This is a genomic window from Rubrimonas sp., assembly GCF_036788415.1.
GTDB lineage: Bacteria > Pseudomonadota > Alphaproteobacteria > Rhodobacterales > Rhodobacteraceae > Rubrimonas.
On the sequence record NZ_DAIQNN010000001.1, the window covers coordinates 110485 to 161312 of the forward strand.

Below are 50828 nucleotides of genomic sequence, written 5' to 3' on the forward strand. Positions count from 1 at the left end.
GGCGAGCGCCGCCGGATCGTCCTTCACGCGCGTCTCGCCGCCCGCGCCCTTGCCGCCGCCGATCGAGAGATGGGCGAGGCGGGCGACCGGGGCGGGGTCGAGCCCCTCGAAGCCCCCGGCCTCGGCGATGGCGGCCTCGAGCGGCATCTGCTTGGCGAACTGCGCGATCTGGGCGTCGGTCGGGATCGCGCCGGTCTTGTAGTCGTAGAGCGCGAGCCGCCCGTCGCCGAGCAGGTCGATCCGGTCGGCGCGGGCCGTGAGGGCGAAGCGGCGCGCGGCGTCCTCGCGCAGGCCGGTGCGTTCGACGGCGAGGATGCGGCCCTCGGCGGCGCGCGCGCCCTCCTCGCGCAGGAACAGCGGCGCGAGGCGGGCGATGCGCGCGCGCCAGAGCCTGCGCAGCGCGGGCGGCGCGGCCTCGTCGCGCAGCGCCTCCGCGACGGCCTGCGTCAGCGCCGCCTCGGGCGGGGCGCCCGCCATCCGCACCTCGCCGAAGCGGGCGAAAGCGGCGTGCAGGGCGACGCCGCGGTCGCGCGCGTCGAGGCGGCGGCCCACCGGGTCGAGCGGCTTCAGCCCCAGAACCTTGCGCGCGTAGATCGCGTAAGGGTCGCGGATCAGCGTCTCGACCTGCGTCGCCGACAGTTGGCGGGGGCGCGCGGCGACCGGCGGGTGCGGGCGCGGGCGAGGTTCGGGGGCGGGCGGGCCGTCGGGCCGCTCCAGCGCGTCGATGGGGGCGAGCAGCGCCGCGCCGCGCGCGCGCATCCCGTCGAGCGCGTCGGGCGCGGCGCCCCCCAGCAGCGTCGTCAGCCTCTGAAGGAAGCGCGAGGGCGTCGCCGGCGCGCCGCCTTCTCGGAGCGCCCGGCTTAGGATGACGTCGGGCGCGCAGGCGCCTTGCAGGAAGTCGTGCGCGGCGAGCCCGACCGAGCGTTCCGGCGGCGGCAGGCCGAGGCGCGCGCGCATCGGGCGGCTCAGCCATGGGTCGGGCGCAGGCGACGCCGGCCACGCGCCTTCGTTCAGCCCGCCGAGCAGGATCAGATCGGCGCTCTGGGTCCGCGCCTCGAGCGGCCCCCAGATGGCGATGCGCGGATCGGGCAGATAGGCCTCCTCGCGCGCCTCGCCGGTCAGGCAGGCGGCGAACAGGGCGGGATAATCGGCGGCGGGGCAGGGGCCGAACAGCTCCGCCGCCTCGGCGAAGCCCTGCGCCGCCGCGCGCGTCGCCTCGCCGGCCTCGCGCGCCCAGAGCTCGGGGCCGGCCAGCGCCTCGGCGAGGGCGAGGTGCAGGGCGGCGCGGTCGGCCAGCGCCTCGGGCGCGTCCGCCCCCAGCCGCTCCAGCGCGTCGAAGACCGGGTCGAGCGCCTCGGCGCCGACCTCGCGCGCGGCGGCGCGGCAGGCGGCGGCGCTGTCGAGGCCCGGGCGCGCGCGCAGCGCCTTCAGCTCGAAGCGGCGCGCGGCGCGCAGATGCGCCCGGCGGCCCTCGCCCGCGGCGGCGAGCGGGTGCTTCAGAAGCGCCAGCAGGCTCACCGCGTCGAAGGGCGCGCAGGCGCAGTCGGCCAGCAGCTTGAGAAACATCGCCGGCGGCGTCAGCGCCAGCGGGCGGCCGCCGCTGTCGTCGGGGCGCAGGCCCCAACGCGCGAGCGCCGCCGTGACGCGCCGCGACAGCGCCCGGTCGGGCGTGATCAGCGCGACGCGTCGGCCCGGCGCCTCCAGCGCGCGCCGGATCGCGAGCGCGAGCGCCAGCGCTTCGCGGCGCGGGTCCGCCGCCTCGATCAGCGTGAGGCCCTGCGTCGCGGCCTCGGCCTCGGCGGCGAGGGCGGGGCGGGCGTCGAGCCAGCCGTCGGTCGCGGGCGCCGGGCGCAGCGCCTGACCGAGCAGCCGGCGGCGCGGCGCGGTCGCCGGATCCGGCGCGACCCAGGGCGCGGGGTCGGACGGGCCGAGGCCGAGCGCCTCGATCAGCCGGCGGATGCCGGCGTAAGGGTGCTGCTCGTCGATCCCGTCCCAGCTGTCGGCGGCGATGTCTGGGTCGTAGCCGGGCAGCACCACCGCGCCCTGCGGCGCCCGCGCGATCGCCTGCAGCAGCAGCGCCGTCGTTCCCACCGACCCGGTCGACCCGGCGGCGATCATCGGGGCCGCGGGCGGCGCTTCGGCCCAGCGCGCGACGAGGGCCAGCACGGCGCGTCGCCGCCGCGCCTCGGGGTCGAGCGCGCCGTCCTCCTGCTGCGCGAGGATCGCCGGCCAGTGCGCGCGCACGATCTCCAGAAAGGCGAGCGTCGCGTCCCAATGCGCGGCGTGCTCGGGGGGCGCGGCGCCCGCCAGCGCGTCGAGCCCCACCCCTTCGCGGTCGGTCTCGTCGATCAGCTTCGCCAGCGCCTCGGCGAGCGCCGGCGCGGCGATGCGGGGCGCGAAATCGGGGCGCGCGTCGAGCCACGCCCGCACCAGCCGCGTCAGCGCGAGCAGCCGGCGCGGGCGGGCGACCGGGGGCGGCAGGTCGACGGCGTCCGCCCCGTCGCCGATCTCGTCGAGCGCGCGAAGGCGGGGCAGGACGCAGGCACCCGCGCCCTCGGCAAGCCCCTGCGCCTCGAAGGCGGCGGCGACGGCGCGCGCAGCGCGGCGGGTGTTGAGGGTGAGCGAAACCTCCGCGAGCGCGAGCGGCGGCAGTCCCGCAAGCCGCGCGCGCAGGCCGCGCGCCAGAGCGTCGGCGAAGTCCGCGCCGGGGGCGACGTAGAACAGCCGCGGGCCCGGGCACTCGAACGGCAGGGTCACGCCGCCCCCGCGAGCGCCGCATCCGCCGCCGCGAGCCCTTCGGGCGTTCCGACGTCCACCCAGCCGCCGCGATGGACGACGGCGAACAGCCGCCCGCGCGCAAGGAGCCGGTCCCAGATCAGGTTCATCGAGAACGCCCCCTCCGGCGCGCCCGCGAAGGCCGCCGGCGCCATGATCTGCGCCCCTGTGTAGACGAGGGGCGCCTGCGCGGCCTCGCCCCGCCGCGCCGGGCGCCCGTCGGCCCCGAGGCTGAAATCGCCGGGGCGGCCGTAGGCGATCGCGCTCGCGCGCGGGACGAGCGACAGCAGCGCGTCCATCCGGTCGGGCGCCCAGCAGGCGGCGAGCGCGGGCAGCGGGGCGGGGCCAGTCCAGATCGCGTCGGAATTGACGGTGAAGAACGGGTCGGGGCCGAGCAGAGGGAGCGCCGCCGCAGCCCCGCCGCCGGTGTCGAGAATGTCGGGCCGCTCCTCGCTGAAGGCGATCTCGGGGGCGGCGCGATCGGCGAGGTGGGCGCGGATCGCGTCGCCGAGATGGTGCAGGTTCACCACGGCGCGCGCCACCCCGGCGGCGGCGCAGGCGTCGAGCGCATGGTCGATCAATGCCCGCCCGCCGACGCGCAGGAGCGGTTTCGGCGTGGTCAGCGTCAGCGGGCGCATCCGCGTCCCGAAGCCGGCCGCCAGCACGAAGGCCGCTTTCGGGTCGCTCATGCGGTCGGCGCGCCGCGTCCGGCCGCGGCGGCGACGCGGGCGAGGCGCTGCGGCGTCGGCTCGGGCAGATGGCGCGCGACGAAGGCCGCCAGCGCCTGCAAGTCGGGGTGGGTCAGATCGCGCGACAGATGCGCCCAGACGCGCGGGATCAGCGCCAGATAGCCGGGCTTGCCGTCGCGCAGGGCCAGCCGGGCGAAAATGCCGACGATCTTGAGGTTGCGCTGCGCCGCCAGCGCCGCCGCCTGCGCCGCGAAGGCTTCGGCGTCGAAGCCCGGGTCGCGCGCTTTCAGCGCTCCGGCGAAGCGGGCGGCCATCGCCATGCGCAGGTCGGGCGAGACGTCGCGGCGCGCATCTTCGAGCAACGAGATCAGGTCGTAGGCCGGCGCGCCGCGCAGCGCGTCCTGATGGTCGAGCAGCCCCACGCGCGCGAGGCCGCGCCGGTCGGGCAGCCAGATCAGGTTGTCGGCGTGATAGTCGCGCAGAGCGAGGGTCGAGCGGGCTTCCGCCGCCGCGGCGCAGGCGGCGGTCAGCTTCGCGTCGAATTCGGCCAGCGCGTCGGGCGAGAGCCCCACCTCGGCCCCCGCGGCCCACCAATCGGTCGCAAGGCGGGCCTCGCGCAACAGCGTCGCCGCGTCGTAGGGCGGGACGGCGTGGGCGCAGCCATGGCCGATGGCGGTCTCGGGCGGCGGGATCGCGGCGAGGGCTGCGAGCAGGTCGACGGCGGCCTCGTAGAGCGGCGCTTCGGCGGCGGGGTCGGCGGCGCAGACCCGCGAGACCAACGCGTCGCCGAAGTCCTCAAGCAGCAGAAAGCCGGCTTCGGCGTCGGCGGCGAGGATGTCCGGCGCGCTGAAGCCCTGCGCGCGCAGCCATCCGGTCAGCGCAGCGAAGGGGCGCACGTCCTCGCCTGCGGCGGGGTCGGCGTCCATGAGCACCGCGCCTGCGTCGCCCGGCCCGCCGGTCAGCCGCAGATAGCGCCGGGCGGAGGCGTCGCCGGCCAGCGGCGCCAGCCGCGCGCCGCCCCATCCGGTCGCGCGCAGGAAGCCGCGCAAGGCGTCGGCGCGCGTCTCGGCGCAGGCGGCGGCGTCGCGGCTCATCGCGTCCCCTCGATGGCGGCCAGCGCGGCGCTCCAGCCGTCGCCCTCGGTCCGCACGGCCAGCAGCCGGCCCTCGCCGCCATCGGGGAAGCCGAGCCGCAGGCGCAGCGCCCGGCGCGGCGCGAGAGGGCCGAGCCGGTCCGGCCATTCGATCAGGCAGACGCCCGTCTCGAGCGCCTCAGCGAGGCCGAGCTCCGCGGCCTCGGAGGGGTCGCTCAGCCGGTAGAGGTCGGCGTGCCAGAGCGCGGCCTCGGGCGTCTCGTAGCACTGGACCAGCGTGTAGGTCGGCGAGGGGATGTCCTCCAGCCGGCCGCAATCGGCCAGGCGCGCGGCGATCGCGGCGCGCGCCAGCGCCGATTTGCCGGCGCCGAGCGGGCCTTCGAGCAGCACCGCGTCTCCCGGCCGCAGGGCGCGCCCCAACGCGGCGCCGAGCCGGTCGGTGGCCGCCGCATCGGGCAGCAGGCGCGCCGCCGCGTCGGCGGCGGCGAAGGGGGAGGGGTCGGCGCCCATGCGCGAGCAATACAGGCTGGCGGATGCGTCGAAAAGGGCGGCTCAGGCTTTCCCTGCGCCGGTGCGCCGGCGGCAGGCGCCGATCTCGTGCGGCGGGCCGGACAGGTCCGGCGGACGGCGGACGGGGCGCTGCGGGTCGTGCGTCGAGATCAGTTCGGACATGTGCTCGACCCCCTCCAGAAGCAGCCCCGCCGCGCGCTCGACCGCTTCGAGATACTCCGCCTGCTGCGGCGAAAGCGGCCCTGCGCGGCCCGAGTGCAGCATCTGCGCGAAGCCGAAGATCGCGTTGAGCGGCGTGCGCAGCCGGTGCGAGAGCTGGTCGACCAGCGCGTCGCGCATCGCCGCCGCCGCCTCCAGCGCCTCGGCGCGCTCGCGCAGGGCGGCGGCGACGCGCACGCCGTCGGTCACGTCGGTGAAGGCGGCGAGCGTCGAGCCGTCGGGCATCGGCGCCACCCGCGCGTCGAGGGTGCGCCCGTCCGCCAGATCGACCCGCCCGCGCCAGACCGACCGCCCGCCCCCGCCCGACACCGCGTCGCGGATGCGGCGCCACAACGTCGCGGCGGCGTCGCCGCCGCGCGCGCAGGCTTCGGCGAAGTCGGCGACATGGGGGGGCAGGCTGGCGGCGGGGTCGGGGCCGAACGGGGCGTCGAGGCCCCAGATCGCGCGGCAGGCGGGATTGGCGATGCGGGTCTGGCCGTCCGAGCCGAAGACCACCACGCCCTCGCCCAGCATGTCGAGCGTGGCGCGCCGCACCTCGACCGCCGTCGAGCGCCAGCGCTGCAGCGCCATCGATTCGGTGAAGTCCTCGAACATGAAGGCGATGCCGCCGAGCGGGTGGGGTCGGCCCACCACATGCACGCCGCGCCCGTCGGGCAGCTCCCAGACGTCTTCGTAGCGCGCATGCGCGGGATCGTCGAACAGGGTGAAGAGCGCGGCCCGCCAGGCGGGATAGTCGGCCTGCTCGGGCAGCCGCCGCGCCTCGCGCAGCCGGTCGAGCGTCTCGCGCAGGCTGGGGCGGTTGGCGAGCCATTCCGGCTTGGCCCCGAAGATCTCGGCCATCGCGGGATTGTGCAGGATCAGTCGGCGGTTGGCGTCGTAGATCGCGAGGCCGACCCGCAGATGCGCGAAGGTTTCCGCGACGGTGTCGGCGTAGATGCGCAGAGAGCCGTCCGGGCCGGCGGGGGCGGGCGGCGCGCGTCCGACGAAGGCCGCGCCCGGCGCGCCGGGGATCCGGACGGGCTCGGCCGGCGCTTCGGGCTGCGGCGTCGCTTCGGCGGCGGCGTTGCGCCAGTGCGGCGCGCCGGCTTCGTCCTCGCGCCAGACCGGGACCGGGACCCGGTCGAGCGCCGCGCGCAGCAGGGCGACCTCGCCCTCGGCGCGCAGCTGCGCGGCGCGCGCGCGTTCGAGCGCCTCGCACTCGTCGTGGACGTCGCGGATCAGCAGAACGCAGAGAGGTCCGCTCGGCGCGCCCTCGACGTCGTAGTTGCGCCCGTCCGACAGGCGGACCCTGCGCCGGAACGGCTCGCCCCGCTCCGCCAGGCGGCGGAGGCGCTCGGCGAGCGCGTGCTCGGGTTCCTCGCTCAGCTTGCGGTCCTGCGCCGCGAAGGCTTCGAGCAGCGACGACAGCGGCGCGCCGGGATCGGCGACCGGACCGAGCAGCCGCCGCGCGCCCCGGGTGGAGTGCCGGATGCGCTGCGGGTCGAACCAGAGGGCGGGCGCGTCGGGCGGCGTCGCAAGACGCATGTTCGGGGCGAGCGCGCCGAGCAGCCGTTCGATCAGCTTGCCGGGCGAGACCGAGCTCGCGTCGAAGCGGAGCGCCGTCCCGCGACCGTTCGGCGAGAGCCGGATCACGGCTCGCTTCCGATATCGTCCGAATCGGCCTGGCCCATGGCGGGCGCTCCGCTGCGAATCACATCATGGTTACAGGGTTACCACCGCAGGTAGAGTTAAGCCAGAGACTACCCCAGCGAGTTGAAGCGCGGATTGGGGCCGAGCGCTTCGCGGGTCTGGCCGCGTCGGGCGACGATGGCGTCGCGCGGCCAGATCGCGGCGATCAGCGCCCCGGTCGGCGCCGGCGCGTCCGGCGCCTCCGCTTCGGATCCGACGGCCTCGCGAGGGGCGCCGTTGGTGAAGACGATGCGGGCGCCGGTCCGTTCGAGCAGCGTCTTGGCGATGAACAGACCGAGCCCCATCCCCTGATACTCGCCGTCGCGTTGGACCCGGCGCCCGCGCCCGCGGGTCGTGACGTAGGGATCGCCGAGCTGGGCCAGCACTTCGGGCTTGAAGCCCGGACCATCGTCGGCGACCGTGATCCGCAGCGTCGCCGCCTTTTCGCGCACGTCGATCCAGATCGCGCTCTCGGCGAAGTCGACGGCGTTCTGGATCAGGTTGCGCAGGCCCTGGATGATCTCGGGCCGGCGCGCGATGCTGGGCTGCGCGTCGCCCGCCTCCTCGACGCTCATCCCGTTGATGCGGATCGCGACATGCTTGCCTCGCCCGCGATGCGGCCGCGCCGCCTCCTCGATCACCGCCGAGACCGGCGCGAGCCGGACATGGCTGTCGGAGCGCCCGCCCTCCGAAAGGTCGCGCAGGATCTCGCGGCAGCGGTCTGCCTGCGCGCGCAGCAGCGCCAGATCCTCGGCGTGCTCGGGATGGTCGCGCAGGTCGCGCGCGAGCTCGCCCGAAATCAGCTTGATGGTGGCCAGCGGCGTCCCGAGCTCGTGCGCCGCAGCCGCCGCCAGCGCGCCGATCGCGGTCAGACGCTGCTCGCGCGACAGCGCCAGCTGCGCCGCGGCCAGCGCCTCGGCCATCCGCGCCGCCTCGATGCCGATTCGGCGGGTGTAGATCGCCATGAACACGATGCCGACCGACAGCGCGATCCACAGCCCCAGCAGATAGAGGTCCGGCGGGCGCAGCACGGTTCCGTCGGCGAAGGCGAGCGGGCGGTGGGCGGCGAGCATCACCGTCGCCAGCCCCAGCGCCGCCGAAGCGAGAATCATCGTCGAGCGCAGCGTCAGCACCGAGGCGGCGATGGTGACCGGCGCCAGCAGCAGCACGGCGAAGGGGTTGGTGAGCCCGCCGGTCAGCGCCATCAGCGCCGAGACCTGCCCCAGATCGAACAGCAGCGACAGCATCGCGTCGCTTTCGCCGAGGCGCTTGTTGGGCGGGTAGAGCCGCCACAGCGCGAGGTTGAGCGCGACCGAGGCGGCGATCGCCAGAAAGCACAGGTCGAGCGGCAGCGACAGGCCGAAGCCGTGCGTGGCGACCAGCACGGCGGCGCTCTGGCCGCCGACGGCGATCCAGCGCAGCGTCATCAGCGTGCGCAGCCGGACCCGGTTCGAGCGCTGCTCGGCGTCGGGCGCGGGCGCCAGCGCGGCGCGGTGGTCGAGCGGCTGGTTCATGCGCGCGAGTATCGCGCGGCGGGCCGCTCCGCGCCAGCGCGGCGCGCGGCGATCGCGGCCTGCGGCCCGCCGTCGCATCCCGGTCGCCGCGCCCGACCGCCATGTGCAGCGCATCCGCTCGGGAGACGCCGATGAACCGCCGATTCCTCCTCGTGGCCCTCGGCCTCGCGCTGGTCGCCGCCGCCGCCTTGCGGTTTCTGGACGGCGGCGTCCCGGGCGGCGACCCGGTCGCCGCGCGGCTGGCCGCCTGCCGGGGCGAGAGCGGGGGCGTCGTCGGGGCCGCCATCGGCGGCGACTTCGCGCTGACCGATCACACCGGCGCGCCGATGACAGCCGCCGAGCTGATCGACCGGCCGACGCTGATCTATTTCGGCTACACTTTCTGTCCCGATTTCTGCCCGACCGACGTCGCGAACATGGCCGCCGCCGCCGACCTGCTCGCCGAGCGCGGCGTGGCGGTGCGCACCGCCTTCGTCAGCGTCGACCCGGCGCGCGACACGGTCGAGGTCGTGCGCGGCTTCGTCGAGAACCACCACCCCGAGATGATCGGCCTGACCGGCGACCCCGAGGCGGTGGCGCAGGCGGCGCGCGCCTGGCGGGTCTATTACGCGAAGGCCGACGACGACCCCGAATTCTACATCATGGATCACTCGACCTTCACCTATCTGATGGCCCCGGGCCGCGGGCTGATCGACTTCTTCCGTCACGGAACCGATCCGGAGGAGATCGCGGCGCGCGTCCAGTGCGTCGCCGAGGCGCTGCGCTGAGGCCGATCGGGCGGGCCTGAAGCGCCGGCGCCGCGCCGCATTTGAAACCTCGCATGCGACCGACTAGCGTCGCTTCGACGGGGGATGGGCGAGAGGCGGATGGAGCGCGGTTTCCTGCAGTTCGTGTGGCGCAATTCATGGCGCGCGCAGCTGTGGGTGCTGGCGATCACCGTCGCGGTGTTTCCGCTGCTCTACGCCTCGCTGGAGGTTCCCAAGATCATCGTCAACGACGCCATCGGCGGCGGCGACGGCCCGCGATCGCTGTTCGGGTTCGAGCTCGACCGGCGGGCCTATCTGCTGGCGCTGTGCGGCGTGCTGCTCGCGCTGTTCGCCGCCGTCAACGGCCTGAAGTGGACGCTCAACGTCGCGATGGGCCGGACCGGCGAGCGGATGCTGCGGCGGATGCGGTTCCGGCTGTTCGAGCATGTCATGCGCTTTCCGATGGCGCGGTTCCGCAGCGCGCGGCAGGGCGAGCTCGTGCAGTCGATGATGGGCGAAATCGAGCCGATCGGCATGTTCATCGGCGAGGCGCTGGCGACGCCGGTGTTTCAGGGCGGGATGCTGCTCGTCTTCGCCGGCTTCATCTTCGCGCAGGACCCGTGGCTGGGGCTGGCGGCGACCGGGCTGATCCCGCTCCAGGCCTGGCTGATCCCGAAGCTGCAGGCCCGGGTCATCCGCCTCAACCGCGAGCGCGCGCAAGGGGCGCGCAAGGTGGCCGACTTCATCGGCGAGAGCGTCGGCGCCATCGCGGCGATCCAGACCGACGGGGCGGCGCGCTGGCGGCTCGCGCAGCTGTCGGCGCAGCTGCACCGGCAGGGCGTCATCCGGCTGGCGCTGTTCAAGCGCAAATACGCCATCAAGTCGCTCAACAACGTGCTCAACCAGCTGCCGCCCTTCTTCTTCTACGCGGTCGGCGGCTGGCAGGTGATCGAGGGGCGGCTCGATCTCGGGGCGCTGGTGGCGGCGCTGTCGGCGCAGTCGCAGATGGCCGCGCCATGGAAGGCGCTGCTCGTCTATGTGCAGAACTGGACCGATTTCGCCGCGCGCTACGGCTTCGTCGTCGAGGGTTTCGTCAGCGGCGAACTTATGGGTCAGGCGCGCCTATATGGCGGCGCGGCGCCGGAGCCGCTGGAGGGGCCGCTGCGCCTCGAAATTTCTGATGCCGGCCCGGGGGGCGGGGGGCTGCGGGTCCCGCCGGTCGAGATCGCGCCGGGGGCGCTCGTCGCTCTGCTCGGCGGACGCGACGGCGCGCGGCAGGCGCTGTTGCGCATCGCAGCGGGGCTCGACGCGCCGGCTGCGGGGGCGGCGACGCTGGGCGGGCGGGCGACGGCGACGGCGCATCTGCCCGATCTGGGGGCCGCGATCGGGCATCTGCCCGCCGAGCCCTATGTTCTCGACGCCTCGATCCGCGACAACCTCGCGGCCGGGCTCTGGCGCCTGCCGCCGCCGCCGCCCCCCGGGGCGGACTGGCCCGCCATCGCCGCCGAGACGCGGCTGACGGGCGATCCGCGCGCCGATCCGCCGGGCGACTGGGCCGATTACGCCGCCGCGGGCTTCGCCGACGCCGAGGCCTTCGACGCGGCGGCGCTCGCGCTGGTCGAGGCGGCGGGGCTCGGCGCGGAGTTGCGCGCGCTCGCGCTCGACAGCCCCGTCGATCCCGAACTGGCGGCGAGGATCGGCGATCTCGCGGCGCAGGCGCGCGCGGCGCTGGCGCAAGGCGCGGAGGCGGCGCTGCTCGACGATCTGGTCGAGCCGTGGCGGCGCGACGCGCTCAACCGCAACGCCACGCTGATCGAGAACCTCGCTTTCGGCGCCTTCGCGGAAGGGCGCGCCGATCCCGACGCGATGCTCGCCCGCCCCGAATTGCGCGCGGCGCTGCGCGCGAGCGGAGCCGAAGGGGCGCTCGTCGAGATCGGCGAGGCGGTCGCCGCCGAGTTCCGCGCGCTGGTCGAGGCGGTGGGCGGCGATTCCCCGGTCTTCGACAGCCTGCGCGGCTATTCGCGCGACGCGATCCTCGCCGCAGCCGAGATGGCGGGGCAGGCGCCGGCCCCGTGGCGCGCCGGGGCGCGCAAGCGGCTGATGATCGCGCTCGCGGCGCGCTTCACGCCTGCGCGCGATCAGATGGACGTGCTGTCGCCGGAGCGCGAAGCGCGGCTGCTGGCGCTGCGCGGGCCGGTTTCGGCGGCGCTGGCGGGCGCGCCGGGCTTCGCGCCTTTCGACGGCGTCGCGCTCAACCCGGGGCTGACGCTGATCGAGAACGTGCTGCGCGGCGCGTTGCGCTACGAGCGGCGCGGCGCGGCGCGGCGGCTGTCGGGCGCCGTCGAGGCGGCCTTCGCCGCGGCGGGCGGCGCCGACGCGCTGCTGCGCCTCGGCCTGCAGGCGCGCGCGGGCCGCGACGGCGGTCGCCTCTCGCCCGCGGCGCGCCGGCGCGTCGGGCTGTTGCGCGCGCTGCTCAAGCGGCCGCGGCTTCTCGCGGTGGAGCCGGAACTGTCGGCCGATCTGGTCGCGCTCGCCCGCAGCGCCGCGCCGCAGGCGATCCTGCTCGTCGCGGCCGAGGAAGTCTTTCCCGAGCCACCCCCCGATGTCATCCTGCGCTTCGAGGACGGCGTCGCGTCCGTTGCGCGGGGAGACGAGGGGTGAAACTGGAGGAAAGCGTCGCCGTGCTGCGCGACAGCCCGCTGTTCCGCCGGATCGACGACCGGCGGCTGCGCCTGATCGCTCTGTCCGGAGAAATGCTGCGCTTTCGCGACGGCGAGACGCTGTTCGATCGCGGCGAGGAGGGCGATTCCGCCTTCGTGGTCCTGAGCGGCGCCGCGGAAGTCACGCTGCCCGCCCTCGAAGGCGCGCGCGTCGTCGCCACGCTCGGGCGGGGCGAGCTGTTCGGCGAGATCGCCGCGCTGTGCGACCGGCCGCGCACGGCGGGGGTGCGGGCGCGGGGCGAACTGGTCGCGTTGCGGCTGCCGAGCGCGGCGCTGCGTCGGCTTCTCGCGGAGTTCGACGATCTGACGCTGCAGTTGATCGCGGTGATGGCCGCGCGGCTCGACGCCGCGAACGCCCGGCTGGTCGCGGAAGGGTCGGCGCCGCAGCGCTGAGCCGATCAGATGTCGGCGCCGGCCGGCCGGCGCAGGCGGGGCAGAAAGGCGGGCGTGCGGGCGCGCCATTCCGCGTAGCCGGGCCGGCCCGCCGACAGGCGCTCCTCGAGCATCGGGGCGCCGGAGACCCGCGTCAGCAACAGCGTCAGCAGAAGCGGCGAGACGATGGTCCAGAGCGCGCCGGCCTCCGCCGCGATCAGCCAGACGCCCCACCAGAAAACCATCTCGCCCAGATAGTTGGGATAGCGCACATGGGCCCGAAGCCCGGTCGCGCACACCGTTCCCGACCCGTGCGCGGCCTTGTGCGCGTCGAGCTGCGCGTCGGCGACGCTCTCGAGCGCCAGCCCGGCGATCGCGACGACGGCCCCGAAGGTCCCGAGCGCGCCGAGCGCGACGGCGCCGCCCTCGGCCCAGGACGCGGCGGAAACTGCGGCGAGGGCGGCGAAATTGGCGATCCATTGCAGCAGCGCCTGCAGCAGAAACACGACGAACAGGCTCTTCCACCAGAAACCCGGGTTCCAGGCGGCGCGCAGCGCCGTGTAGCGCGGATCCTCGCCGGGATGGCGGCGGCGGCGGCGCAGCATCAGCCACAACAGCCGCCCGGCCCAGAGCCCGAGCAGCGCGAGCGTCAGCAACGCCCGCGCGTCTGTCGGCGCGCCCGCCTGCGCCCAGATCAGCGCCGCGCCGGCGAAAAAGCCCGGTCCCCACCACAGATCGACCACGCTGGCGTCGGCGCGCCGAAGACTCAGCCCCCACAACGCCGCCATCGCGAGCGCGCCGAGCAGGAGCGCCGGGAGCGCCAGCGCAGGCAGTGACAAGGACGAGAGCACCATTCGAACCTCGATTCGCAGCCGCTCCGCGCGACCTGCCGCGCAGATAGTCGCCCGCCGTCGCTTCTCCAGCGGATGGCGCGCGCGCGGAGCTGACTCGCGGCGCTTTGCAACCTCCGCTTGCGCGGAAAGGAAAAAAAAATCCTTGGCGGGCATCAAAAGAAGCGCCGACGAATCGCGTCGTATGGCGTAATGTGACCACCAGAGGCAGCCCGACCAGGATGACAGCGCGACCGGTCGCGGTTAAGAGAGACGCAAGAGCTCAGAGCGCAGGCGAGCATGGCGATGGCCGACACCGTCGGGTTGCGGGGATATGATTCGTATCGGGTGACGCTCGGCGACGAAATGCGCGGCGAGCGCGCGTCGCTTGGCAAATCCCTGCTCGACGTTCAGCGCGACCTGCGAATTCGCGCCGCCCACATCGACGCCATCGAGAATTGCGACCCCGACGGCATTCCCTACAAGGGCTTCGTCAGCGGCTATGTCCGCGCCTATGCGCGCTATCTCGGCATGGACGAGGACGTGGTTCTCGAGCGCTTCTGCGCCGAGTCCGGTTTCGCCCCCTCCGCCGCCGCGCCGTCCGGGCGCCGCGCGACCGGCGCGAAGGCGCCGGGGACGGTCGCAGGGCGGCGCGACGATTTGGACGCGGTGATCGCCGGCTCGCGGCTCGCCGCGGCGTCGCGGGCCGAGAGCATGAGCGTCGATTTCGGCTCGACGCTGCGCGGTCTGGGCTCGCTCGCCGTGCTCGCGGCCCTGATCGGCGGGCTCGGCTATGGCGGCTGGGCGCTCTTGCAGAACATCCAGCGAGTCGATTTCGCGCCGATTTCGCAACCGCCTGCGGCGCTCGCCGAGGCGCCGGATCTCGGCGGGGCGCGGATCGCGCAGGCGGGGCTCGCGCGCGGAGGAGTTGGAGCGGCGCCCGCCATCGACGCCGAGGCGCTGGCGCGGCTCTACGCCGATCAGGAGCGCGACCCGCCCCGGCTGGCCTTGCGCGACGGTCCGATCGCGGCGCTCGACCCCGCCCGCGCCGGCGTCTATGCGCCGCCGCCCGAGGTGGAGGCAACTGCGGAGGCCGATGTCGAGAGCGACGCCCAACCCGACGCGGCGGCGCTCGCTGCGGATGCTGAGGTCGTCGCCGGCGCGCCCGAGGCGGAGATCGTCGCGGCGGAGGCCGGACTTTCGCCCGAGACGCGCGGCCTGTCGCTCGTCTTCGCCGAGGAGGCGTGGGTGCGCGTCCGAGACGCCTCCGGCGCCGTGCTTCATGAAGGGCTGATGCCGGCCGGGCAGGCCTGGCGGGCGCCCGTCCGCACCGAGGGCCTGACCTTGCGCGCGGGCAATGCAGGGGGCGTGTTCGTCGAGATCGACGGCGTGCGCTTCGGCCCGGTCGGCCGCTCCGGCGCGGTCGTCTCCAACCTCTCGCTGGCGCCGGAGGCGGTGAAGGCGGCCTTCGCGCCGGTCCCGCGCGGCCCGTCCGCCGGCGGCCCCGTCCGCAGCGCGAGCGCCGTCGCCCAATAGCGCCCTGCGCCCCATCGCATCATCGACGGGCGGCCTTCGCTGCGATATCTCCTGAGGCGCAATCAGCCTGAGGGGCGCGAGATGAGCATTCGTCCGTGGCGCGACATCCATCGCCGCAAGAGCCGCAAGATCATGGTCGGCAAGGTTGCGGTCGGCGGCGACGCGCCGATCACCGTGCAGACGATGACCAACACGCTGACCCATGACGCGAAAGCCACCATCGCGCAGGTGCTCGCCTGCGCCGAGGCCGGCGCCGACATCGTCCGCGTCTCCTGCCCTGACCGCGAGTCGACGGCGGCGCTGGCGGAGATCGTGCGCGAAAGTCCGGTCCCGATCGTCGCGGACATCCATTTCCACTACAAGCGCGCCATCGAGGCGGCCGAGGCGGGCGCCGCCTGCCTGCGGATCAACCCCGGCAACATCGGCGACGCGGCCCGCGTGCGCGAGGTCATCAAGGCCGCCCGCGACCATGGCTGCTCGATGCGCATCGGGGTGAACGCCGGCAGCCTCGAGCAGCACCTGCTCGACAAATACGCCGAGCCCTGCCCCGAGGCGATGGTCGAAAGCGCGCTGGAGCACGCCAAAATCCTGCAGGACAACGACTTTCACGAATTCAAGATCAGCGTGAAGGCCTCCGACGTGTTCCTGACCGCCGCCGCCTATCAGGCGCTCGCGGATGCGTGCGACCACCCGCTGCATCTGGGGGTGACCGAGTCGGGCAGCCTGAACGCCGGCACGGTGAAATCCGCGATCGGGCTGGGCAATCTGTTGTGGATGGGCGTGGGCGACACGATCCGCGTCTCGCTGTCGGCGGACCCCGTCGAAGAGGTGCGCGTCGGCTTCGAAATCCTGAAGTCGCTCGGCCTGCGCCATCGCGGCGTCAACATCATCTCCTGCCCCTCCTGCGCGCGGCAGGGCTTCGACGTGATCCGCACCGTCGAGATCCTCGAGAAGCGGCTCGAGCATGTGAAGACGCCGATGAGCCTGTCGATCATCGGCTGCGTCGTGAACGGGCCGGGCGAGGCGCTGATGACCGATGTCGGCTTCACGGGCGGCGGCGCGGGGGCGGGGATGGTCTATCTGGCGGGCAAGCAGGCCCACAAGATGACCAACGCTCAGATGATCGACCACATCGTCGAACTCGTCGAGAAGCGCGCCGAGCAGATCGAGTCGGGCGCCGTCGCGCCGCATGGGCACGGCGAAGCGCCCCGCACGCAGGCGGCGGAGTAGGCGTGGTCAAGCTCCTGCTCTGGGCGCTCGCGCTGCTGGCGGCGGCGACCGCCGCCGGCGCGATCTGGTTCCGGGCCGCGCCGGACGACGTCGCGATCTGGCATGTCGACCCGCTGGCCGGCATGTCCACTGGCAAGCCGAACGAGGCGCGCGTCGCGCCTGCGGGCGCGTCGGGCGATCTGGAGAGCCCGGTCTTCGAGATGGCGCCGGCGGAGTTGATGGCGCGGCTGGATGCGGTCGCGCTGGCCGAGCCGCGGGCGCGCCGGCTCGCAGGCGACCCGGCGGAGGGCTTCGCGACCTATGTCCAGCGCAGCGCGCTGATGGGGTTCCCCGACTATGTGTCGGTGCGCGCGGTGGACCTCGGCGAGGGGCGTTCGGCGCTCGCGATCTGGTCGCGCTCGCGCTACGGCCACAGCGATCTCGGCGTCAACCGCGCGCGGCTGGAGCGGTGGATGGCGGCTTTGCCGTGAAGCCCGGAGGCGCGCCCCGCGCCTGACCGCGACGCGCTCAGCGCAGCCGCGCGAGCGCGGTCGCGACTGTCTCCATCGACGTCGCGCGCTTGGCCGTTTCGGCGGCGGCGTCGGCGCAATCGCGGCGGGTGCGGGTGGCGTCGTCGGCGCAGTCGAGCGTGCGCATCAGCACGCCGTGCTCGCGGGCGACCGCGTCCTTGTAGCGCTCGAACTTGCCGGCGCGCTGCATCGCCTCCACCGCGTTCGCCACATCCGCGCAGGTCACGCCCTGGCCGCGCAACGCCTCGCCGAGCGCCGCGGGGCGCTGCGACGCCGCGCAGAGCTTCCAGAGCAGATCGGCCTGCACCAGCGGAAACAGCCGCATCACCGTGCGGTAGCGCGGCGCGAGGGCGGCGTAGCCCCAGGCGACGGCGTCGGGCTCCCAGAAGGCGTAGCTCGCGGCGAAGCCCATGGGGTCGATGGCGCGCGGCGGGCTCGCGGGCGGCGGCATGTACCAGCGCGGGCTGTCGGGGACGCGGGTTCCCGCCGGCACGAAGGCGAGCGCGCGGGCGGCGCCCGCGTCGAGCGTCCCGTCGTCGGCGAGCGGGACCAGCGCGACTTCCAGCCCCGCGCCGCGCGGGCGGATGCGCAGGAAGACCCGCCCGCCCTCGACCGGCACTTCCGCCTCGGCGACGTCGCCGGCGCGCGTGGCGCGGAATTCGCGGACCGCGCCGTCGACGTCGGTGAAGCGGCCGCGCAGCGCGTCGCCGCCGCCGTCGATGCGCATGCGCATGCCGTCGGCGGCGCCGAGGCCGCGCCAGTCGCCTGCGAATTGCGCCAGCGCCGCCGCGGGGGCCAGCAGCGCGCCGATGAGGAGCGCGCGAACCGCCCCGGCGGCGCGGCGCCGGAGGCTCGTGGTGGAGGGCGCCTCGCGCCTGGGCTGCGTCATCGATCCGGGTCCGCCTGTTGATCCGCCGTCGGGGTTCTCGTTGCGTCATAGCGCGGGCGCGCGCAATTCCCTAGAGTTGCGCCGCAGCCGGGGAGGGCGCGATGGACTGGGACAAGTTGCGGGTGTTTCACGCGGTGGCGGAGGTCGGCAGCCTGACCCATGCCGGCGAGACGCTGCGCCTGAGCCAGTCCGCCGTCAGCCGCCAGATCCGCGGGCTGGAGGAGAGCCTCGGCGCGACCCTGTTTCACCGGCACGCGCGCGGGCTGATCCTGACCGAGCAGGGCGAGTTGCTGTTCGAGGCGACGCGCGAGATGACAGCGCGTCTCGCCGCCGCCGGCGCGCGCATCCGCGACAGCAAGGACGAGGTTTTCGGCGAGTTGCGGGTGACGACCACGGTCGGCTTCGGCGCGATGTGGCTGACGCCGCGCCTCGCGCGCTTCTTCGACGCCTATCCCGACGTCTCCGTCGATCTGTTGATGACCGAGAACGTGCTCGATCTGCCGATGCGGGAGGCGGATGTGGCGATCCGGATGCGCGAGCCGCAACAGGCCGAGCTGATCCGCCGCCCGCTCTTCGACGTGACGATGCGTCTCTACGCCTCGGCCGCCTATGTCGCGGCGCGTGGCGCGCCGACGAGCGCGTCCGATCTCGCGGGTCATCGGCTGGTCGGCTACAGCCCGAACGCGCAGCAGCCGACGCCGGTCGGCTATTGGCTCAACGCCCAGCTTCAGGGCGCGCATCGCCCGACCTTGCTCATGAACAACTACTTCGCGATGATGAAGGCGGCAATACAGGGCGTCGGCATCGCCGTTCTGCCCGACTATCTCGCTGTGGATCATCCGGAATTGCTGGTGGTCGCCCCCGATGTCAGCAGCCCGTCCTTCACGGTCTTCTTCGCCTATCCGGAGGAGTTGCGGCGGTCGCGGCGGGTGGAGGCGTTCCGCGACTTCGTGACCCGGGAAGTCGAGGCGTTCAAGCGGCGCATGAGTTGAGGCGCCGCAGCGCCTCGGCCGTGCCGCCGAAGCCATGCGCGCAGGACAATGCTGCGATGCAAAAGCTCCTTGGACCTTCGAACAAGTTGCGGGACCGCGCGTTCGGGCCTATTTCGGATGTCGAGGCGTGCCGAACCGCATCACTGTGGCTTGGTTCCCTCACCTCCCTGTTGGACTTGGCCGGGCTCGCGCTCGGCCATTTTTTTTCGCGGCGCGGCGAAGCCCGCATGGGCGACCAGCACCGGGCGCGCGCGGGGCGCCGCCGACCGCCGCAGCGGTTCGGCTTCAGGGGCCGGCAGGGTGAGGCGGAAACAGGTTCCCTCCGAAGTGGAGCGGATGAGGGCCAGCGTTCCGCCCTGCATCTGCGCCAGCTCCTGCGCGATGGGCAGGCCAAGGCCGAAGCCGCCCTTGCGCGCGCCGCCGCGAAACGGCTGGAACAGGTTCTCGACCGCCTGGACCGGCAGCCCCGGCCCGTCGTCTTCGACGTCGATCTCGACCAGCCCGTCCCGCTCGGGCGCCGCGCGCGCGACGAAGCGCACGGCCCCGCCGCGCTCGGCCCCCAGAAGCGCCTCCCGCGCGTTGCGGGCGAGATTGGCGAGGATGCGGTGCAGATGGTCAGGGTCGGCGGCGGCGAAGAGGTCCGGCGGCGTGGCGTTGACCATCGGCGGCGCGCCGTCCGGGGAGACCTGTTCGATCACCTCGTCGATCAGCGCGCGCAGGCTAACGGCGCGCGGCTCGGGCGGGGCTTCCTCCGCGCGCCCGTAGCGCAGGGTCGATTCGCAGAGCTTCACCGCGCGGTCGAGCGCGCTCACCAGCTTCGCCGCCGCCCGGCTGAGGGCCGGGTCGCGGCTCGCCTCCATCCGGTCGGCGCTGAGCAGCGCGCTGGACAGGATGTTGCGCAGATCGTGGCTGATCTTGGCGACGGCGGCGCCGAGGGCGGCGAGCCGCGCCCGCTCGCGCAGCGACTGCAGCACGTCGGTCTGCATCTGCGCGAGCGCCTGCTCCGCCACGGCGATCTCGGCGACGCGGCTCGACGGGCGGACGATGCGCGAGGGGTCCTCGGGCGCGTCGCGAAACCGCGCCATGTTGCGCGTCAGCCGCCGCATCGGGGTCACCAGCAGGCGCTGCACCAGAAGATAGAGCAGCGCCGCCGTGGTGAGCGAGATGGCGAGCGCCGCGATCAGCAGCCGCCCGCCCTGTTCGAGCATGGCCGCGCGCATCGGCGCTTCGTCCATCGTGATCTCGACTTCGTCGACGCCGTCGCGATAGGGCCGACCGATGACGCGGACATGGCGCGGCGTGGGGTCGACGGCGAGGCGCGCGGCGTCGGTCAGCAGGGCCGCCCAGCCGGGCGCGCGCAGATCGTAGGTCGCGTCCACCTCGCGCGGGGTGACGGCGCTGAGCACCAGCGCGCGCGCGCCGTCGCGACGCAGCACCACGCTCGCCGCCCCGGCGCGGCGCAGCAATTCGCGCTCCAGCCGGTCGTCGAGCATGCCTTCGGGGGTCGCGAGGATGGCGAGGCTGGCGAGTTGCGCGAGCCTCAGGCGTTCGGTGAGCACGTCTTGCCGGTAGACCGCCATGGCGGGCGCGAGGATGAGCGTGCTCATGGCCAGCCCGGTGGCCAGCGTTACGAGAAGCAGCCGTCCCGAAAGGCTGCGTTTCATGGCCTCGCACTCCCCCGCGCCAACCGCGCGAAAACGTTAACGCCGCTCAGCCGAGCTTTGCAAGAAGTTGAACCATCGCGCGAATCGTCGTGCTCTCGAAGAGCCGCGGCGCGAAATGGGCCGACGCCGCGCGCTTGTTGACCTCGCCCAGCGTCGGATAGGGCGCGACCATTCCCGCGACGGCGCCGATCTTCAGCCCCGCGGACATCGCCAGCGCCCAGGGCTGGATCAGCTCGTCCGCCTGCGCTCCGACCACCGTGGCCCCCAGAATCCGCCCGCGCCGCCCGATCACGGCCTTCGCGAATCCCTCGCCGGCCCGCATCGCGCGCGCGCGGTCGTTTCCGGCGTAGTCGGCTCGCGCCACGGACATCGCCGCGCCATGGGTCGCGCGCGCCTCCGCCTCGGTCAGCCCGATCTGGGCGAGCGGCGGGTCGGTGAAGGTGACCCGGGGGATGTGGTCCTCGCGCGCGCGCACCGGCAGGCGGAACAGGGCCGAGCGGATGACGAGGCCCGCGTGATGGCCGGCGCGATGGGTGAACTGCGGGGGCCCGGCCGCGTCGCCGATGGCGTAGACGCGGCGGTTGCTCACCGAGCGCAGGCCGCGATCCACGATCACCCCCTGCGGCCCGACTTCGACCCCGCCCGCCGCCGGGTCGAGCCGGTCGAGCGCGGGGCGGCGGCCCGTCGCGACCAGCAGCCGCTCCGCCTCGATCCGCGCGCCGGCCTCCAGCGTCGCGGCGACTCCGGCGGCGCAGGGCGCGACCGAGGCGACGCGCGCGCCCTCGCGCAGGTCGACCCCTTCGGCGCGCAGCCGGGCGACGACGAGCGCGGCGGCCTCCTCGTCCTCGCGCCCGAGCGCGCGCGCGGCTTCGAGCAGCGTCACCCGGACGCCGAGGCGGGCGTGAGCCTGCGCCATCTCCATCCCGATCGGCCCGCCGCCGAGCACGATCAGCGAGGCGGGCAGGCCGGGCAGCTCGAACAGCGTCTCGTTGGTCAGATGCGGCGTCTCGGGCAGGCCGGGAATAGGCGGGATCGCGGGCGCGCCGCCCGTCGCCAGCACGATGCGGCGCGGGCGGACGGTCGCCGCGCCCGCGACGATGGTGCGGGGGTCGGCGAAGCGCGCCCAGTCGCGGATCACATGGACGCCGAGCCCTTCGAAGCGCTCCTGCGAATCGTGCGGCGCGATGCCTGCGATCACCTCGCGCACATGCGCCCGCACCCGCGCCGCGTCGATCTGCGCGCGCTCAGGTCCGACGCCGAACCCCGCGCCGTCGCCGCGGCCATGCGCGACCGCCGCCGCCGCCAGCAGCGCCTTGGACGGCACGCAGCCCGAATTGAGGCAGTCGCCGCCCATCTCGCCGCCTTCGACGAGCACGACCGAAACGCCGAGCTGCGCCGCCCCCGACGCGACCGACAGCCCCCCGGCCCCCGCGCCTATCACGCACAGATCGGGCGTGAGCGCAGCGCCGCTCATCGCCCCCGCACCGCCTTGTAGAGCGCCGGCGCCGCCGCCAGCGCCGCGAGCCCCAGCAGCGGAAGCAGCACCGGCGGCGAGAAGATCACGCCGAGATCGGGCCGCTCGCCGCGCGCGAACACCTCGCCCAGCCCGGCCCCGACCGAGGCGTAGATCGCCGTCGCCGGCGCGATGCCGACCAGCGTCGTCCAGAGATAGGTGCGAAAGCGCACGCCGAGGAACGCCGGCGCGAGATTGGCGATGAAGAAGGGCACTGCGGGGACCAGCCGCAGCGTCAGCATGAAGCTCACCTCGTTGTCGCGCACGCCCCGCTCGAGCCGCGCGAGCCAGCCCTCGGCGCGCTTGCGCAGAAGGTCGCCGAAGCCCGAGCGCGCCGCCAGGAAGATCAGCGCCGCCCCGACCGTCGCCGCGACGACGATCAGCCCCGCCGCCACCCATGTCCCGAACAGGAACCCGCCCGCCAGCGTCAGCCAGATCGCGCCGGGGATCGAAAAGGCGACCATCGCGACATAGACGGCCATGTAGATCGCCGCCGCGCGCACGGGGCCGGCGTCGCGCCAGTCCAGCAGGGCGGCGCGGTTGGCCTCCAGCGCCTCGAAGCTCAGCCGGTCGCCGAAGGCCCACGCGCCGAGCGCCGCTCCGAGCGCGATCAGCGCGAGCGGCGCGAAGCGGCGCAGGCGGTCGGCGGCGCCCTCCGGCGCCGGCGCTGCGCTCGGCGAGGTGGATCGGTCGGGCATTCGGGCGACGTCTCCGCAAGGGATGCGCGACAGCATGTAGCAGACGCGCCCCGCCGCGCCAGCGGGCAATCCCTCTCGGACCGGGGCGAGGGCGGCGGGCGGTCCCGGCGGCGCGCCGGAAAAGCATTTCGAAACAGAGGCCTGGAGGTCGCGCGCCGCTTTTGACGCAGGCGCGAAGGCCGGGTTGACGGGGCGCCCGCCCCTCCGTAATGTCCGCCCGTCCCGAACGGCGCGCCGGTCGGGCGCGGGAGAGGCCATGCCCACCGACGAGCACGACGCCCGGCTGCGGGACCTCGACGCGCGGATCGCCGCGCTGCGCGAGTCCAGGAAGCCGAAGCGCACGCCGGGGGCCGAGAAATTCACCGCCGCGTCGATGGCGTGGCGGATGGTTCTCGAACTCGTGGTCGGCGTCCTGCTCGGCGCGGCGATCGGCTGGGGTCTGGATGGGCTGGCGGGCACGTTGCCGCTGTTCCTCCTGATCTTCGGGGGGCTGGGCTTCGCCGCGGGCGTGCGCACGATGATGCGCTCGGCTGCGGAGTTGCAACGGCGCGACGCGATGCGAGACGGTGGCGAGACGACGGCCGCGCGCGGCCCCGAAGCGAAGGACTGACAGGTGGCTTCGAGCGAACCCGGCGAGATGCACATCGACCCCATGAGCCAGTTTCTGGTGAAGCCGCTTTTCGGCGGCGACATGGGGCTCTTCACCATCACCAATTCGACGCTGTGGATGGCGATCATCATCGGCGCGGTGTCTCTGCTGCTGATCGGCGGCGTGCGCTCGCGCGCGCTCGTGCCCTCGCGCATGCAGTCCGTCGCCGAGATGATCTACGGCTTCGTGCGCCAGATGGTCGTCGACATCGCCGGCGAAGAGGGGCTTAAATACTTCCCGTACATCTTCACCCTGTTCATCTTCGTGTTCTTTTCGAACCTGATGGGCATGATCCCCTATTCGTTCACGGTGACCAGCCACATCGCGGTGACGGGGGTGCTGGCCCTGATCGTGTTCGTGACCGTGACGGTGATCGGCTTCCTCAAGCATGGCGTCGGGTTCCTCGGCTTCTTCTGGCCCAAGGAGGCGCCGCCGGCGCTGCGCCCGGTGCTGATGATCATCGAGCTGATCTCCTATTTCGTCCGCCCGATCAGCCATTCGATCCGTCTCGGCGCGAACATGCTCGCGGGCCACGCGGTGCTGAAGGTGTTCGCCGGCTTCGTCGGGCCGCTCGGGCTCGCCGGCGTCGTGCCCTTCGCGGTGATGGTGGGGCTGGTCGGCTTCGAGTTCATGGTCGCGGCCATCCAGGCCTATGTCTTCACGATCCTGACCTGCGTGTATCTCAACGACGCGCTGCACATGCACTGACCGCGGGTCGGCGCGCGCATCTCCAGTCTTTCAACCTCAAGGAGCCTCCCATGGAACTCGAAGCAGCGGCCGCCCTCGGCAAGTACATCGGCGCGGGTCTGGCGTGCCTCGCGATGGCCGGCGCCGGCATCGGCGTGGGCCATGTCGCCGGCAACTTCCTCGCCGGCGCCCTGCGCAACCCGGCCGCCGCCAAGGAGCAGACCGCGACGCTCTTCATCGGCATGGCCTTCGCCGAAGCGCTCGGCATTTTCGGCCTCGTCGTCGCGATGCTGCTTCTGTTCGCCGTCTGAGGCTGGCGGCCCGGCTCCATCCGGAGCCTGCCGACGGAGTTGGGTCGCGCGCAGGCGCGGCCCGTGACGATCCCGGGAGAGCGTGATGGCGACTGAAGCCGGCGGCCACGGCGCCGACGCCGCTGCGAGCGGCATGCCGCAGCTCGATTTCAACACCTTCCCCAGCCAGATCTTCTGGTTGCTGGTGGCGTTGGTCGCGCTCTACTACATCCTCAGCAAGGTCGCGCTGCCGCGCATCGCGGGCGTGATCGAGGAGCGGCACGACGCCATCGAGGACGATCTCGACCGCGCCGGCGAACTCAAGCGCCGGGCCGCCGACGCCGAGCGGGCCTACGAGGCCGCGCTCGCCGAGGCCCGCGCCCGCGCCGGCGAGATCGCCGCCAAGGCGCGCGCCGAAATCCAGGCCGACGTCGACAAGGCCATCGCCAAGGCCGACGCCGAGATCGCGGCTCAAGCCGCGGAAGGCGAGGCGCGCATCGCCGAGATCCGCGCCAGCGCCCTGCGCGACATCGAGGAGGTCGCCTCCGAGACCGCCGCAGCGCTCGTCGAGGCGATGGCTCCCGGCGCCGCGGCGCCCGAGGCGGTCAAGGCGGCGGTCGCCGCGCGCATGCAGGGCTGAGGGGCGAACATGGCCATTCTTTACGACACCTACCTCGTCGTCGCGCTCGCCTTCCTGGGCTTCTTTCTCGTGCTGTGGCGCTACGGCGTCCACAACATGATCTTCAAGTCGCTCGACGCGCGCGCCGATCGCATCCGCTTCGAGCTCGAAGAGGCGACGCGCCTGCGCGAGGAGGCGCAGAGCCTTCTCGCGAGCTACGAGCGCAAGCAGCGCGACGTCGAGGAAACCGCCGCCGCCATCGTCGCCCGCGCCAAGGAAGACGCGCAGATCGCCGCCGAGGAGGCGCGCAAGGCGCTCGCCGTCTCGATCGAGCGCCGGGTGAAGTCGGCGAAGGACCAGATCGCCGCCGCCGAGACCGCCGCCGTGCGCGCGGTGAAGGACCGCGCCGTCGACGTCGCCTCCGCCGCCGCCGCCGACGTGATCGCCGCCTCGATGACCGATGCCGCCGCGAATGCGCGCGTCGACGCCGCCATCGCCGAGATCGGGCGTAAGCTGCACTGACCGCAGCCGCGCCGGCGCCGCCGGGCGCGGGCGAGGTCGCCCTCCTGCGGCGCGGCGCGCTCTCGACTGCGCGGGGCGGGGCCGGCATGGTGCGGGCGTTTCCCCAAGCCGGACGCGCAGATGACCGCTTCTCTCCGCAGTTCTTCCCCAGACCACGACCTGCTCGCGCAGTTCGAGGTCCTCCAGTCCCGTCTCGCCGCGCCGATGCACGCCCGCGACGCCGCCGAGGCGCTCGGCGTCTCCGAGGGCGCGCTGACCGAGGCGCGCCGCGCCTCCCCCGCCGCCGTCGCCCTCCGCGGCCCTGACGCGGCGAGCGGCTATGCGCGGCTGTTCGCGCGGCTGGCGGGGCTGGGCGCTGCGATGGGGCTGACGCGGAACGCCCATTGCGTCATCGAGATCACCGACGCCTACGCCGAACCGCGCGAAGCGGAGGGCGTCGCGGTGCTGGACGGGGCGCTCGGGATGCGGATCGACTGGCGGCGGTGGCGGGCGGCCTATGCGATGGCCGAGCGCACGCCGCATGGCGACCATCGCTCGATCCAGTTCTTCGACGCCTCGGGCGATGCCGTCCACAAGGTCTATTGCGCGCAGGAGACCGACGCCGCCGGGTTCGAGGCGCTGATCGCCGATTGGTCCGACCCCGACGCTCCGCCCCGAACCTTCGATGCGCCGAGCCCCGCGCCCGCCGATCCCGAGAATGGCGAGACGTTGCGGACGCTCGGGCGCGGCGCGGCGCGCGCGCTGCTGGAGGGGGCGGCGCAGGCGGGGCTTCCAATACGCCTCGAAGTGGGCAGTTCTGGGTGCCTGCAGCGCTTCAGAGGGCGGGTGGAGACGATCAAGACCACCGGCGCCTGGCTCAACGTGCTCGACCCGCATGTGAATCTGCACATGCGCTGGGACCGGATCGCGGCGGCGCGCCTCGCGCGCGCGGAGGACGGGACCGAGCGCGTGGAATTCCGCGACGCGGGCGGCGCGCTGTTCTGCGTCATGGCCGACGCCGCGACCGAGGCGGGGCCGTCGGCTGCGGGGTGGCGGACGCTGGCGGACGCGTTGCCCGGCGTCTGACGGCTCTCGGCCTCGAACCGCTCGGACTGGCCGCGCTCAGACCGGAGGCGCGAGGTAGTCCGCGTCGGCGACCGGCTCCAGCCAGTCCGCCGTCGCGCCGCCGTCGGCTTCCTGAATGGCGAGATGGACCATGCCGATCTCGGGGGCCGCGCCGTGCCAATGCTTCTCGCCCGGCGCGATCCACACCGTGTCGCCGGGGTGGATTTCGCGCACCGGCTCGCCCGCCTTCTGGACGCGCCCGACCCCGGAGAGAACGTGCAGCGTCTGGCCGAGCGGGTGGGTGTGCCAGTTGGTGCGCGCGCCCGGCTCGAAGGCGACGCGCAGCGCGCGGACCCGCGCGGGCGCCGGCGCCTCGATCACCACGTCCTGCCAGACCGTTCCGGTGAAATACTCTGCGCTCGCGCGGCGGCTGGGGCGGGCGGCGGGGGGGAAGATCTCCATGGGGGCGCTCCTGTCGGCCGCGTCAGTCGCGGCCGCGGAAAGGCGAGGCGGGATAGACGCCAAGCACTTTCAGATGGTTGGTGAAAAAGCCGAGCTCCTCGAGCGCCAGTCGCACCGGCTCGGTCTCCGGGTGGCCCTCGATGTCGGCGTAGAACTGCGTGGCGGTGAAGGAGCCGTCGGTCATGTAGCTCTCGAGCTTGGTCATGTTGACGCCGTTGGTCGCGAAGCCGCCCATCGCCTTGTAGAGCGCCGCGGGCACGTTGCGCACCTGAAAGACGAACGTCGTCATCGCAAGTCCGCCCTGCGGGTCGGCCTCGATCTTCTGGCGGCTCATCACGAGGAAGCGCGTCGTGTTGTGGGCGGCGTCCTCGATGTCTTCAGCCAGCACGGCGAGACCGTGGATCTCGCCGGCGAGCCGCGAGGCGATGGCGGCGCGCTCGGGGTTCTTCGCCTCGGCGACCAGCGCGGCGGAGCCCGCCGTGTCGGCCCCGATGACGGGCCTGATGGCGCGGTCCTTGAGGAAGCGGCGGCACTGGCCGAGCGCGACGGTGTGGCTCTGCGCTTCGCGGATGTGGTCGAGCGCCGCGCCGGGGACGCCGAGCAGCTGGAGCCGGATCGGCACGAAATGCTCGCCGATGATGTACAGGCCGCTCTCGGGCAGCAGGTGGTGGATGTCGGCGACGCGGCCGTAGAGCGAGTTCTCGACCGGCAGCATCGCCAGCCGCGCCTCGCCGCCCTTCACCTTCGCGATCGCCTCCTCGAAGGTGGGGCAGGGCAGGGGCTCCATCTCGGGGAACACCTCGCGGCAGGCCTGGTGCGAATAGGCCCCGAGTTCGCCCTGAAATGCGATGCGGCGGGCGGCGTCTTGCGGCATGGGCGCTCTCCGGCTACACGGCGCGCACGGCCGCATCCTGACGATCGGACGCGGTGTATACGGGTTGCCGCCAGAGCCGGAAAGGCCATATCGCGATGCGTGGGCGCGCGATGCGCGGGCGCGCGCTGCGCATGCGAAACGGCAGGCGCCGGCGGCGCCGGGACAACATTGCGGCGGCTGCGGCGCGCCGAACCATGACCCCCGACGCGAGCGGGGGCGCGTCAGGGAAGAGGTCTGCTCGATCATGAACAGTTTCGAGATGAACAAGCTCTTCGGAGCCGGCGTCGGCGCGCTGCTGATGTTCCTGCTGATGGGCTTTTTCGCGGAGAGCATCTACGAGGTGAAGCCGCCGCGCACCGCCGGCTACGCCGTCGACGTCCCCGAGCCGGCGGCCGCCGTCGCCGAGGCCGAGCCGGAGCCGGAGGTCGACCTGCCGACGCTGCTCGCCGCCGCCGACCCCGCCGAGGGCGAGAAGGTCTTCCGGCAGTGCGCGGCCTGTCACAAGGTGCAGGACGGCGCGAATGGGGTGGGTCCGCATCTGTGGGGCGTGATCGGGCGCGAGGCGCAGTCGGTCGAGGGTTTCCGCTATTCCGGCAAGCTCGCAGAAGTGGTGGACGTCTGGACCTTCGAGGAGATCGACGCCTTCATCGCCAACCCCAAGGGTTACGCGCCGGGCACCTCGATGAGCTACGCCGGGTTGAAGAAACCCGAAGACCGCGCCGCCGTGCTGGTCTATCTCAACGAGGCCGACGGCTCGCCCGAGCCGCTTCCGGCAGCCGAGCAGGCGCCGGCTGAGGAGGCCGCCGAGACGCCGGCTGGGGACGCAGCGGCTGAGGACGCAGCGGCGGAGGAGACCGAGGTGACCGAGGCGCCGACGGACGATGCTGCGGAGGATGCGGCAGCCGCCGAGGCGCAGACCGAAACGGAGGAAGCTTCGGCTGAGGCCGTCGCCGACGCGCCCGCCGAGGTCGCCGCCGAAGCGCCCGCCGATGAGCAGACGCCGCCCGCCGAGGAGATCGAGGTCGCCGCCGTGGAGCCTGCTTCCGAAGAGGCGCCCGCCGAAGCTGTCGCCGAAGCTCCCGCCGAAGCGGCCGCGGATGCGAGCGCCGGCGCGCTGATGGTCGGGCTCGACGCCGATTTCGCGGCGCTGCTCGCCGCCGCCGACCCCGAGGAGGGCAAGAAGGTCTTCCGCAAGTGCCAGTCCTGCCACCGCCTTGGCGAGGGGCAGAACGCGGTCGGCCCGTCGCTCTGGGGCGTGATCGGGCGCGACGTCGGGACGGCGGCGGGGTTCAGCTATTCCGACGCGATGGGCGGGTTCGGCGGCGCATGGACCTACGCCCAGCTCGACGGCTACCTCGCCGATCCCAAGAGCTACATGCCCGGCAACAAGATGTCCTTCGCCGGGCTGAAGAAGGCCGAGGAGCGCGCGGCTGTGATCGCCTATCTCAACGAAGTCGACGGGTCGCCGGAACCGCTCCCGGCGCCCTGACGGAACGGACTTGCGCCCCGCCATCGCGTTCTGCGCGGCGGGGCGCTCAGCCGCCGGACTTGCCGCGCGCCTCCGGCGCACGGCGCATCTGCGCTTCGAATGCGGGGGTGAGGAAGCCGCCTTCGCGCGCGCGGCGCAGGATTTCGTCGAGCATGGCCTGCGAGATGAACGGCGCGCCGGTCTCGACGCAGCGCGCCATCGCGCCGGAGTTGACCTCGCGCCAATCCTCCCGCAGCGAAGCCGGCGACAGGCCGGGGACGAGGGCGATCGCATCCTTCGGGCAGTTCCGCGCGCAGGCGCCGCACTGGATGCAGAGCCCTTCGGCGAAATCGAGCGTCGCGCGCTCGGCTTCGGCGTAGCGGACCGCGCCGGTCGGGCAGACTTTCGCGCAGACGCCGCAGAGGATGCAGCTTTCCGCATCGACGGCGATGGCGCCCAGCGTCGCGCCGCCGGGCAGGGCGACGCCTTCGAAGCCCTCGGGTTCGAGCTGCGACAGCGCTGTCTGGAGCAGCGCGCGCTTGCCGGCGGCGGCGAGGGGCGGGCCGGCTCGCGGGGCGGCAGTCGCTTCGGCGTCGAGCGCCACCGCCGCGGCGCCGAGCCCGAACGCCTCGGCGATGATCGAGGCCGCCGCGGCCCGCGCCTGCAGCGTCGCCCGCTGGCGCGGCGGCGCGTCGGGGCCGAGCCCAAGAGAAACGCCCGCTGCGCCCTGCGCCAGCGCCGCGAACCACAGCTCCTCGCCCAGCTGCGCGGCGGAAGTGAGCGCGAGGTCGCCGCCGGGGCCGACGCGGAGCGGGCCGGCGCCGGCCTGCGCCACGCGGTCGAGCAGGGCGGCGCGGCTCGGGTCGGCGACGCTCAGCGCGCCGGTCGGGCAGGCGAGCGCGCAGGTGGCGCAGCCCTGACACAAAGTCGGCTCGACGAGGATGCGCCCGCCCTCGGAGCGGATCGCCTCGGCGTCGCAGACGTCGAGGCAGCGCGAACAGGCGCGCGCGCCGCCCACGTCATGCGCGCAGATCGACGCGTCATAGGCGAAGTATTTCGGCTTGTGGAACGTCCCCTTCAGCGCGCGCGCCTGCGCTGCGACCGCCTCGGCGTCCTCGGGGCGGGCGCGCAGATAGCCCAGAGGCGGGATCGCGGCGGCGATGGCGGGCGCGGCCTGAAGGTCGATCACCACGTCGGCGGGGTGGGCGACCGGATGCGAGTCCGCGTCGCGCGCCACATGCGCCAGAAACGCGCCGAGCCAGCCCTTCAGCCCGGCGACCCGGCCGGGAATGCGGCGCACCGCTTCGGCGTCGCCCCCGTCCAGCCCGGGCGCGACCAGCGTCGCCTCGCGGTCGGGGCCGAGAAGGCGGGCGACCTCCAGCCCCTCCGGCCCGTCGGCGAGCACCAGAACGCGGTCCTCGGCGCGGTAGAGCACCCCGCCGAGCGGGGCGTCGCCGTCGCGGACGGGCGTCAGCCGGGCGGGGCAGCGTGCGTCGGGCGTCGGGGGCATTGCCAGCTCTCGCAAGTGTTTCCGCACGCCACCAAACCACAGCGCCGCCGCGCCCGCCTTGCGCCCTTACGCCGCGCGCCCGCCATCCCAGCGCCGCGCCAGCGCCCAGGCCGCCCCGAGCCCCAGCGCCGAGAGCGCGGCGCCGATCCAGTAGACCCCGCCGCCGAACGCGGGAAACGCCGCCGCCGCGCCGAGCGTCGCCGCCGCCATCGCCAGCCCGCCCGCGCCTGCGCCGATCAGCCCCTGCGCGGTCGCGGAGGCGCCGGGCGGCGCGGCTTTGGCGACGAAGGCCACCATCGCCAGATGCGCCGGCGCGAACGTCAGCGCATGGCCGATCTGGAGCGGCCAGAGCCACGCCAGAGCGGGGTCGAAGGCCATCGCGCTCCAGCGGGCCAGCCCCGCCGCGCCGGCGAGCGCGAAGGCCCCGGCCACGCCCAGCCGCTCCGTCAGCGCCGCGCCGAAGGCGAGCATCAGCGCGACCTCCGCCGCCACGCCGATCGCCCACAGCGCGCCGATCAGCTCCGCGTCGATCCCCTGCGCGCGCCAATGCACCGAGCCATAGGCGTAGAGCGGCCCGTGGGCGGCCTGAAGCGCCGCGCTCGCCAGCGCCGCGAGCAGGAAGGGCGTGGAGCGGGCGAGACGGAGGGCGGCGGCGAAGTCGAGCCGCGGATCGGCCGTGTCGCGCGCCCCGCCGGGATGGGCGAGCGAGACCGCCGCAAGCGCGGCGAGGCTCGCGACGATCCACCATTGCGCCGCGTCGATCCCCCAGCGCGCGATCGCCCAGCCGCAGAGCAGGTTCGCCGCCAGAAACGCCGCCGACCCCACCGCCCGCGCCGGCGCATAGGCGAAGCCGTGCCGCCGGCCCGCAGCCGTCGCCAGCGCGTCGCCGAGCGGGATCGTCCCCGACAGCGCGACCGCCCCCAGCAGGGTCAGCGCGAAGAGCGCCGCTCGGGTCTCGACCCAGCCGGGCGCGGCGTAGGCGATCACGCCCACAAGGCTGAGCAGCGCCAGCGCCGTGCGGCGGCGGCCCGTAAGATCGGCGAGCCACGGCGCCCCGACGCCGGCGGCGATGCGCGCGAAGATCGCGACGCCGAGCCACAGCCCGATCTCCGCTTGGCTCAGCCCCCAATCCTCGAGCCAGAGCGGCCAGAAGGGCAGCCACGCCCCGAGCGCCGAGAAGATCGCGACATAGAAGGCCATGGTCATCCGGCCCGCCGGGCCGAACAGCCCGCGCAGGCCAGGAGAGGCGGTCACAACCCGAAAGCCGCGTAGGGCAGGAAGGCGACCGGATCGCCCGGCGCGATCTCGACCGCCAGGTCGCCGAGTTCGACCAGCCCGTCGGACCAGCTCAGGCCCCCGATCAGCCCGGAGCCTTCGGAGTGGAAGACTTCGACTGCGCCCGCATCGTTCAGACGGGCGCGCAGATACTCCGTTCGCCCGGCCTTCTTGCGCTTGGCGAAGGCCGCCGGCAGAAGCAGCGGGCGGGGTTCGGGCCAGTCGCCGCCCGCCATCACGCTCAGCGCCGGGCGCGCGAAGATCAGAGCGCAGACGAAGGCCGCGACCGGGTTGCCCGGCAGGCCGAACACCGGCTTGCCGCTCCAGACGCCCATGGCGAGCGGTCGGCCCGGCTTCATCGCGATCCGCCACACCGACAGCGCGCCGCTCTCGCGCAGGAGCCGGCTCATATGGTCCTCGTCGCCCGCCGAGGCGCCGCCGGAGGTCAGCAGCGCGTCGCAGGCGGCGGCGCCCGCGCCGAGCGCCGCGCGCACCGCCTCGGCGTCGTCGGGCGCGGCGCCGAGATCGACCGGCGCGAAGCCCAGCCGCGCCAAAAGCGCCAGCAGCATCGGGCGGTTGCTGTCGAACACGGCCCCTATGGCCGCGTCGAGGCCGGGATCGGCGAGTTCGTCGCCGGTCGAGAGCACGCCGACGCGCAGCCGCCGCCACGCCCTCACCTCGCCGACGCCGCCCGCCGCGATCTGGGCGAGGTCGGCGGGGCCGAGGCGGCGCCCGGTCGGCGCGGCGGGCGCGCCCAGCGCGAGGTTCTCGCCGGCGGGGCGGATGTTGGCGCCCGCTTTCAGCCCCCGGCGCAGCGCGATCTCGCCGTCGCCGAGGCCCACATCCTCGTCCATCGCCACGCAATCGGCGCCCTTGGGGATCAGCGCGCCGGTCAGGATGCGCAGGGCGGTCCCCGGAGGCACGGCGCCGTCATAGGGCGCGCCTGCAGCCGAGCGGCCCGCCATCAGCTTCAGCCGCGCCTCGGGCGCGTCGCCCAGCGCGGCGTGGGCCAGCGCATAGCCGTCCACCGCCGAATTGGGGGCCGGCGGATGGGCGCGTCGGGCGCGGGGCGCTTCGGCGAGAAAGCGCCCGTCGGCCTGCGCGAGCGGCAGGGTCTCGGGGTCGACGACGCGGCGCATCGCGCCGCGCAGATGGGCGAGCGCCTCGGCCACCGGCGTCCAATGGACGCCCGGCGGCAGGGCGAAGCAGTCGTCGCGCATCGGCGGGGCCTCGGGCGCCGGCCTTGCAGCCCCGACCGCCTCCGCCGCCGCCGCGCGCAGGGCGTCCTCGTGCCCGACCCCGAAAATCCACGCCTCCTCGCGCGCGACGACCGCGCGCTCGGCTTCGTCGAGCTCCGCCGCCGCGCCGAACAGCGCGGCGAGCCGCCCGCTTGCGTCGAGCCGCGCGAAGGCGGCGGCCGCGGTGCGGACTTGCGCGCTGTCCTTGGGTTCGTCCGCCGCGCGCGCCTGCGCGGCGACGCCGTCGATCAGGGCGTAATAGGTCTCGGCGAGCACGACGGGCGCGTCGCAGGCGGCGAGGCCAGTCTCGAAGGGCCAGACCGCGACGCCGCCCGCCAGCCGCCGCCGAAGCCGCGCGAGCCCCGCGATGCCGAGCAGCGCCTGACTGCCGACCGAGCCCGTGGTGTAGAGCTTCCAGCAGGGTTGCGCGCCCGAGGCGCGACGCTCGACGCGGCGCAACTCGGGCAGGGCCGCGTCGCGGGGCTTCTTCTCCGGCACGCCGGGATGGTTCGCCGTCGCGGGGCGGCCCCAGAACGGGCCGCCGCCGGGCGTCAGCGCATTCAGCCGCTCGGCGACGGCGAAGCGGTTGTTGGCGTTGTCCGGCGCGTCCTCGACCGCGTCTGCCAGCCATTCCCACAGCGCGAGCGCCTCTGGGCGACCCGTCACCGCCTCGGCGAAGCCCTCGGGATAGCCGAACGGGAAATCGAAAACCGCGAGCGCCCGCCGGCCCGCGTCGCGCTCCGCGCGCAGCAAGTCCTCCAGCCGTTGCAGCGCCTCGGCGCGGGTGCGGCAGTAGATCGGCGGCGCGATCTCGGCGCCGCGGGCGAGGCCGATCCAGATCGCGTCGGCGGTCGGGCGTTTGGGCGACGGTGTCGCCTGCGCCGACCAGTCGACGGTCGCGATCAGGTCGAAGCGCCGCGTCATCTCAGGCCGAGATCGCTCAGGATGAAGTCGGCGATGGCGGCGGCGTCGTCGAGCGGCAGCAGCGGCAGGGCGACGCCCTCGACCGGGTCGTTGGAGGCGACGGCGCGCACCGTGGGGTCCTCGCGCGCGATCAGCGGCGCGCCGGTCGCCGCGCGCCACGCCTCGACTTTGGCGTGACGGTCGCGCTTGTAGCCCTCGACCAGCACCAGATCGACCGGCGAGAGCTGCGCCAGCAGCTCCGACAGCGGCGGCTCGGGCAGGCCGCGCAGCTCGCTCATCAGCGCCCAGCGCTGGGAGGCGCAGACCAGCACCTCGCGCGCCCCGGCGGCGCGGTGGCGCCAGCTGTCCTTGCCCTCATGGTCGATGTCGAAGGCGTGGTGGGCGTGCTTGACGGTGGAAACGGTCAGGCCGCGCCCGGAAATCTCCGCGACCAGCTTCTCCATCAGCGTGGTCTTGCCGGCGTTCTTCCAGCCGACGACGCCATAGACGTTCATGCGAGCTCCGCGATGCGCGCCGCCTCGGCGCGATCCTCAGGCGTGTTGACGTTGAAGAACGGGTCGGGCGGCCCGCCGTCGAACACGGCGCGGGCGCAGCCATGGCCGTCGGTCCAGTGCAGGATCTTGCGCAGCCCGCCGTCCAGCGCCGCGCGCAGATCGCCGGCCAGCGCCGTCGGCCAGAGGCCGAAAGTCGGGTGGTCCCAGAGCTTTCCGGCGTCGTCGGGGGCGGCGGCGCAGGCGAGCGGAGTTCCGTCCCGCGCCGCCGCCTCGCGCAGGCGCGCGACGAGGTCGGCGGGAAAGAACGGCGTGTCGCCCGCGGCGGTGACGATGGCGTCCGCACCCTGCGCCGCCGCCGCCTCCATCCCCGCGAGCACGCCCGCCAGCGGGCCGGCGTAACCGGTCACCCCGTCGGCGACGACCGGCAGGCCGTAGGCCGAGAAGCGCGCCGGGTCGCCATTGGCGTTGAGGATCAGCCCGTCGCATTGCGGGGCGAGCCGGTCGATCACGCGCGCGAGCAGGCTGCGCCCGGCGATCTCGATCAGGCACTTGTCGCCGCCGCCCATCCGCGTGGCGAGCCCGCCCGCGAGGATCACTCCGATGGGCTTCTCAGTCATCGGCGGCGCTCTTGCGGCGGTGCTTCGGGTCTTCCTCGGCGACGCTGTCGGGGTCGACGTCCCAGATCAGCCGCTCCGCCCCCGACAGGCAGACGAAGCGCTTGCCGCGCATCCGCCCGATCAGCGTCAACCCCACCTGCCGCGCGATCTCGACGCCCCACGCCGTGAAGCCCGAGCGCGAGGCGAGCGCCGGCACGCCCATCATCGCCGTCTTGATCACCATCTCCGAGGTCAGCCGACCGGTGGTGTAGATCAGCTTGTCGGCGGTTCGGACGCGGTTCATCAGCGCCCAGCCGGCGATCTTGTCCACCGCGTTGTGGCGGCCGACATCCTCCATGTAGACGAGCGGGCGGTCGCCTTCGCAGAGCACGCAGCCATGGATCGCGCCGGCCTCCAGATAGAGGCTCGGTGCGGTGTTGATCTTCTTCGCGAGCGCATAGAGGGCCGAGGCGCGCACCTCGCCCTGCGGCAGGGCGAGGCCGTCCAGCGCCTCCATCATGTCGCCGAACACGGTGCCGACCGCGCAGCCCGAGGTGCGGGTCTTCTTCTTCAGCTTCGCCTCGTAATTGGTGGCGCGTGCGGTGCGCACGACCACGGTCTGCAACTCGTCATCATAGTCGACGCCGGTCAGCTCGTCATCGGCGCGCAGCATGTTCTGGTTGCGCAGATAGCCGACGGCCAGCAGATCGGGATGGTCGCCGATCGTCATGGCGGTGACGATCTCCTGACTGTTGAGGAAGATCGTCAGCGGGCGCTCCTCGACCACGCGGATCTCGACCTCCGCGCCCATGTGGTCGCGCCCGGTGACGGGGCGCGTGAGGCGCGGATCGGCGGGGTCGGGGGCGATCAGGAAGTCGGTCATGCGCGGCTCGGTTGGGAAGGCGCGCGATATGAGCATGCCGTGCGGGCGGCGCCAACCGGGCGCGCCCGCGCGCCGCCGTCGCGGTCGGGCGGGTCAGCCCCGGATCATCCGCCGCAGCACCGCGTCGCGCAGCACGAAATGGTGGCGCAGCGCCGCGCCGGCGTGGACGAGCAGCAGAAGCGTCAGCGCCGCCGCGCCGCCGGTGTGGATCGCGCGGAACGCCGCTTCGAGCCCCGCATCGCCGGGGACGAAGGGGTCCGGCATCTCGAACAGGCCGAAGACCATGTTGCGCACGCCGTACATGTCCTGAAGCGGCGAGGCCGACGCCATCAGCCAGCCGCTGACCGGGAGCGCGATCATCAGCGCGTAGAGCGCCCAATGCGCGGCGACCCCCGCCGCCTTCTCCCAGCGCGGACCCTCCGGCGGGGCCGGGGCGACGGGGTTGGCCATCCGCCACGCCAGCCGCAGCGCCGCCAGCCCGAAGACCAGCGCGCCCCAGCTCTTGTGGGTCTGCGTCAGCGCGAAGCGCGCGTAGAGGTCGTCGACGAAATTCGCCATCCAGAGACCTAGGCCCAGCTGGAACAGGATGATCGCCGCCACCGCCCAGTGCAGCAGGCGGGCGGGCCATCCCCAGCCGGTATCGGTGTTGCGCAGGCTCATGCTCGCCTCCTCGCGGTCACTACTCGGGCGCCGGGCGCAGCGCGAGCGCGAAGCGCACGGTCACCGCGTCGCCGATGTCGAGCACGACGTCCGACAGGCCGAGCCCGAGGTCGAAGTCGCGCCGGTTGACGGTCAGGGCGCCGCTCGCCGTCGCGGTCGTCTCGCCCAGCGTCAGGGCGAGCGGCGCGCGGATGATCACCGTCGACCCCTTGATGGTCAGATCGCCGAGCGCCGTCCAGTCTCCCTCCGTCCCCTCCAGCCGCGCGAGACGGTAGCGCGCGGCCGGATGATTGGCCGCGTCGAACCATTCGGGGCCTTGCGCGAAGGCGGTCTCGACCGGGTGCTCCAGCTTCAGCCCGCGCGCGGCGATGCGGACTTCCATCCGCGCCGCTTCCGGCGCGTCGGGGTCGAACACGCCCTCGCCCTCGACCTCGGCGAAGCGCCCGGTCCGCGTCTCGCCGTTCAGCGCGTATTCGAAGACGATCTCGGACGCCTCCCCGTCGAGCCGCCAGTCGACCGGCCCGGCCTGCGCCGAAGCGCCCAGCGCCAGCGCGGCGAGCGTCGCTGCGATCCGCCTCATCGGGGTTCCTCCGCTCCGGCGACGGGCAGTCCGCCCGCCGCAGAAGCAAGGTAGGGCGATCAGCGCTGTCTGGTGATCTCGAAATCGGCGCGGACCGGGATCACGTCGAACGCGCCGCTGGCGAAATTCATGCCGTGCTCGGCGCGCACGATCTCGCCGGTCACGGCGAAGCCCGCCACGGTGATCTCGGGGTTGAAGGGCGAGGGGGCGAGCTTGTTCATCGTCGCCGCGAAGGTCGTCTCGCGGGTCACGCCGCGCAGTGTGAGGTCGCCGGTGATCTCGAAGGCGTTCTCGCCCGTGGGGGTCACGCGCGTCGAGACGAAGGTGATCTCGGGGTGGCTGGCGACGTCGAGGAAGTCGGCGTTGCGCAGATGCGTGTCGCGCGGCTCCCAGGCGGTGTCGATGGACGACGCGTCGATCACGATGCGCACTTCGGCCGAGGAGAAATCCTCAGGGTCCAGCGCGACGTCGATGTCGAAGGCGCGGAACTGGCCGTGCACCATCGAAAAGCCGAGATGGTCGGCGGTGAAGGTCACATGGGCGTGGCTCTTGTCGAGCTCCCAGCCCTCCGCGAAGGCGGGGGCGGCGAGAGCGGCGGCGAAGGCGGCGGCGATCAGACTGTGGCGCATGGGACATCTCCTGGGGGAAATCAGATGGACCAGAGATAACTCATGCCGTTGGGGCGACAAAGAAGCACGTAAGGGAAAGATCGTTTCCATTTCCGGTGTAACGGGGCGTGCGACGGCGCCGCGCCCCTCGGCTCGGCTTGTCGCCTCGCATCCACCCGTTAACATGGAAGGATGTTCGACGCCCTCCTTCCCCGCGCGACGCCCCGCGTCGCGCCGCTGTCCGCCGCCGCCGCGGGGCGGCGCCTGCGTCGCGCCGCGCGGCCGTGAGCGGCGTGCTCGGACTGGCGGCGCGCCGGCTCGCGTTCGGGGTTGGAACGCTGCTGGCCGTGTCGCTGCTGATCTTCGGGGCCGTCGAGCTGTTGCCGGGCGATCTCGCCGAGCAGGTGCTGGGACGGTCGGCGACCGAGGAGACGGCGCAGGCGCTGCGCGTGAAGCTCGGCCTCGACCGCCCGGCCTGGGAGCGCTACGGCGACTGGCTCGGCGGCGCGCTGCGGGGCGAGTTCGGCGTCTCGCTGACCAACGGCCGCGCCGTCGCCGAGCAGATCGGGCCGAGGCTCGCCAATACGCTGTTCCTTGCGCTCTACGCCGCTGCGATCGCCACGCCGCTCGCGCTGGCGCTGGGGCTGATGGCGGCGCTCTGGCGCGACACGATCTTCGACCGCGTCGCCAATGTCGCGACGCTGACGGCGATCTCGAGCCCGGAATTCTTCCTCGGCTACATCCTCGTGCTGGCGCTGGCGGTGCAGACGCCCCTCTTTCCCGCCATCGCCACGGTCAATCCCGAGATGGGATTCTTCGAGCGGCTGCACCGCACGACGCTGCCGGCGCTGACGCTCACGCTGGTGGTCACCGCGCACATGATGCGGATGACGCGCGCAGCGGTCGTGAACCTGCTGGCGAGCCCCTATATCGAGATGGCGCGGCTGAAAGGGGCCTCGCCCGCGCGGGTGATCCTGCGCCACGCCCTGCCGAACGCGCTGGCGCCGATCATCTCGGTTGTCGCGCTCAACCTCGCCTATCTGATCACGGGGGTCGTGCTGGTGGAGGTGGTGTTCGCCTATCCCGGGGTTGGGCAACTGCTGGTGGACAGCGTGTCCAAGCGCGACTTTCCGGTGGTGCAGGCGTGCTGCCTGATCTTCGCGGCGACCTACATCATGCTCAACATCCTCGCCGATCTGGGCGCGATCCTGTCGAATCCGCGGCTGAGGCGGCCCGGATGAAGGGCGCGGCGTGAGCGTCGGCCTCGTCCTCTGGCTCGGCGGAGGGTTCGTCGCGGCGATGGCGTTCGCGCTCGCGTTGCGATGGGGCGCGGCCCGCGCCGGGGGCGGCGAGACCGCTATGCCGCTCACGGCGGCCTTCGGGCTGGTGGTCGTGGCGCTCTACCTCGCAACTGCGGCCTTCGCGCCGCTCATCGCGCCCTTCGGCGAGGCGGAGGTGGTGGGCGCCGCCTACGCCCCGCCCGACGCGCGGATGCGGCTGGGCGGCGACCAGCTCGGGCGCGACCTGTTCAGCCGGCTGATCTACGGCGCGCGCAACACGGTCGGCGTCGCGCTGCTGACCACCGCCATCGCCTTTTCGGTCGGGGCGCTGCTGGGGATCGCGGCGGCGTTGCGCGGCGGCTGGGTCGATCAGGGGCTCGGGCGGCTGGCGGACCTTCTGCTGTCGATCCCGCAACTCGTCTTCGCGCTGCTGCTGCTGACGATTCTCGGCCCCGGCATGGCCAATCTGATCCTCGTGATCGCGCTCCTTTACGCGCCGCTGGTGTTCCGGCTCGCGCGGGCGGTGGCGGGGGGGATCGTGGTGACGGATTATGTCGCGGCGGCGCGGCTGCGCGGCGAGAGCGCGTGGCATCTGGTGGCGCGCGAGATCCTGCCCAACGCGGCGGCGCCGCTGGCGGCGGAGTTCGGGCTGCGCTTCTGCTTCGTCTTCCTCGCCATCGCCGGGCTGTCCTTTCTCGGGATCGGCGTCCAGCCGCCGACCGCCGACTGGGGCTCGATGGTGCGCGAGAACGCCACCTTGATCTCCTTCGGCGAAATCACCCCTCTGATCCCCGCCGGCGCCATCGCCCTGCTGACGGTGGCGGTGAATTTCGTGGTGGACTGGCTGCTGCGCCGGTCCTCCGGGCTGGAGGGCTGAGCGATGGCCGACGCGCCGCTGCTGCGCATCGAGGGCCTGCGCGTCGAAGGCGGCGCCGGGGCGGGGCGCGTCGAGATCCTCAAGGGCGTGAGCCTCAGCCTGCGACGCGGCGAAGTCATGGGGATCATCGGCGAATCGGGCGCGGGCAAGTCCACGCTCGGCCTCGCGGCGATGGGCTATGCGCGCGAGGGCTGCCGGATCGCGGGCGGGCGCATCGTGTTCGACGGGCGCGAACTGACCGAAGCTTCGGAGGCGGAGCTGCGGGCGCTGCGCGGGGCGCGGATCGCTTACGTCGCGCAATCGGCGGCGGCGAGCTTCAACCCCGCCCACAAGCTGATCGACCAGCATGTCGAAGCGCCGGTGATCCACGGGCTCGCCTCGCGCGCCGACAGCATGGCGGATGCGGTCGCGCTCTATCGCCGGCTGCGGCTGCCCAACCCCGAGGAGATCGGCTTCCGCTATCCCCATCAGGTCTCGGGCGGTCAGCTGCAGCGCTGCATGACCGCGATGGCGATGGCCTGCCGGCCCGATCTGATCGTGTTCGACGAGCCGACCACCGCGCTCGACGTCACCACCCAGATCGAAGTGCTGACCGCGATCCGCGACATCGTGCGCCGCTTCGACACGGCGGCGCTCTACATCACCCACGACCTCGCCGTGGTGGCGCAGATGGCCGACGTGATCAAGGTGCTGCGCCACGGCGAGGAGGTCGAGACGGCGCCGGCGCGCCAGATGCTCGCCGCCCCGCGCGAGGCCTATACGCGGTCTCTCTGGGCGGTGCGCGGCTTCCGCCGAGACGCGCAGCCCGCCCCCGCGGTCGGGGAAGCGCCGGTGCTGGAGCTGCGGGGCGTCTCGGCCTCCTATGGCGGGACGCGGGCGCTGTGCGAGGTGTCCTTCGCGGCGCATCGCGGTCGGACGCTGGCGTTGGTGGGGGAGTCGGGCTCGGGCAAGTCCACCGCGGCGCGCGCGGCGGCGGGGCTGCTGACGCCCGATTCGGGCGAGACGCTGCTCGACGGGGAGGTCCTCGCCCCGAGCTATCGCCGCCGGACGCAGGACCAGCTGCGCCGCATCCAGATGATCTGGCAGAGCGCCGACACCGCGCTCAATCCGCGGCGGCGGTTGCGCGACATCGTCGGGCGGCCCGCGGCGCTGCATCGCGGCCTGCGGGGGCGGGCGCTGCGGCGGCGGGTGGACGAACTGCTCGACCAGATCGAGCTCGACCCCGCCGCCTTCCGCGACCGCTACCCGCCGGAGCTGTCGGGTGGGCAGAAGCAGCGCGTCGGCATCGCCCGCGCGCTCGCCGCCGAGCCGGACGTGGTGATCTGCGACGAAGTCACCAGCGCGCTCGACCAGATCGTCGCCGAAGGAATCCTGCGGCTGCTCGACCGGCTGCAGCGCGAGCTCGGGCTGGCGCTGGTGTTCATCACCCACGATCTGGCGACGGTGCGCGCCATCGCCGACGACGTCGTGGTGATGCAGGGCGGGCGGGTGGTCGAGGCGGGTCCGAAGGCCGCGATGCTGAGCCCGCCGCATCACCCCTACACGGCGAAGCTGCTGGCGAGCGTGCCGGAGATGGACCCGGACTGGCTCGACCGGCTCCTCGCTGCGCGCGGCGAGGCGCTCTCGGGCGCGCAGCCGGCGCTCGGTCGGTGAACCGGCGCCTTTTGGTCGTGCGACGACCGGTCTTGCCCTGCAACGCGCGCCGCGCCTGATTCGCCATCGACCCGCCGCTTTTCCGCCTATAGAAAAGGCGGTGCGTGACAAATCCGTCGCATCCGGAGAAAAAACGGGAGGTTCCATGTTCGGTTTCCACCAGCTGCTCGCAGGCTTCGTCGCCGGCGCGGCCGTCGCCGCGACTATGAGCGCCGCGCCAGCCCTCGCGCAGGACAAGACGGGCTGGCCGACCAACTTCACCATCGGCACGGCCAGCCAGGGCGGCACCTACTTCGTCTATGGCGCGGGCTGGGCGAACCTGATCACCGAGGCGCTCGGCGTGCCCAACAGCGCCGAGGCGACCGACGGGCCGATCCAGAACGCCGCCGGCATCCAGCTCGGCGACTATGATTTCGGCATGGTCACGATGGGCCCGGCGCGCGACGCCTGGACCGGCAACAGCCCGCTGGCGCCGGGCGTCAAGCATGACAAGCTGCGCGCGCTGTTCCCGATGTATCAGACCGGCTTCCACTTCATCGCGCTGAAGAGCTCGGGCATCACGACCCTGTCGGACGTGCCGGATGGCGCGCGCGTCGGCGTCGGCCCGCAGGGCGGCACGCCGGGCACCTACATCCCGCAGATCTTCGAGGCGCTCGGCAAGACCATCACCGTGCAGTATGGCGGCGCGGCGGACCTCGCGGGCCAGTTGCAGGACGGCCAGATCGACGTGTTCGGCTTCGCCGCCGGCGTGCCCTTCCCCGCCTTCGCGCAGGTCGAGGCGCAGGTGGCGGTCAACTTCATCGGTTTCACCGACGAGGAGATGGCGAAGGTCGTCGAGGCGCTGCCGGTGAGCCCGTTCAAGATCCCCTCCACCGCCTATTCCTCGCTGGAGGAGGATCAGAACTCGGTCGCGATGTGGAACTTCGCCGTCGCTTCGGCCGATCTGCCGGAGAGCTTCGTGTACGAAGTGACCAAGGCCATCATGACCAATCACGACAAGATGATGAGCATCCACAAGTCGTCCTCCGAAACCCTGCCGGAGAATTTCGACAAGAACACCTTCCTGCCGTGGCATCCGGGCGCGGCGCGCTGGTTCGAGGAGAACGGCTTCGCGATACCCGCCGATCTGAAGGGCTGACGCCCTTCCGCACGGCCCGCCGACGAGGTCCGGCGCGCGCTGCGCCGGGCCTCCCATCATAACAATGGGGAGGAAAGGCGATGGCGGATGCGACGCGCAAGATCGACGCTGCCGGGGCCGACGACGAGCCGCCGGCGGGGTATGAGAGGATTTTCGACGTCAAGGTCGCCAGCTGGGCGATGCAGATCGCCTGCGTGGCCTACGCAGCTTGGCATCTCTGGGTGCTCAACGTCGCGCCGCTCGAGACGCTGACATTCCGGATCATTCATGTCGCCGGCGCTCTCTGCATCGGCTTTCTGCTCGCCCGACCGGGGCTCGGGCGCGGAACGCTGCCCAAGCCGGCGGCGGCGGCGCTCGACGTCGTCTCGCTCGCATTGGTCGGCCATGCGCTGGCGCGGCTCGCCTATGCGCAGATCCATGTCTCCGGCGGCGGCGCGATGGAGCCGTGGGTGTTCGCCGGTTTCGGCGAAAGCCTGACCGCGGGGATCGCGGTCGCGATCGTCGCGGGCTGGTTCTCGCCGCCGCGCGAGACGGTGTTCCCCTGGCGCGACCTGATCCTCGTCGGCGCCACGATCGCGGTGGCGTGGTTCATGCTGTTCGGTTTCGAGCACATGGCGCTGCGGCTGCGCGCGGGCACCGGCTTCGCCGATCCGCAGAACGGCTGGACGGCGCTCGCCGGCGTGATGCTGATCCTCGAACTGACGCGCCGTGTGGCGGGGCTCGCGCTGGTGGTGATCTCGGCCGTGTTCATCTCCTACGCCTTCACCGGGCCCTTTCTGCCGGGGTTCCTCGAGCACAAGGGCTACGAGATCTGGCGCTTCTTCAGCTATCTCTACACCGGAAACGGGATTCTGGGGCCGACGACGGCGGTCTCCTCGACCTACATCATCCTGTTCATCATCTTCGCGGCCTTTCTGCAGGCCTCGCGCGTCGGCGAGTATTTCGTGAACTTCGCCTTCGCCGCCGCCGGCCATGCGCGCGGCGGCCCCGCCAAGGTCGCGGTGTTCGCCTCGGGGCTGATGGGGATGATCAACGGCACCTCGGCGGGGAACGTGGTGGCGACCGGCTCGCTGACCATCCCGCTGATGAAGAAAGTCGGCTACAAGCCGCAGACGGCTGCAGCCGTCGAGGCGGGGGCGTCGACGGGCGGCCAGATCATGCCGCCGATCATGGGCGCCGGCGCCTTCATCATGGCCGAGATCACTGGCATCCCCTACACCGAACTCGTCGTCGCCGCGCTGATCCCCGCGGTGCTCTACTTCACCTCGATCTATTTCATGGTGGATTTCGAGGCGCGGCGCCTCGGCATGAAAGGGTTGCCGCGCGACGAACTGCCGGTGTTCAGGGAGCTCGCCAAGAAGGCGTTCCTGTTCATTCCGATCTTCATTCTGATCTTCGCGCTCTATTCGGGCTATTCGGTGATCCGCGCCGGGGCCTACGCCACCGCCTCGGCGGCGATCGTCAGCTGGCTCACCCCGCATGCGATGGGGCCGCGCAAGCTGTGGGACGCGCTGGCGCTGGCGGCGCGGATGAGCATCCAGATCATCGCGGTCTGCGCCTGCGCGGGCATCATCGTCGGCGTCATCGCGATGACCGGGGTGGGGTCGCGCTTCTCGTCGCTGCTGCTGGGGCTCGCCGAGCACAGCCAGCTGCTCGCGCTCTTCTTCGCCATGCTGATCGCGATCATTCTCGGCATGGGGATGCCGACCACGGCGGCCTATGCGGTGGCGGCGTCGGTGGTGGCGCCGGGGCTGGTCGATCTCGGCATCCAGCCGCTCATCGCGCATTTCTTCGTCTTTTACTACGCGGTGGTCTCGGCGATCACGCCGCCTGTGGCGCTGGCGGCCTATGCGGGCGCGGCGATCGCGGGGTCCGAGCCGATGAAGACCTCGGTCGAGAGCTTCAAGATCGGGCTCGCGGCTTTCATCGTGCCCTTCATGTTCTTCTACTCGCCGGGGCTGCTGATGGAGGGCGAGTGGCTTGTGGTGCTGCGCAACTTCCTGACGGCGACGGCCGGGGTCTATCTGCTGTCGGCGGCGGTGACGGGCTATCTGCGGGCGCCGCTGAACCTGGCGCTGCGCGTCGCGGTGCTGGCGGCGGCGATGCTGATGATCTCCGGCGGTCTGCTGACCGATCTGATCGGGGTCGGGGTCGGGCTCGGCGTCTGGGCGCTGCAGAGCCGTCAGGCGGCGCCGCGCCCCGCCGAGTAGGGCGCGAGCCAGCCGAGGCCGTCCTCGGTGCGGGCGGCGGGGCGGTACTCCGCCCCGACCCACCCCGCATAGCCGATGCGGTCCAACTCCGCCATCAGCCAGTCGAGCCGCGTTTCGCCCCTGTCCGGCTCGGCGCGGTCGGGGACGCCCGCGATCTGGACATGGCCGATCGCGGAGCCGAGCGCCTCGATCCGGCGGGTGAGGTCGCCCTCCATGATCTGGAGGTGGTAGAGGTCGAGCTGGAGCGACAGGTTCGGCGCCCCGACCGCCTCGATCACGCGCAGCGCGTCCTCTGTGCGGCTCAAATGATAGCCGGGCATGTCGCGGCTGTTGATCGGCTCGATGGCGAACAGACGCTCCGGCGCGCTGGCGCAGGCGCGGCGCAAGTTGGCGACATAGGTCGCGCGCGCCGCGGCGCCCTCGGCGATCCCGGCCATGATGTGTATGCGTCCGGCGCCGAGCGCGTCCGCCGTGGCCAGCGCCGTCTCCAGAGCGGCCTCGAAGCGCGCCTCCGCGCCGGGGAGGGCGGCGAGGCCGCGCTCGCCCGCAGCCCAGTCGCCCGGCGGCGCGTTGATCAGGACGAGCGGCAGGCCGGCTGCGTCGAGCGCCGCGCGCAGATCCTCCGCCGCCGCGTCGTAGGGAAACAGACTTTCGACGCCCGAGAAGCCGGCCTCGGCGGCGGCTGCGGCGCGCGCGAGCAGCGGGCGCTCGGTGAACAGCCACGAGATGTTGGCGGCGAAACGCGGCATCGACGGCTCCCTCGGTCAGGCGGGCAGGGCGTCGGCGCGCAGCCAGTCGACGAGCGCCGCGCCGAGCTGTCCGCGCGCGCGCGCCGACACGAAGACGCCGATATGGCCCGCGTCGAGCGTCAGGGCGCGGCATGGGGCGCGGGTCAGCAGCGGCGCGAGCGCCAGCGAACAGGGCGGCGGCACGATGTGGTCGCGCCGCCCGCAGACGATGAGGGTCGGCGCGGCGATCTCGCGCAGGTCCACGGCGCGGCCGTCGAGGATCAGGTCGCCCGCGATGAGCAGGTTGTCGCGATAGCAGTCGCACAGCATCTGACGCGCCGCCTCGCCGGGATGGTGCGGGCGGTCGGCGATCCAGCGCTCCATGCGCAGGAAGGCGCGCAAGGCGGCGGGGTCGTCGGCGGTGGCGACCAGCTGCGAGGTGTATTTTCGGCGGCTGCGCACCGGAGTTAGGGCGTGGAAGGCCGAGCCCATCGCACCGCCGGGCAACCCGCCCAGCGCGTCGACGAGGCCTTCGAGCGTTTCCCGGTCGATGGCGCGGATCCAGCGCGGCAAAAGGGCGGCGGGGTCGGCGTGGAAGTCGATGGGGGTGACGATCAGCGCGAGGCCGGCGAGGGTTTCGGGATCGCGGGCGGCGAGGCAGGCCCCGAACACGCCGCCTTCGCAGACCCCGAGCAGCGCGGGGCGGCGGCTGGTCGCCTCCGTCACATGGGCGACGCATCCGGCGAGCAGGTCGTCCACGCAATCGGCGAGGCTCACGAAGCGCTCAGCCCGGCCCGGCGCGCCCCAGTCGAGGCTGAAGAGGTCGACCCCGCGCTCCAGCAGGTCGCGGGCCAGCGAGCGGTCCGCGTCGAGATCGGTCATGGTGGGGCGTCCGACCAGACCATGCGCGACGATCAACGGCGGCAGGCGCGGATCGGCGGCGGCGCGCGGGCGGTAGCGGCGCAGGGTGAGCTTGTCGCGCCGGAAAACCGGGTCTGACGGTGTGGGGCCGATGGCGATCTCCGCCTCCTCGACGGCGGCGAGGGCGGCGACCGCGCGCCAGAACCGGGCCGGCGCGTCGAGGGCGGGTAAAACGGCGGCGCTCATCTGCGTCCGAGCTCGCGTTTGAGCGCGCGCAGCTCGCGCCGCAGCTCGGTCAGCCCGCGGTGCAGGTCGTCCACTTCGCGCCGGGTCGGCAGGGCGCGCGACTCGCACCAGGCCTCGACCATCGCGGTCTCCACGTCGCGCAGCGCGACCGCGGCGGCGAGCAGGCGCGCCTGCGAGACGATGAAGGCCCCGCTCGCGTGCAGCGCGTCGAGTTCGGCGGCGGCTTCGGCTTCCCACAGCGCCTGGAGCCGCTCGGGCGCCAGCGGCGGGTCGGCGCTCGCGGCGCGGGCGGCGCGCTCGACGAGGCGGGTCCACGCGGCGCCGACGAGGCGGCGATGGGCGGCGCGGGCGCGCCGCAGGGCGCGCCAGGCTTGCGTCGCCGGCAGCCCCGCCCGGCCCATTTCGGCGAGCTCCGAGGGCGGCGGGCCGTCTATCAGCCGGCGCAAGGCTGGGTCGACGGCGTCCTCGCCGGCGAAGAGCCAGCAGCCGGGGTCGAGCAGCCGCGCCAGCGTCTCGGCTCCGGTCGCGCTGCGCGCGGCGGCGCTCGCGCGCTCGGCGCTGGCGCGCCAGAGCGCGCTTTGCGTCTGAAGCGCCCCCCAGAGCGCGTCGGCGTCGTCGGCCTCGACCGCGAGGGCTTCGGCGGCGGCGGCCTGGGCGCGGGCGAGCGCCGACCAGCCTTCGGACCAGCCTTTCAGCAGGGCGTCGACGCCGGATGCGCCTTGATCGTTTACGTTCTCGCCGCCGCCGTCCATCGCCTCGGCGCGTCTCAGAAGCCCACGGCGATCAGCGCCTGCGTCAGTCGGTCGATGCCCGCCGCGTTCAGCCCGGCGATGTTGATGCGGCTGTCGCCGATCATGTAGACGCCGTGCGCCTCGCGCAGCGTCTCCACCTGCTCGGGCGTCGCGCCGAGCAGGCTGAACATGCCGCGATGGCGGGCGAGGAAGTCGTAGCCGTCTGAGTTGGTCCGGGCGCGCAACGCATCCGCGAGGCCGGTGCGCAGGGTCAGCATCCGCAGGCGCATCGACTCCAGCTCCGCGGCCCAGTCGGTGCGCAATTCGGGGTCGTTCAGGATCATGGCGACGGCTGCGGCGCCGTGATCGGGCGGCATCGACCAGTTGACGCGCGCGAGCAGCCCCATGTTGGCCTTGGCGAGGTCGGCCGCTTCGGGCGAGGCGGCCAGCGCCATCGCGCAGCCGACCCGCTCGCGATAGACGGCGAAGTTCTTGGAGCAGGAGGCGGCGACCAGCATTTCCGGCACGGAGGCGGCGAGGATGCGCACGCCTTGCGCGTCCTCCTCCAGCCCGTCGCCGAACCCCTGATAGGCGATGTCCACGAAGGGGGTGAAGCCGCGGTCCACGGCGAGCGCGGCGATGTCGCGCCAGTGCTCGGGCGTCAGGTTGGCGCCGGTGGGGTTGTGGCAGCAGCCATGCAGCAGCACCACGTCGCCGGGGCCGGCCTCCGACAAGGCGCTCCGCATCGCGTCGTAATCGACGTCGCGGGTCGCGGGGTCGAAATAGGGATAGGTGCGGAACTGCAGCCCGACCTGCCGCAGGATGCCCTGATGGTTGGGCCATGTCGGGTCGGAGAGCCAGACCGTCGCCCCGCGTTCGGCGCGGTGGATGAGCTCGCACAGCAGCCGCAGCGCGCCGCCGCCGCCGGGCGCCTGCGCCGCGCGCAACCGGTCTTTCGGCGCGGCGTCGCCGAAGACGAGGCCGAGCATCGCCGCGTTGAACGCCTCGTCGCCGGTCGGCGCGACATAGGTCTTGGTGGACTGCGCGGCGAGCAGGCGGCGCTCGGCCTCCTTGACCGCGCGCAGGATCACGGTCGCGCCCGCTTCGTCCTTGTAGACGCCCACGCCGAGATCGAGCTTGTCGGCGCGCGGATCGGCGCGGAAGGCGGCGCTGAGGGCGAGGATCTTGTCGGGCGGGGGCGTCTGGAGCGTCTCGAACATCGCTTCTTCTCCGTCTGCGGCGCGATTCGGGGCGTGAGCCAAGTCTTTTAGGCCTTTTGCGACGTCTGCGCAGGGGGCGGGGCGCGCTGTCGGGCTTGTCAGCGCGCCGAGGGCGGCGCATGAGCAACGTCTCGCCCGCATCCGACGACCGGAGCCTCCGCCATGCCCAGGCCAGACCGCGCCCACCTCCTGCGCTGGGGCGCGACGCTCGCGCTGGGCGGCGCCGGCGGCTGGGTCGCCACGCGGATCGGGGCTCCCCTGCCCTGGCTGCTCGGCGCGCTCGCGGCCACTGGCGCCGCGGCGGCGCTCAAGCTGCGCGTCGCCGGCGGGCCGGTCGCGTTTCCCAACGGCCCCCGGCTCGTCTTCATCCCGGTGATCGGGGTTCTGATCGGCGGGGCCTTCACGCCCGACACGCTCGCGCAAATGCCGCTCTGGTGGCCGGCGCTGCTGTCGGTGCTGCTGTTCGTGCCGGCGGCGCATGCGGCGAACTATGCGGTGTTCCGCCGGCTCGGCGGGCTCGACCGTCCGACGTCGTTCTACGCGGGGATGCCGGGCGGGCTGATCGAGTCGATCGAACTGGGGTCCGCGCGCGGGGCGGACCCGGCGCTCGTCACGGTGCTTCAATTCGCCCGGATCGCGCTGGTGGTGACGGCGCTGCCGCTGATCTTCTCGGTGGCCGAAGGGCAGGCGGTGGGCAGCGCGGGCGGCGCGCGGATCGAGGGGCACGGGCCGCTGACCCTGCGCGAGGCGGCGTTTCTTGCGCTGATCGGAGCGGCGGGTTTCTTCGGCGCGCGGGCGGTCAGGCTGCCGGCGGGCCAGATCCTCGGTCCGGTGATCCTGAGCGCGGCGGCGCATGGCGCGGGGCTGACCGACGCCGCGCCGCCGCAATGGCTGGTGTCGCTCGCGCAGGTGGTGATCGGGACCGGGCTCGGGCAGCGCTTCTCCGGCGTGGACGGGCGGACTCTGCGGCGCTGCTTCGCGCTGTCGGGCGCGTCGGTGGCGGCGATGCTGGCGATCGGCGCGGCGATCGCGCTGGCGATCGACGCGTTGGGTGTGGCGTCTTTCGCGGTGATGCTGTTGGCGCTGGCGCCGGGCGGCGTGGTCGAGATGGGGCTGATCGCGCTGTCGCTGTCGGCGAGTCCGATCTTCGTGACGGCCCATCACCTCGTGCGGATCGTGGCGACGGTGGTCGTCGCGCTCTGGGCCTGGCGCTGGCTGACACGCCACGGATGATCGCCGGGGATCGGCGCGCGCTGCGCGCGCGTGCGGCATTGAGCCCTTGCGGTGAAAGAATATTGCGCAATCAGCGCAATCGCCGTATCGCTCAGGCCGGCATGCGATCCGAGTGATCGCGGTGAACAAGCAAACTGCGCGCGGAGTTTTCTCTTGAAACGGGAAGCAACGCGGAAGCGCCGCAGGCCTTGCGCGGTCGGCGGTTCGGGGACAGGAAGGGGAGTTGCATGAAAATCGAGACGGACGGGGCGGCCTACTGGAAGGCCAACATGAACCTCGTGAAGATCAGTCTGATCATCTGGGCGCTGGTGTCGTTCGGCTTCGGGATCCTGCTGCGCCCGTTGCTGTCGGGCGTTGCGGTCGGCGGGACGGATCTCGGCTTCTGGTTCGCCCAGCAAGGGTCGATCCTCGTGTTTCTGGTGCTGATCTTCTTCTACGCCTGGCGCATGAACGCGCTCGACAAGAAGTTCGGCTGCGACGAAGAATAATCCGGCGACAGGAAATACGGGAAACACGCAATGGATCAGTTTACTCTAAATCTGCTCGTCGTGGGCTTCACCTTCGCGATCTATATCGGGATCGCGATCTGGGCGCGCGCCGGATCGACAGCAGAATTTTACGCGGCGGGTCGCGGCGTTCACCCGGTGACGAACGGCATGGCGACCGCCGCGGACTGGATGTCGGCCGCTTCCTTCATCTCGATGGCCGGCCTGATCGCCTTCGTCGGCTATGACAACTCGACCTTCCTGATGGGCTGGACCGGCGGCTACGTTCTGCTCGCCATGCTGCTCGCGCCCTATCTGCGCAAATTCGGCAAGTTCACCGTGCCCGAGTTCATCGGCGACCGCTTCTACAGCACCACCGCGCGCATGGTGGCCGTGATCTGCCTCATCGTCGCCTCGGTGACCTACGTCATCGGGCAGATGACCGGCGTCGGGGTGACGTTCGCGCGCTTCCTCGAGGTGGACAGCGCGACCGGCCTCTACATCGGCGCGGTGATCGTGTTCGCCTATGCGGTGCTCGGCGGCATGAAGGGCATCACCTACACGCAGGTCGCCCAGTACGTCGTGCTGATCACCGCCTACACGATCCCGGCGATCT

General features: G+C 73.1%; 48 protein-coding genes (1 of these 48 running past the window's edge). 22 read left to right on the top strand and 26 right to left on the bottom strand.

Going from position 1 to position 50828, the window contains the following annotated elements; translation table 11 throughout:
- The 6 genes from V7Q31_RS00520 to regB all read right to left on the bottom strand — a co-directional run.
- On the bottom strand, positions 1-2757 hold the 5' portion of the coding sequence (locus V7Q31_RS00520) for a PD-(D/E)XK nuclease family protein (protein ID WP_333831701.1). 156 nt of this gene lie to the left of the window's left edge; only the first 2757 of its 2913 coding nucleotides appear in the window; its start codon is at positions 2755-2757; its stop codon lies beyond the left edge, outside the window.
- Positions 2754-3464: a nucleotidyltransferase family protein gene (locus tag V7Q31_RS00525; RefSeq protein ID WP_333831702.1), complete on the bottom strand. Its 711-nt coding sequence runs from the start codon at positions 3462-3464 to the stop codon at positions 2754-2756. The genes V7Q31_RS00520 and V7Q31_RS00525 overlap by 4 nt, the downstream gene beginning before the upstream one ends.
- Complete coding sequence (locus V7Q31_RS00530; RefSeq protein WP_333831703.1) at positions 3461-4558, bottom strand: aminoglycoside phosphotransferase family protein; 1098 nt, start codon at positions 4556-4558, stop codon at positions 3461-3463. Before V7Q31_RS00530 ends, V7Q31_RS00525 begins: the two co-directional genes overlap by 4 nt.
- Positions 4555-5067 carry a tRNA (adenosine(37)-N6)-threonylcarbamoyltransferase complex ATPase subunit type 1 TsaE gene (gene tsaE, locus V7Q31_RS00535; RefSeq protein WP_333831704.1) on the bottom strand — a complete coding sequence of 171 codons (513 nt, stop codon included), beginning with the start codon at positions 5065-5067 and terminating at the stop codon, positions 4555-4557. The genes V7Q31_RS00530 and tsaE overlap by 4 nt, the downstream gene beginning before the upstream one ends.
- A gap of 42 nt (positions 5068-5109) precedes the next feature.
- Positions 5110-6918, bottom strand: coding sequence for a PAS-domain containing protein (locus V7Q31_RS00540; RefSeq protein WP_333831705.1), 1809 nt, complete (start codon positions 6916-6918; stop codon positions 5110-5112).
- Between the two features lie 107 nt (positions 6919-7025).
- A complete protein-coding gene (gene regB / locus V7Q31_RS00545; RefSeq protein ID WP_333831706.1) occupies positions 7026-8468 on the bottom strand; it encodes a sensor histidine kinase RegB in 1443 nt (480 codons plus the stop codon).
- Between the two features lie 131 nt (positions 8469-8599).
- Here regB and V7Q31_RS00550 point away from each other — a divergent pair, with 131 nt between their 5' ends.
- The 3 genes from V7Q31_RS00550 to V7Q31_RS00560 all read left to right on the top strand — a co-directional run bounded on the left by V7Q31_RS00550 (position 8600) and on the right by V7Q31_RS00560 (position 12327).
- Positions 8600-9235: an SCO family protein gene (locus V7Q31_RS00550; RefSeq protein ID WP_333831707.1), complete on the top strand. Its 636-nt coding sequence runs from the start codon at positions 8600-8602 to the stop codon at positions 9233-9235.
- 99 nt (positions 9236-9334) lie between these two features.
- The gene (locus V7Q31_RS00555; protein ID WP_333831708.1) at positions 9335-11875 is read left to right on the top strand and encodes an ABC transporter transmembrane domain-containing protein; all 2541 of its coding nucleotides are present in this window, start codon (positions 9335-9337) and stop codon (positions 11873-11875) included.
- On the top strand, positions 11872-12327 hold the full coding sequence (locus V7Q31_RS00560) for a cyclic nucleotide-binding domain-containing protein (protein WP_333831709.1): 456 nt from the start codon (positions 11872-11874) through the stop codon (positions 12325-12327). Before V7Q31_RS00555 ends, V7Q31_RS00560 begins: the two co-directional genes overlap by 4 nt.
- 5 nt (positions 12328-12332) lie before the next feature.
- Here the strand turns inward: V7Q31_RS00560 and V7Q31_RS00565 are convergent, their stop codons facing one another.
- Complete coding sequence (locus V7Q31_RS00565) at positions 12333-13160, bottom strand: DUF1295 domain-containing protein (RefSeq protein WP_333831710.1); 828 nt, start codon at positions 13158-13160, stop codon at positions 12333-12335.
- A gap of 282 nt (positions 13161-13442) precedes the next feature.
- Here V7Q31_RS00565 and V7Q31_RS00570 point away from each other — a divergent pair, with 282 nt between their 5' ends.
- The 3 genes from V7Q31_RS00570 to V7Q31_RS00580 all read left to right on the top strand — a co-directional run bounded on the left by V7Q31_RS00570 (position 13443) and on the right by V7Q31_RS00580 (position 16372).
- On the top strand, positions 13443-14672 hold the full coding sequence (locus V7Q31_RS00570) for a RodZ domain-containing protein (RefSeq protein ID WP_333831711.1): 1230 nt from the start codon (positions 13443-13445) through the stop codon (positions 14670-14672).
- An 81-nt stretch (positions 14673-14753) separates the two neighbouring features.
- The gene (ispG, locus tag V7Q31_RS00575; protein ID WP_333831712.1) at positions 14754-15902 is read left to right on the top strand and encodes a flavodoxin-dependent (E)-4-hydroxy-3-methylbut-2-enyl-diphosphate synthase; all 1149 of its coding nucleotides are present in this window, start codon (positions 14754-14756) and stop codon (positions 15900-15902) included.
- 2 nt (positions 15903-15904) lie between these two features.
- Complete coding sequence (locus V7Q31_RS00580) at positions 15905-16372, top strand: DUF1499 domain-containing protein (protein WP_333831713.1); 468 nt, start codon at positions 15905-15907, stop codon at positions 16370-16372.
- Between the two features lie 37 nt (positions 16373-16409).
- On the opposite strand, the gene V7Q31_RS00585 is transcribed toward V7Q31_RS00580, so the two are convergent.
- Positions 16410-17300, bottom strand: a complete 891-nt coding sequence (locus V7Q31_RS00585) for a hypothetical protein (protein ID WP_333831714.1) — start codon at positions 17298-17300, stop codon at positions 16410-16412.
- Between the two features lie 101 nt (positions 17301-17401).
- On the opposite strand from V7Q31_RS00585, the gene V7Q31_RS00590 reads away from it, so the two are divergent.
- Positions 17402-18292 (top strand): LysR family transcriptional regulator, encoded by an 891-nt coding sequence (locus V7Q31_RS00590; RefSeq protein ID WP_333831715.1) that lies wholly within the window; start codon positions 17402-17404, stop codon positions 18290-18292.
- A gap of 140 nt (positions 18293-18432) precedes the next feature.
- Here V7Q31_RS00590 and V7Q31_RS00595 read toward each other — a convergent pair whose 3' ends face one another.
- Genes V7Q31_RS00595 through V7Q31_RS00605 form a run of 3 tightly spaced genes read right to left on the bottom strand, consistent with a single transcriptional unit; the run spans position 18433 to position 22167 of the window.
- Positions 18433-19956, bottom strand: a complete 1524-nt coding sequence (locus V7Q31_RS00595; RefSeq protein WP_333831716.1) for a sensor histidine kinase — start codon at positions 19954-19956, stop codon at positions 18433-18435.
- Positions 19957-20002: 46 nt separating this feature from the next.
- Complete coding sequence (locus V7Q31_RS00600; RefSeq protein ID WP_333831717.1) at positions 20003-21430, bottom strand: dihydrolipoyl dehydrogenase family protein; 1428 nt, start codon at positions 21428-21430, stop codon at positions 20003-20005.
- A complete protein-coding gene (locus V7Q31_RS00605; protein WP_333831718.1) occupies positions 21427-22167 on the bottom strand; it encodes a TVP38/TMEM64 family protein in 741 nt (246 codons plus the stop codon). The genes V7Q31_RS00600 and V7Q31_RS00605 overlap by 4 nt, the downstream gene beginning before the upstream one ends.
- 256 nt (positions 22168-22423) lie before the next feature.
- Between V7Q31_RS00605 and V7Q31_RS00610 the strand changes: the two genes are divergently transcribed.
- The 6 genes from V7Q31_RS00610 to V7Q31_RS00635 all read left to right on the top strand — a co-directional run bounded on the left by V7Q31_RS00610 (position 22424) and on the right by V7Q31_RS00635 (position 25999).
- Positions 22424-22777, top strand: a complete 354-nt coding sequence (locus tag V7Q31_RS00610) for an AtpZ/AtpI family protein (protein ID WP_333831719.1) — start codon at positions 22424-22426, stop codon at positions 22775-22777.
- A 3-nt stretch (positions 22778-22780) separates the two neighbouring features.
- On the top strand, positions 22781-23524 hold the full coding sequence (locus tag V7Q31_RS00615; protein ID WP_442976255.1) for a F0F1 ATP synthase subunit A: 744 nt from the start codon (positions 22781-22783) through the stop codon (positions 23522-23524).
- A gap of 50 nt (positions 23525-23574) precedes the next feature.
- Complete coding sequence (locus tag V7Q31_RS00620) at positions 23575-23814, top strand: F0F1 ATP synthase subunit C (protein WP_093251991.1); 240 nt, start codon at positions 23575-23577, stop codon at positions 23812-23814.
- Between the two features lie 85 nt (positions 23815-23899).
- The gene (locus V7Q31_RS00625) at positions 23900-24433 is read left to right on the top strand and encodes a F0F1 ATP synthase subunit B' (RefSeq protein WP_333831720.1); all 534 of its coding nucleotides are present in this window, start codon (positions 23900-23902) and stop codon (positions 24431-24433) included.
- Positions 24434-24442: 9 nt separating this feature from the next.
- Positions 24443-24934, top strand: coding sequence for a F0F1 ATP synthase subunit B family protein (locus V7Q31_RS00630; RefSeq protein ID WP_333831721.1), 492 nt, complete (start codon positions 24443-24445; stop codon positions 24932-24934).
- Positions 24935-25054: 120 nt separating this feature from the next.
- The gene (locus V7Q31_RS00635) at positions 25055-25999 is read left to right on the top strand and encodes a ChuX/HutX family heme-like substrate-binding protein (protein WP_333831722.1); all 945 of its coding nucleotides are present in this window, start codon (positions 25055-25057) and stop codon (positions 25997-25999) included.
- Between the two features lie 36 nt (positions 26000-26035).
- Here the strand turns inward: V7Q31_RS00635 and V7Q31_RS00640 are convergent, their stop codons facing one another.
- Both V7Q31_RS00640 and V7Q31_RS00645 read right to left on the bottom strand, forming a co-directional pair.
- Positions 26036-26440, bottom strand: coding sequence for a (R)-mandelonitrile lyase (locus V7Q31_RS00640; RefSeq protein WP_333831723.1), 405 nt, complete (start codon positions 26438-26440; stop codon positions 26036-26038).
- Between the two features lie 22 nt (positions 26441-26462).
- Positions 26463-27314, bottom strand: a complete 852-nt coding sequence (locus V7Q31_RS00645) for a prephenate dehydratase (protein ID WP_333831724.1) — start codon at positions 27312-27314, stop codon at positions 26463-26465.
- Positions 27315-27558: 244 nt separating this feature from the next.
- Between V7Q31_RS00645 and V7Q31_RS00650 the strand changes: the two genes are divergently transcribed.
- Positions 27559-28803 (top strand): c-type cytochrome, encoded by a 1245-nt coding sequence (locus V7Q31_RS00650; RefSeq protein ID WP_333831725.1) that lies wholly within the window; start codon positions 27559-27561, stop codon positions 28801-28803.
- A gap of 46 nt (positions 28804-28849) precedes the next feature.
- Here the strand turns inward: V7Q31_RS00650 and V7Q31_RS00655 are convergent, their stop codons facing one another.
- The 9 genes from V7Q31_RS00655 to V7Q31_RS00695 all read right to left on the bottom strand — a co-directional run bounded on the left by V7Q31_RS00655 (position 28850) and on the right by V7Q31_RS00695 (position 37571).
- Positions 28850-30292 (bottom strand): 4Fe-4S binding protein, encoded by a 1443-nt coding sequence (locus tag V7Q31_RS00655; RefSeq protein ID WP_333831726.1) that lies wholly within the window; start codon positions 30290-30292, stop codon positions 28850-28852.
- Between the two features lie 66 nt (positions 30293-30358).
- Positions 30359-31546: an MFS transporter gene (locus tag V7Q31_RS00660; protein ID WP_333831727.1), complete on the bottom strand. Its 1188-nt coding sequence runs from the start codon at positions 31544-31546 to the stop codon at positions 30359-30361.
- Positions 31543-33729, bottom strand: coding sequence for a molybdopterin-binding protein (locus V7Q31_RS00665; protein ID WP_333831728.1), 2187 nt, complete (start codon positions 33727-33729; stop codon positions 31543-31545). The genes V7Q31_RS00660 and V7Q31_RS00665 overlap by 4 nt, the downstream gene beginning before the upstream one ends.
- Positions 33726-34223, bottom strand: coding sequence for a molybdopterin-guanine dinucleotide biosynthesis protein B (gene mobB, locus V7Q31_RS00670; RefSeq protein ID WP_333831729.1), 498 nt, complete (start codon positions 34221-34223; stop codon positions 33726-33728). The genes V7Q31_RS00665 and mobB overlap by 4 nt, the downstream gene beginning before the upstream one ends.
- The gene (gene mobA / locus V7Q31_RS00675; RefSeq protein WP_333831730.1) at positions 34220-34840 is read right to left on the bottom strand and encodes a molybdenum cofactor guanylyltransferase MobA; all 621 of its coding nucleotides are present in this window, start codon (positions 34838-34840) and stop codon (positions 34220-34222) included. Before mobA ends, mobB begins: the two co-directional genes overlap by 4 nt.
- Complete coding sequence (locus tag V7Q31_RS00680) at positions 34833-35702, bottom strand: formate dehydrogenase accessory sulfurtransferase FdhD (protein ID WP_333831731.1); 870 nt, start codon at positions 35700-35702, stop codon at positions 34833-34835. The genes mobA and V7Q31_RS00680 overlap by 8 nt, the downstream gene beginning before the upstream one ends.
- A gap of 93 nt (positions 35703-35795) precedes the next feature.
- Positions 35796-36362 carry a cytochrome b gene (locus V7Q31_RS00685; RefSeq protein WP_333831732.1) on the bottom strand — a complete coding sequence of 189 codons (567 nt, stop codon included), beginning with the start codon at positions 36360-36362 and terminating at the stop codon, positions 35796-35798.
- 19 nt (positions 36363-36381) lie between these two features.
- Positions 36382-36942 (bottom strand): YceI family protein, encoded by a 561-nt coding sequence (locus V7Q31_RS00690; protein ID WP_333831733.1) that lies wholly within the window; start codon positions 36940-36942, stop codon positions 36382-36384.
- Positions 36943-37001: 59 nt separating this feature from the next.
- A complete protein-coding gene (locus V7Q31_RS00695; RefSeq protein ID WP_333831734.1) occupies positions 37002-37571 on the bottom strand; it encodes a YceI family protein in 570 nt (189 codons plus the stop codon).
- A gap of 263 nt (positions 37572-37834) precedes the next feature.
- On the opposite strand from V7Q31_RS00695, the gene V7Q31_RS00700 reads away from it, so the two are divergent.
- The 5 genes from V7Q31_RS00700 (at position 37835) to V7Q31_RS00720 (ending at position 44708) form a co-directional block, all read left to right on the top strand.
- A complete protein-coding gene (locus V7Q31_RS00700; RefSeq protein WP_333831735.1) occupies positions 37835-38791 on the top strand; it encodes an ABC transporter permease in 957 nt (318 codons plus the stop codon).
- A gap of 118 nt (positions 38792-38909) precedes the next feature.
- On the top strand, positions 38910-39707 hold the full coding sequence (locus V7Q31_RS00705) for an ABC transporter permease (protein ID WP_442976264.1): 798 nt from the start codon (positions 38910-38912) through the stop codon (positions 39705-39707).
- A 3-nt stretch (positions 39708-39710) separates the two neighbouring features.
- Positions 39711-41360: an ABC transporter ATP-binding protein gene (locus tag V7Q31_RS00710; RefSeq protein WP_333831737.1), complete on the top strand. Its 1650-nt coding sequence runs from the start codon at positions 39711-39713 to the stop codon at positions 41358-41360.
- A gap of 145 nt (positions 41361-41505) precedes the next feature.
- Complete coding sequence (locus V7Q31_RS00715) at positions 41506-42498, top strand: TAXI family TRAP transporter solute-binding subunit (protein ID WP_333831738.1); 993 nt, start codon at positions 41506-41508, stop codon at positions 42496-42498.
- A gap of 80 nt (positions 42499-42578) precedes the next feature.
- Positions 42579-44708: a TRAP transporter permease gene (locus V7Q31_RS00720; RefSeq protein ID WP_333831739.1), complete on the top strand. Its 2130-nt coding sequence runs from the start codon at positions 42579-42581 to the stop codon at positions 44706-44708.
- On the opposite strand, the gene V7Q31_RS00725 is transcribed toward V7Q31_RS00720, so the two are convergent.
- The 4 genes from V7Q31_RS00725 to V7Q31_RS00740 are packed head-to-tail and all read right to left on the bottom strand — an operon-like array spanning position 44681 to position 48494.
- The gene (locus V7Q31_RS00725; protein WP_333831740.1) at positions 44681-45457 is read right to left on the bottom strand and encodes a hydroxypyruvate isomerase family protein; all 777 of its coding nucleotides are present in this window, start codon (positions 45455-45457) and stop codon (positions 44681-44683) included. The two genes, V7Q31_RS00720 and V7Q31_RS00725, sit on opposite strands and share 28 nt — an antisense overlap.
- 15 nt (positions 45458-45472) lie before the next feature.
- On the bottom strand, positions 45473-46543 hold the full coding sequence (locus V7Q31_RS00730) for an alpha/beta fold hydrolase (protein ID WP_333831741.1): 1071 nt from the start codon (positions 46541-46543) through the stop codon (positions 45473-45475).
- A complete protein-coding gene (locus V7Q31_RS00735; RefSeq protein WP_333831742.1) occupies positions 46540-47295 on the bottom strand; it encodes a poly(R)-hydroxyalkanoic acid synthase subunit PhaE in 756 nt (251 codons plus the stop codon). The genes V7Q31_RS00730 and V7Q31_RS00735 overlap by 4 nt, the downstream gene beginning before the upstream one ends.
- 14 nt (positions 47296-47309) lie before the next feature.
- Positions 47310-48494, bottom strand: coding sequence for an amino acid aminotransferase (locus V7Q31_RS00740; protein ID WP_333831743.1), 1185 nt, complete (start codon positions 48492-48494; stop codon positions 47310-47312).
- A 162-nt stretch (positions 48495-48656) separates the two neighbouring features.
- Here V7Q31_RS00740 and V7Q31_RS00745 point away from each other — a divergent pair, with 162 nt between their 5' ends.
- The 3 genes from V7Q31_RS00745 to V7Q31_RS00755 all read left to right on the top strand — a co-directional run.
- On the top strand, positions 48657-49727 hold the full coding sequence (locus V7Q31_RS00745; RefSeq protein ID WP_333831744.1) for an AbrB family transcriptional regulator: 1071 nt from the start codon (positions 48657-48659) through the stop codon (positions 49725-49727).
- Between the two features lie 227 nt (positions 49728-49954).
- Positions 49955-50215 (top strand): DUF4212 domain-containing protein, encoded by a 261-nt coding sequence (locus tag V7Q31_RS00750; protein ID WP_333831745.1) that lies wholly within the window; start codon positions 49955-49957, stop codon positions 50213-50215.
- Positions 50216-50245: 30 nt separating this feature from the next.
- Positions 50246-50828, top strand: a 583-nt coding sequence (locus V7Q31_RS00755; RefSeq protein ID WP_333831746.1) for a VC_2705 family sodium/solute symporter, incomplete at its 3' end; no start/stop codon positions are given.

Bases quoted from the DNA above. Each gene is read 5' to 3' on its own strand.
- V7Q31_RS00695 (WP_333831734.1), bottom strand. From the start codon at position 37,571: ATGCGCCACAGTCTGATCGCCGCCGCCTTCGCCGCCGCTCTCGCCGCC.
- V7Q31_RS00685 (WP_333831732.1), bottom strand. From the start codon at position 36,362: ATGAGCCTGCGCAACACCGATACCGGCTGGGGATGGCCCGCCCGCCTG.
- V7Q31_RS00640 (WP_333831723.1), bottom strand. From the start codon at position 26,440: ATGGAGATCTTCCCCCCCGCCGCCCGCCCCAGCCGCCGCGCGAGCGCA.
- mobA (WP_333831730.1), bottom strand. From the start codon at position 34,840: ATGACTGAGAAGCCCATCGGAGTGATCCTCGCGGGCGGGCTCGCCACG.
- V7Q31_RS00730 (WP_333831741.1), bottom strand. From the start codon at position 46,543: ATGAGCGCCGCCGTTTTACCCGCCCTCGACGCGCCGGCCCGGTTCTGG.
- V7Q31_RS00650 (WP_333831725.1), top strand. From the start codon at position 27,559: ATGAACAGTTTCGAGATGAACAAGCTCTTCGGAGCCGGCGTCGGCGCG.
- V7Q31_RS00565 (WP_333831710.1), bottom strand. From the start codon at position 13,160: ATGGTGCTCTCGTCCTTGTCACTGCCTGCGCTGGCGCTCCCGGCGCTC.
- V7Q31_RS00525 (WP_333831702.1), bottom strand. From the start codon at position 3,464: ATGAGCGACCCGAAAGCGGCCTTCGTGCTGGCGGCCGGCTTCGGGACG.
- V7Q31_RS00710 (WP_333831737.1), top strand. From the start codon at position 39,711: ATGGCCGACGCGCCGCTGCTGCGCATCGAGGGCCTGCGCGTCGAAGGC.
- V7Q31_RS00645 (WP_333831724.1), bottom strand. From the start codon at position 27,314: ATGCCGCAAGACGCCGCCCGCCGCATCGCATTTCAGGGCGAACTCGGG.
- V7Q31_RS00530 (WP_333831703.1), bottom strand. From the start codon at position 4,558: ATGAGCCGCGACGCCGCCGCCTGCGCCGAGACGCGCGCCGACGCCTTG.
- V7Q31_RS00620 (WP_093251991.1), top strand. From the start codon at position 23,575: ATGGAACTCGAAGCAGCGGCCGCCCTCGGCAAGTACATCGGCGCGGGT.
- V7Q31_RS00745 (WP_333831744.1), top strand. From the start codon at position 48,657: ATGCCCAGGCCAGACCGCGCCCACCTCCTGCGCTGGGGCGCGACGCTC.
- tsaE (WP_333831704.1), bottom strand. From the start codon at position 5,067: ATGGGCGCCGACCCCTCCCCCTTCGCCGCCGCCGACGCGGCGGCGCGC.
- V7Q31_RS00715 (WP_333831738.1), top strand. From the start codon at position 41,506: ATGTTCGGTTTCCACCAGCTGCTCGCAGGCTTCGTCGCCGGCGCGGCC.
- V7Q31_RS00595 (WP_333831716.1), bottom strand. From the start codon at position 19,956: ATGAAACGCAGCCTTTCGGGACGGCTGCTTCTCGTAACGCTGGCCACC.
- V7Q31_RS00690 (WP_333831733.1), bottom strand. From the start codon at position 36,942: ATGAGGCGGATCGCAGCGACGCTCGCCGCGCTGGCGCTGGGCGCTTCG.
- V7Q31_RS00665 (WP_333831728.1), bottom strand. From the start codon at position 33,729: ATGACGCGGCGCTTCGACCTGATCGCGACCGTCGACTGGTCGGCGCAG.
- ispG (WP_333831712.1), top strand. From the start codon at position 14,754: ATGAGCATTCGTCCGTGGCGCGACATCCATCGCCGCAAGAGCCGCAAG.
- V7Q31_RS00705 (WP_442976264.1), top strand. From the start codon at position 38,910: ATGCCGCTCACGGCGGCCTTCGGGCTGGTGGTCGTGGCGCTCTACCTC.
- mobB (WP_333831729.1), bottom strand. From the start codon at position 34,223: ATGAACGTCTATGGCGTCGTCGGCTGGAAGAACGCCGGCAAGACCACG.
- V7Q31_RS00740 (WP_333831743.1), bottom strand. From the start codon at position 48,494: ATGTTCGAGACGCTCCAGACGCCCCCGCCCGACAAGATCCTCGCCCTC.
- V7Q31_RS00605 (WP_333831718.1), bottom strand. From the start codon at position 22,167: ATGCCCGACCGATCCACCTCGCCGAGCGCAGCGCCGGCGCCGGAGGGC.
- V7Q31_RS00555 (WP_333831708.1), top strand. From the start codon at position 9,335: ATGGAGCGCGGTTTCCTGCAGTTCGTGTGGCGCAATTCATGGCGCGCG.
- V7Q31_RS00570 (WP_333831711.1), top strand. From the start codon at position 13,443: ATGGCCGACACCGTCGGGTTGCGGGGATATGATTCGTATCGGGTGACG.
- V7Q31_RS00750 (WP_333831745.1), top strand. From the start codon at position 49,955: ATGAAAATCGAGACGGACGGGGCGGCCTACTGGAAGGCCAACATGAAC.
- V7Q31_RS00735 (WP_333831742.1), bottom strand. From the start codon at position 47,295: ATGGACGGCGGCGGCGAGAACGTAAACGATCAAGGCGCATCCGGCGTC.
- V7Q31_RS00655 (WP_333831726.1), bottom strand. From the start codon at position 30,292: ATGCCCCCGACGCCCGACGCACGCTGCCCCGCCCGGCTGACGCCCGTC.
- V7Q31_RS00625 (WP_333831720.1), top strand. From the start codon at position 23,900: ATGGCGACTGAAGCCGGCGGCCACGGCGCCGACGCCGCTGCGAGCGGC.
- V7Q31_RS00610 (WP_333831719.1), top strand. From the start codon at position 22,424: ATGCCCACCGACGAGCACGACGCCCGGCTGCGGGACCTCGACGCGCGG.
- V7Q31_RS00635 (WP_333831722.1), top strand. From the start codon at position 25,055: ATGACCGCTTCTCTCCGCAGTTCTTCCCCAGACCACGACCTGCTCGCG.
- V7Q31_RS00680 (WP_333831731.1), bottom strand. From the start codon at position 35,702: ATGACCGACTTCCTGATCGCCCCCGACCCCGCCGATCCGCGCCTCACG.
- V7Q31_RS00585 (WP_333831714.1), bottom strand. From the start codon at position 17,300: ATGACGCAGCCCAGGCGCGAGGCGCCCTCCACCACGAGCCTCCGGCGC.
- V7Q31_RS00550 (WP_333831707.1), top strand. From the start codon at position 8,600: ATGAACCGCCGATTCCTCCTCGTGGCCCTCGGCCTCGCGCTGGTCGCC.
- V7Q31_RS00720 (WP_333831739.1), top strand. From the start codon at position 42,579: ATGGCGGATGCGACGCGCAAGATCGACGCTGCCGGGGCCGACGACGAG.
- regB (WP_333831706.1), bottom strand. From the start codon at position 8,468: ATGAACCAGCCGCTCGACCACCGCGCCGCGCTGGCGCCCGCGCCCGAC.
- V7Q31_RS00600 (WP_333831717.1), bottom strand. From the start codon at position 21,430: ATGAGCGGCGCTGCGCTCACGCCCGATCTGTGCGTGATAGGCGCGGGG.
- V7Q31_RS00630 (WP_333831721.1), top strand. From the start codon at position 24,443: ATGGCCATTCTTTACGACACCTACCTCGTCGTCGCGCTCGCCTTCCTG.
- V7Q31_RS00590 (WP_333831715.1), top strand. From the start codon at position 17,402: ATGGACTGGGACAAGTTGCGGGTGTTTCACGCGGTGGCGGAGGTCGGC.
- V7Q31_RS00725 (WP_333831740.1), bottom strand. From the start codon at position 45,457: ATGCCGCGTTTCGCCGCCAACATCTCGTGGCTGTTCACCGAGCGCCCG.